This is a genomic window from Pseudoclavibacter sp. JSM 162008, from assembly GCF_041366455.1.
Taxonomy (GTDB): Bacteria; Actinomycetota; Actinomycetes; order Actinomycetales; family Microbacteriaceae; genus Pseudoclavibacter.
Window position 1 is genome coordinate 171315 of record NZ_JBEWYX010000002.1, and the last position, 55294, is coordinate 226608.

Annotated in this window: 50 protein-coding genes, 4 tRNA genes, 1 pseudogene and 1 riboswitch (2 of these 56 only partly in view); of the genes and pseudogenes, 21 read left to right on the top strand and 34 right to left on the bottom strand. The window is 69.0% G+C overall.

Annotation, left to right across the window (positions count from 1 at the left end):
- Positions 1-1865: the 3' portion of a DEAD/DEAH box helicase gene (locus ABVF28_RS02260; RefSeq protein ID WP_371029336.1), read on the top strand. Its footprint begins 1210 nt before the window's first position; 1865 of the gene's 3075 nt are visible here — the last part of the coding sequence; the start codon falls outside the window, past its left edge; its stop codon occupies positions 1863-1865.
- A gap of 69 nt (positions 1866-1934) precedes the next feature.
- Here ABVF28_RS02260 and ABVF28_RS02265 read toward each other — a convergent pair.
- A tRNA-Gly gene (locus ABVF28_RS02265) sits at positions 1935-2008 on the bottom strand.
- 142 nt (positions 2009-2150) lie between these two features.
- On the opposite strand from ABVF28_RS02265, the gene ABVF28_RS02270 reads away from it, so the two are divergent.
- Positions 2151-2227: transfer RNA gene (locus ABVF28_RS02270), tRNA-Pro, on the top strand.
- 217 nt (positions 2228-2444) lie between these two features.
- Complete coding sequence (locus ABVF28_RS02275; protein ID WP_371029337.1) at positions 2445-4076, top strand: Mur ligase family protein; 1632 nt, start codon at positions 2445-2447, stop codon at positions 4074-4076.
- A gap of 112 nt (positions 4077-4188) precedes the next feature.
- Here the strand turns inward: ABVF28_RS02275 and ABVF28_RS02280 are convergent, their stop codons facing one another.
- The 3 genes and pseudogenes from ABVF28_RS02280 to ABVF28_RS02290 all read right to left on the bottom strand — a co-directional run bounded on the left by ABVF28_RS02280 (position 4189) and on the right by ABVF28_RS02290 (position 6166).
- Positions 4189-5613: a DUF2252 domain-containing protein gene (locus ABVF28_RS02280; RefSeq protein WP_371029338.1), complete on the bottom strand. Its 1425-nt coding sequence runs from the start codon at positions 5611-5613 to the stop codon at positions 4189-4191.
- A 103-nt stretch (positions 5614-5716) separates the two neighbouring features.
- Positions 5717-5866, bottom strand: a pseudogene (locus ABVF28_RS02285) (GNAT family N-acetyltransferase); the annotation flags it as partial.
- 15 nt (positions 5867-5881) lie between these two features.
- The gene (locus ABVF28_RS02290; protein ID WP_371029339.1) at positions 5882-6166 is read right to left on the bottom strand and encodes a hypothetical protein; all 285 of its coding nucleotides are present in this window, start codon (positions 6164-6166) and stop codon (positions 5882-5884) included.
- A gap of 110 nt (positions 6167-6276) precedes the next feature.
- On the opposite strand from ABVF28_RS02290, the gene ABVF28_RS02295 reads away from it, so the two are divergent.
- Positions 6277-6939 (top strand): hypothetical protein, encoded by a 663-nt coding sequence (locus tag ABVF28_RS02295; RefSeq protein WP_179557480.1) that lies wholly within the window; start codon positions 6277-6279, stop codon positions 6937-6939.
- A 138-nt stretch (positions 6940-7077) separates the two neighbouring features.
- A complete protein-coding gene (locus ABVF28_RS02300) occupies positions 7078-12510 on the top strand; it encodes a DUF2157 domain-containing protein (protein WP_371029340.1) in 5433 nt (1810 codons plus the stop codon).
- A gap of 35 nt (positions 12511-12545) precedes the next feature.
- Here ABVF28_RS02300 and ABVF28_RS02305 read toward each other — a convergent pair whose 3' ends face one another.
- The 3 genes from ABVF28_RS02305 to ABVF28_RS02315 are packed head-to-tail and all read right to left on the bottom strand — an operon-like array spanning position 12546 to position 14654.
- Positions 12546-13508: an Fpg/Nei family DNA glycosylase gene (locus tag ABVF28_RS02305; protein ID WP_371029341.1), complete on the bottom strand. Its 963-nt coding sequence runs from the start codon at positions 13506-13508 to the stop codon at positions 12546-12548.
- Positions 13501-14046 (bottom strand): ribose-5-phosphate isomerase, encoded by a 546-nt coding sequence (locus tag ABVF28_RS02310; RefSeq protein WP_104311417.1) that lies wholly within the window; start codon positions 14044-14046, stop codon positions 13501-13503. The genes ABVF28_RS02305 and ABVF28_RS02310 overlap by 8 nt, the downstream gene beginning before the upstream one ends.
- Positions 14046-14654 carry a DsbA family protein gene (locus ABVF28_RS02315; RefSeq protein WP_167516612.1) on the bottom strand — a complete coding sequence of 203 codons (609 nt, stop codon included), beginning with the start codon at positions 14652-14654 and terminating at the stop codon, positions 14046-14048. Before ABVF28_RS02315 ends, ABVF28_RS02310 begins: the two co-directional genes overlap by 1 nt.
- Positions 14655-14735: 81 nt before the next feature.
- Between ABVF28_RS02315 and pepN the strand changes: the two genes are divergently transcribed.
- A complete protein-coding gene (gene pepN / locus ABVF28_RS02320) occupies positions 14736-17291 on the top strand; it encodes an aminopeptidase N (protein WP_371029342.1) in 2556 nt (851 codons plus the stop codon).
- A gap of 68 nt (positions 17292-17359) precedes the next feature.
- Here the strand turns inward: pepN and ABVF28_RS02325 are convergent, their stop codons facing one another.
- Positions 17360-17845, bottom strand: a complete 486-nt coding sequence (locus ABVF28_RS02325) for a glutathione peroxidase (RefSeq protein ID WP_104311414.1) — start codon at positions 17843-17845, stop codon at positions 17360-17362.
- A gap of 89 nt (positions 17846-17934) precedes the next feature.
- On the opposite strand from ABVF28_RS02325, the gene ABVF28_RS02330 reads away from it, so the two are divergent.
- On the top strand, positions 17935-18861 hold the full coding sequence (locus ABVF28_RS02330) for a mechanosensitive ion channel family protein (RefSeq protein ID WP_104311413.1): 927 nt from the start codon (positions 17935-17937) through the stop codon (positions 18859-18861).
- Entirely contained in the window at positions 18861-19313 is a 453-nt protein-coding gene (locus ABVF28_RS02335; RefSeq protein ID WP_218855258.1) for a globin, read from the top strand. Before ABVF28_RS02330 ends, ABVF28_RS02335 begins: the two co-directional genes overlap by 1 nt.
- Positions 19314-19344: 31 nt before the next feature.
- On the opposite strand, the gene gdhA is transcribed toward ABVF28_RS02335, so the two are convergent.
- Positions 19345-20691, bottom strand: coding sequence for an NADP-specific glutamate dehydrogenase (gene gdhA / locus ABVF28_RS02340; protein WP_371029343.1), 1347 nt, complete (start codon positions 20689-20691; stop codon positions 19345-19347).
- Positions 20692-20767: 76 nt separating this feature from the next.
- Positions 20768-21475: a hypothetical protein gene (locus ABVF28_RS02345; protein WP_249312491.1), complete on the bottom strand. Its 708-nt coding sequence runs from the start codon at positions 21473-21475 to the stop codon at positions 20768-20770.
- Positions 21476-21539: 64 nt separating this feature from the next.
- Here ABVF28_RS02345 and ABVF28_RS02350 point away from each other — a divergent pair, with 64 nt between their 5' ends.
- A complete protein-coding gene (locus tag ABVF28_RS02350) occupies positions 21540-22514 on the top strand; it encodes an acyl-CoA thioesterase (RefSeq protein WP_371029344.1) in 975 nt (324 codons plus the stop codon).
- Positions 22515-22591: 77 nt separating this feature from the next.
- Here ABVF28_RS02350 and ABVF28_RS02355 read toward each other — a convergent pair whose 3' ends face one another.
- From ABVF28_RS02355 to msrA, 5 genes are all read right to left on the bottom strand, one after another.
- Positions 22592-23089: a thioesterase family protein gene (locus ABVF28_RS02355; protein ID WP_104311408.1), complete on the bottom strand. Its 498-nt coding sequence runs from the start codon at positions 23087-23089 to the stop codon at positions 22592-22594.
- Between the two features lie 105 nt (positions 23090-23194).
- Positions 23195-24877 carry an energy-dependent translational throttle protein EttA gene (gene ettA, locus ABVF28_RS02360; RefSeq protein WP_104253131.1) on the bottom strand — a complete coding sequence of 561 codons (1683 nt, stop codon included), beginning with the start codon at positions 24875-24877 and terminating at the stop codon, positions 23195-23197.
- A gap of 46 nt (positions 24878-24923) precedes the next feature.
- Positions 24924-25379, bottom strand: a complete 456-nt coding sequence (locus tag ABVF28_RS02365; protein ID WP_104311407.1) for a hypothetical protein — start codon at positions 25377-25379, stop codon at positions 24924-24926.
- Positions 25380-25429: 50 nt separating this feature from the next.
- Entirely contained in the window at positions 25430-25963 is a 534-nt protein-coding gene (locus ABVF28_RS02370; RefSeq protein WP_179557473.1) for a single-stranded DNA-binding protein, read from the bottom strand.
- A 191-nt stretch (positions 25964-26154) separates the two neighbouring features.
- Complete coding sequence (msrA, locus tag ABVF28_RS02375) at positions 26155-26676, bottom strand: peptide-methionine (S)-S-oxide reductase MsrA (protein WP_371029345.1); 522 nt, start codon at positions 26674-26676, stop codon at positions 26155-26157.
- Between the two features lie 95 nt (positions 26677-26771).
- Between msrA and ABVF28_RS02380 the strand changes: the two genes are divergently transcribed.
- Positions 26772-27056, top strand: a complete 285-nt coding sequence (locus ABVF28_RS02380) for a hypothetical protein (RefSeq protein ID WP_104311404.1) — start codon at positions 26772-26774, stop codon at positions 27054-27056.
- Positions 27057-27104: 48 nt separating this feature from the next.
- Here ABVF28_RS02380 and nadE read toward each other — a convergent pair whose 3' ends face one another.
- From nadE to ABVF28_RS02415, 7 genes are all read right to left on the bottom strand, one after another.
- Positions 27105-27926 (bottom strand): ammonia-dependent NAD(+) synthetase, encoded by an 822-nt coding sequence (nadE, locus tag ABVF28_RS02385; RefSeq protein WP_371029346.1) that lies wholly within the window; start codon positions 27924-27926, stop codon positions 27105-27107.
- Between the two features lie 67 nt (positions 27927-27993).
- A complete protein-coding gene (locus ABVF28_RS02390) occupies positions 27994-28308 on the bottom strand; it encodes a metal-sensitive transcriptional regulator (RefSeq protein WP_371029347.1) in 315 nt (104 codons plus the stop codon).
- Positions 28305-30587 (bottom strand): heavy metal translocating P-type ATPase, encoded by a 2283-nt coding sequence (locus ABVF28_RS02395; RefSeq protein ID WP_371029348.1) that lies wholly within the window; start codon positions 30585-30587, stop codon positions 28305-28307. The genes ABVF28_RS02390 and ABVF28_RS02395 overlap by 4 nt, the downstream gene beginning before the upstream one ends.
- Positions 30584-30796: a hypothetical protein gene (locus tag ABVF28_RS02400; protein ID WP_104311401.1), complete on the bottom strand. Its 213-nt coding sequence runs from the start codon at positions 30794-30796 to the stop codon at positions 30584-30586. The genes ABVF28_RS02395 and ABVF28_RS02400 overlap by 4 nt, the downstream gene beginning before the upstream one ends.
- 1 nt (position 30797) lies before the next feature.
- Positions 30798-31007, bottom strand: coding sequence for a heavy-metal-associated domain-containing protein (locus ABVF28_RS02405; RefSeq protein WP_104311400.1), 210 nt, complete (start codon positions 31005-31007; stop codon positions 30798-30800).
- Positions 31008-31103: 96 nt separating this feature from the next.
- Complete coding sequence (locus ABVF28_RS02410) at positions 31104-33764, bottom strand: aminotransferase class I/II-fold pyridoxal phosphate-dependent enzyme (RefSeq protein ID WP_371029410.1); 2661 nt, start codon at positions 33762-33764, stop codon at positions 31104-31106.
- A 164-nt stretch (positions 33765-33928) separates the two neighbouring features.
- Positions 33929-34513, bottom strand: coding sequence for a TetR/AcrR family transcriptional regulator (locus ABVF28_RS02415; RefSeq protein ID WP_371029349.1), 585 nt, complete (start codon positions 34511-34513; stop codon positions 33929-33931).
- Positions 34514-34581: 68 nt separating this feature from the next.
- Here ABVF28_RS02415 and ABVF28_RS02420 point away from each other — a divergent pair, with 68 nt between their 5' ends.
- Positions 34582-35304: a CPBP family intramembrane glutamic endopeptidase gene (locus ABVF28_RS02420; RefSeq protein ID WP_371029350.1), complete on the top strand. Its 723-nt coding sequence runs from the start codon at positions 34582-34584 to the stop codon at positions 35302-35304.
- Positions 35305-35331: 27 nt separating this feature from the next.
- Here the strand turns inward: ABVF28_RS02420 and ABVF28_RS02425 are convergent, their stop codons facing one another.
- The 3 genes from ABVF28_RS02425 to ABVF28_RS02435 all read right to left on the bottom strand — a co-directional run bounded on the left by ABVF28_RS02425 (position 35332) and on the right by ABVF28_RS02435 (position 37826).
- Entirely contained in the window at positions 35332-36498 is a 1167-nt protein-coding gene (locus ABVF28_RS02425) for a hypothetical protein (RefSeq protein WP_371029351.1), read from the bottom strand.
- Between the two features lie 43 nt (positions 36499-36541).
- Positions 36542-37699, bottom strand: a complete 1158-nt coding sequence (locus ABVF28_RS02430) for a GDSL-type esterase/lipase family protein (RefSeq protein WP_371029352.1) — start codon at positions 37697-37699, stop codon at positions 36542-36544.
- 54 nt (positions 37700-37753) lie between these two features.
- A tRNA-Arg gene (locus ABVF28_RS02435) sits at positions 37754-37826 on the bottom strand.
- Between the two features lie 78 nt (positions 37827-37904).
- Between ABVF28_RS02435 and orn the strand changes: the two genes are divergently transcribed.
- Positions 37905-38525, top strand: a complete 621-nt coding sequence (gene orn / locus ABVF28_RS02440; protein WP_181026934.1) for an oligoribonuclease — start codon at positions 37905-37907, stop codon at positions 38523-38525.
- Positions 38526-38574: 49 nt separating this feature from the next.
- Positions 38575-38650, top strand: a tRNA-His gene (locus tag ABVF28_RS02445).
- A 133-nt stretch (positions 38651-38783) separates the two neighbouring features.
- Here ABVF28_RS02445 and ABVF28_RS02450 read toward each other — a convergent pair.
- A complete protein-coding gene (locus ABVF28_RS02450) occupies positions 38784-39797 on the bottom strand; it encodes an EamA family transporter (protein ID WP_371029353.1) in 1014 nt (337 codons plus the stop codon).
- Between the two features lie 24 nt (positions 39798-39821).
- On the opposite strand from ABVF28_RS02450, the gene ABVF28_RS02455 reads away from it, so the two are divergent.
- Positions 39822-40748, top strand: coding sequence for a LysR family transcriptional regulator (locus ABVF28_RS02455; protein ID WP_371029354.1), 927 nt, complete (start codon positions 39822-39824; stop codon positions 40746-40748).
- Between the two features lie 138 nt (positions 40749-40886).
- On the opposite strand, the gene ABVF28_RS02460 is transcribed toward ABVF28_RS02455, so the two are convergent.
- Entirely contained in the window at positions 40887-41492 is a 606-nt protein-coding gene (locus ABVF28_RS02460; protein ID WP_371029355.1) for a phosphoribosylanthranilate isomerase, read from the bottom strand.
- A gap of 50 nt (positions 41493-41542) precedes the next feature.
- Positions 41543-42313, bottom strand: coding sequence for a class I SAM-dependent methyltransferase (locus ABVF28_RS02465; protein ID WP_371029356.1), 771 nt, complete (start codon positions 42311-42313; stop codon positions 41543-41545).
- A 59-nt stretch (positions 42314-42372) separates the two neighbouring features.
- Between ABVF28_RS02465 and ABVF28_RS02470 the strand changes: the two genes are divergently transcribed.
- Positions 42373-42813: a cytidine deaminase gene (locus ABVF28_RS02470; protein ID WP_371029357.1), complete on the top strand. Its 441-nt coding sequence runs from the start codon at positions 42373-42375 to the stop codon at positions 42811-42813.
- A gap of 45 nt (positions 42814-42858) precedes the next feature.
- Complete coding sequence (locus ABVF28_RS02475) at positions 42859-43206, top strand: metallopeptidase family protein (protein ID WP_371029358.1); 348 nt, start codon at positions 42859-42861, stop codon at positions 43204-43206.
- Positions 43207-43230: 24 nt separating this feature from the next.
- Here the strand turns inward: ABVF28_RS02475 and ABVF28_RS02480 are convergent, their stop codons facing one another.
- Positions 43231-43650, bottom strand: coding sequence for a hypothetical protein (locus ABVF28_RS02480; protein ID WP_371029359.1), 420 nt, complete (start codon positions 43648-43650; stop codon positions 43231-43233).
- Between the two features lie 85 nt (positions 43651-43735).
- On the opposite strand from ABVF28_RS02480, the gene ABVF28_RS02485 reads away from it, so the two are divergent.
- Positions 43736-44347 carry a hypothetical protein gene (locus tag ABVF28_RS02485; protein ID WP_371029360.1) on the top strand — a complete coding sequence of 204 codons (612 nt, stop codon included), beginning with the start codon at positions 43736-43738 and terminating at the stop codon, positions 44345-44347.
- A gap of 24 nt (positions 44348-44371) precedes the next feature.
- Here ABVF28_RS02485 and ABVF28_RS02490 read toward each other — a convergent pair whose 3' ends face one another.
- The 5 genes from ABVF28_RS02490 to ABVF28_RS02510 form a co-directional block, all read right to left on the bottom strand.
- Positions 44372-44923 (bottom strand): ATP-binding protein, encoded by a 552-nt coding sequence (locus tag ABVF28_RS02490; RefSeq protein ID WP_371029361.1) that lies wholly within the window; start codon positions 44921-44923, stop codon positions 44372-44374.
- Positions 44920-45774, bottom strand: coding sequence for an energy-coupling factor transporter transmembrane protein EcfT (locus tag ABVF28_RS02495; RefSeq protein WP_371029362.1), 855 nt, complete (start codon positions 45772-45774; stop codon positions 44920-44922). Before ABVF28_RS02495 ends, ABVF28_RS02490 begins: the two co-directional genes overlap by 4 nt.
- Positions 45771-47297: an ABC transporter ATP-binding protein gene (locus tag ABVF28_RS02500; RefSeq protein ID WP_371029363.1), complete on the bottom strand. Its 1527-nt coding sequence runs from the start codon at positions 47295-47297 to the stop codon at positions 45771-45773. Before ABVF28_RS02500 ends, ABVF28_RS02495 begins: the two co-directional genes overlap by 4 nt.
- A gap of 5 nt (positions 47298-47302) precedes the next feature.
- Positions 47303-47956 (bottom strand): ECF transporter S component, encoded by a 654-nt coding sequence (locus tag ABVF28_RS02505; protein ID WP_371029364.1) that lies wholly within the window; start codon positions 47954-47956, stop codon positions 47303-47305.
- A 51-nt stretch (positions 47957-48007) separates the two neighbouring features.
- Positions 48008-48117, bottom strand: a riboswitch (TPP riboswitch).
- 24 nt (positions 48118-48141) lie between these two features.
- Complete coding sequence (locus ABVF28_RS02510; protein WP_104253225.1) at positions 48142-48474, bottom strand: spore germination protein GerW family protein; 333 nt, start codon at positions 48472-48474, stop codon at positions 48142-48144.
- A gap of 149 nt (positions 48475-48623) precedes the next feature.
- Between ABVF28_RS02510 and glgX the strand changes: the two genes are divergently transcribed.
- The 4 genes from glgX to ABVF28_RS02530 form a co-directional block, all read left to right on the top strand.
- Complete coding sequence (glgX, locus tag ABVF28_RS02515; protein WP_104311376.1) at positions 48624-50819, top strand: glycogen debranching protein GlgX; 2196 nt, start codon at positions 48624-48626, stop codon at positions 50817-50819.
- A 31-nt stretch (positions 50820-50850) separates the two neighbouring features.
- Positions 50851-53187 (top strand): malto-oligosyltrehalose synthase, encoded by a 2337-nt coding sequence (treY, locus tag ABVF28_RS02520; RefSeq protein ID WP_371029365.1) that lies wholly within the window; start codon positions 50851-50853, stop codon positions 53185-53187.
- A 43-nt stretch (positions 53188-53230) separates the two neighbouring features.
- Positions 53231-55027, top strand: coding sequence for a malto-oligosyltrehalose trehalohydrolase (gene treZ / locus ABVF28_RS02525; protein ID WP_371029366.1), 1797 nt, complete (start codon positions 53231-53233; stop codon positions 55025-55027).
- A gap of 150 nt (positions 55028-55177) precedes the next feature.
- Positions 55178-55294, top strand: partial view of a dihydrofolate reductase family protein gene (locus ABVF28_RS02530; RefSeq protein ID WP_179557450.1) — the beginning only. 474 nt of this gene lie beyond the right edge of the window; the window shows 117 of its 591 coding nt (coding positions 1-117); its start codon is at positions 55178-55180; its stop codon lies beyond the right edge, outside the window.

The window sequence follows — 55294 nt, forward strand, 5'->3', positions numbered from 1 at the left end:
TGACCGTCACGACCGTGCCCACCGAACGGCACGATTGGTTCGACCTCGGCGTGACCGTCACGGTCGACGGCAAGGTGATCCCGTTCACGAAGCTCTTCAAGGCGCTCGCCCTCGGCAGGCCCAGGCTGCTGCTCATCGACGGCAGCTACCTCTCCCTCAAGCATCCGGCGTTCGAACCCTTGCGCGAGCTCATCAGCGAGGCGCAGGGGCTCAACGAGTGGGAGCCGAACCGACTGCAGATCAGCCGGCGGCACGCGAGCCTCTGGTCGGACTTCGAGGACCTTGCCGACGAGGCCAAGCCGGCGGTGGAGTGGCGGCAGCTGCTCCGCGAGCTGCAGGAGGACGCCCCGTCACGCATCGTCCCTCCCCGCGGACTCCAGGCAGAGCTGCGCCCCTACCAGCAGGAGGGCCTCGACTGGCTCGCGTTCCTCTGGCGGAACAGGCTCGGCGGCATCCTCGCCGACGACATGGGGCTCGGCAAGACGCTGCAGACGCTCGCACTTGCACAGCACGCACGCGAAGAGGCGCCAGAGGGCCACGAGCCCGCGCCACTCCTGGTCGTCGCACCCACGTCCGTCGTCGCGAACTGGGCCTCGGAGGCGGCGAGGTTCACCCCAGAGCTGGTGACGCGCATCGTCGATGCGACGCAGGCCTCCTCGGGCCGACGGATCGCCGATGTCGCAGCCGGGGCGAGCATCGTCGTCACGAGCTACGCGCTCTTCCGCCTCGACTTCGAGGCCTACCGCGCCGTCGCCGAGGAGACGGGATGGTCAGGCCTGGTGCTCGACGAAGCACAGTTCGTGAAGAACGCGAACTCCCTCGTCAGCGAGTGCGCGCGCGAGCTGGAGGTGCCGTTCAAGCTCGCGATCACGGGCACCCCGCTCGAGAACTCCCTCACCGAGCTCCACGCGCTGCTCGCCATCACCGCCCCCGGCCTGTTCCCCTCAGCGCGACGATTCGGCGAGGAGTACGTGCGCACGATCGAGGGCAAGCGGCAGGGGGTGAGCGAGGGCGTCGGCGCGGGGCTCAGCGAGCCGGCGAGCGCCGAGGTGCGGGCCAAGCGGCTCGCGAGACTCCGCGCGCGCATCCGCCCCTTCCTGCTCCGCCGCACCAAGGAGCGCGTCGCGCCCGAGCTGCCGGAGAAGCAGGAGCAGACGCTGTTCATCGAGCTGAGCGAGGAGCACCGCGAGCTCTACGACCTCTACCTGCAGCGGGAGCGTCAGAAGCTCTTCGGCCTGCTCGAGGACCTCGACAAGAACCGCTTCACGGTGTTCCGCTCGCTCACGCTCCTCAGACTGCTCGCCCTCGACCCCGCGCTCATACACGCCGGGCTCGACGGCATGGCACCGGGAGACGTCCCGTCGAGCAAGCTCGATGCTCTCCTCGAGCACCTCGCCGATGTCGCCGCCGAGGGGCACCGTGCGCTGGTGTTCAGCCAGTTCACCTCCTACCTGAAGCTCGTCGCCGCTCGCCTCGAGGCCCAGGGCATCCCGTACGTCTACCTCGACGGCACGACCACGAAGCGGGCCGACGTGATCGCCTCGTTCAAGGAGGGCACGGCCCCCGTGTTCCTCATCAGCCTGAAGGCGGGCGGCTTCGGGCTGAACCTGACGGAGGCCGACTACGTCTTCCTGCTCGACCCCTGGTGGAACCCCGCGAGCGAGGAGCAGGCCATCGACCGCACGCACCGCATCGGGCAGGAGCGACGCGTCATGGTCTACCGGATGATCGCCGAGGGCACGATCGAGGAGAAGGTCATGGCGCTCAAGGAGCGCAAGGCGAGGCTCTTCGATGCGGTGATCGACGACGACGAGCTCTTCAGCACCGAGCTCTCCGCCGATGACATCCGAGACCTGCTGGTGTAGGCCACCGGAAAGAAGCGAGCACCGACGAGAAAATCCCGGCAGCCCTGCGTGGGCTGACCGGGATTTCGCTGGAGGGGCTGACGAGAATCGAACTCGCATCATCTGTTTGGAAGACAGAGGCTTTACCACTAAGCTACAGCCCCGAATCGGGACGAAGAGAATGCTACCGCATGTTGGAGTTGTCCGTGAACTCGCACCCCGCCCCGCGCGTCGCAGCGGGCCGTGTGGTCTGCGACACCCCGCGCGTCCGGTAACATTACCTGCGGTTCGCCGAGCGATCGGCACCGGGGTGTAGCTCAGCTTGGTAGAGCGCCCGCTTTGGGAGCGGGAAGTCGCAGGTTCGAATCCTGTCACCCCGACCAGACCCGCCAAGGCCCCCTCTCGAGGGGGCCTTTCGCGTTCCCCTCATGTGCCGTTCATAGACGCCTCACATGCACGCCGGGTGGTCCACATATGGATCGTCGTTATCTTCCTGTTATCTGCACGTCGGCGTGATGAGGCTTCGTCGCACCGTCGGCGGCCGAGGCGTTGCAGTGAAGGCCATCCGCGGCGCCCCAGCGCACTCCGAGAGGAACACCATTGCAGTCAGACCTGGCCCGCCCCAACAGCCCGCACTCCGTTCCGCTCACGGCGGTCGCTGACGCGACCGGTGGGTCGGTCTCCGCGGCGAGCGCGCACGTCGAGGTCACCGGTGTGTCCAGCGACTCCCGTCGCATCCGACCCGGCGATCTCTACGTCGCCATTCCCGGCGCACAGCGGCACGGCGCCGAGTTCCTGCCCGCCGTCGTGCGCGCCGGAGCCGTCGCCGTCCTGTCCGACTCGGCAGGGGCCGCCCTGGCGGCCGAGCACGGGCTTCCTGCCATCGTCGTCGAGAACCCGCGCGCGGTGATGAGCATCGCCGCCGCGACGGTCTTCGGAACCGATACCACAGCTCCCCCGCTCTTCGCCGTGACCGGCACCAACGGCAAGACGACGACCAGCTACCTGCTGCACGCGCTCTTCCTCTCGCTCGGCCTCAAGGCGGGCCTCTCCGGAACCGTCGAGCGCATCGTCGGCGACGCGCGACTCGAGACCCGCCTCTCCGGCCGCCTCACGACCCCAGAGTCGGACTACCTGCACGGGCTCGTCGCCCGCATGACCGAGGACGACGTGCAGGCGGCGGCAATCGAGGTCTCCTCGCACGGGCTCGACGGCGCCCGCGTCGACGGTCTGCCCTTCGAGAGCGCGATCTTCACGAACCTCTCGCAGGACCACCTCGACGTCTATGGCACGCTCGAGAACTACTTCGCCTCGAAGCTCACGCTCTTCACCCCCAGGCACGCCAAGCGCGGCGTCATCGCGGTCGAGGACGAGTGGGGTCGCCGAGCGGCACGCGAGGCGCAGATCCCCGTCGTCACGGTCGCTCGGGACACGGCAGAGGGCGCGGACATCGCTGACTGGCTGCTCCACATCGACGCCGAGGGCCTCGAGCGCACCGACTTCACCCTTCGCGGGCCGAACGGTGAGGAGCTCAGCTCCAGCATCGGCCTGCCGGGTGCCTTCACGGCGCTCGACCTGTCGCTGGCGATCGTGGCCGTCATCGGCGCCGGACTCGCCTCCCTCGACGAGATCCGCGAAGCGCTTGCCGCCACCGACGGCCTCCACCCGGTTGTCCCCGGCCGCCTCGACCTCGTGTCGGGCGACTCCGAGCTGCGCGTCTACGTCGACTACGGCCACACGGCGGCCTCGTTCCGCGCCGTGCTGCACGCGCTCCGCCCCTTCACGCCAGGCCGGCTCTTCATGATCTTCGGCGCAGACGGGGACCGCGACAAGGGCAAGCGGCCCGAGATGGCCCGCGCCGCAAGCGAGGAGTCGGACGTCGTCATCGTCACCGACTACAACCCGCGCACGGAAGACCCGGACGACATCCGCCGCACGCTCATCGAGACGATCCGCGCGGAGTTCCCCGAGCGGGAACTGTACGAGATCGCCGACTCGGCAACCGGCATCAACCACGCCATCGCGATGGCGGAGGTCGGCGACCTGATCTTCATCGGCGGCCACGGCCATCGGGCTGATGTCGAGGTTGACGGCCGCATCGTCCCCTACTCCGCCAGGGAGGCGGCGGCGAGCGCACTGCGCGAGCACGGCTGGCTGCAGCAGCAGGGCGCACCCGCCGCCTTCACGGCTGTGGATGCGGACAGCGCCTCACGCACGCAGCGCGCTTCCTAGCCTCGTTCCGTCGCAGACCTGGGCCTCCTGCATCCGAATCGCAGCTCGTGGATGCGGGAAACCCAGGTCTGCACCCCCGCGAGGCCAGCCCGCCCGGGGCACCCGGGGCACCCTAGCGGTCGGAGACAGCGTCGAACTCGCCCCGGTCTCGGGCCGCGAGGAGCTCCGCGTAGTCGAGGGCGGACTGCTCGGCGTAGCCGACGGCCCACTCCGCCATCGCCCCGTCGAACGACCCGCTCTTGCCGAGGTAGCCGGCGATCATGGGGGCAATCGGGCTCTGCGCGTGCGCACGGGCCAAGATCGTCCCGCAGGCCTCGCCGTACTTCGAGAACTCCGAAGGAGTCAGCTGCTCGAGCTCGACCGAGCCCTTCATATCCCTGAACTGCCGCACGTAGAAGTCGCGCTCGATCCCATCTTCGCCCGCGAAGCGCAGGTAGCCGAGGAACGGGTCGGAGACGGCCTGCAGGATGCGCTGGCAGCTCACGACCCGGTACCCCTCGCCGAGCTCGTCGTACTCGGCGCGCGTCCGCGCCTGCAAAAGCCGCCGCGGGTCGACGTCGCCGTAGGTCTCGAGCACCGACGCCGGCGCCTCCTTCACCTGCAGTACCAGCGCCTCACCCGCGGGCCCCGTCAGGATCAGGATGAAGCACCGAGTGCCGACGCTGCCGACGCCGACGGCCCTACGCGCGACGTCCGTGAGCGTGAAGTTGCCGAGCAGGAACGCCACGTCGGTGCCCACCGTGGCGCGGTACTGCTCGAAGAGCTCCTCGACGCGCGCCTCCGACTCCGGGGGGACGTGCGTCATCACGGGCGGGTTCTCCACGATGAGCCGCGTCCCGTCGGTCGCTCGCTCGGTGAGCTTGTCCACGAACTTCTGGGACGTGCGCTTCCTCGCGCTCTTCGTCGCCTTCGCGAGAACATCCTGCGCCTCCGTGCGGAACGACGGGTGCGCCACGTCCGTGTCGAGCCGAAGGTAGTACCGGTCGAGCGCCGAGTGGCCGACCATCTCGCGCATCCCCTCCCGGTAGGCGGCCGCCGTCTTCCTCGCCGCCTTCCTCGTCTTCTCCTCGGTCAGCCCGAGGTCGCGGGCGCCGACGACGACGCTCGCGATGAGCCGCTTGAGATCCCACTCCCACGGTGCTGACGCTGCTTCGTCGAAGTCGTTGAGGTCGAACACGAGCGTGCGCTGGGGCGAGGCGAAGAGTCCGAAGTTGCTGAGGTGGGCATCGCCGCACGCCACGACCTGGACGCCCGTGCTCACGCCCTGCGCGAGGTCGTGCGCCATGATCGCGGCAGCACCCCGGTAGAACGTGAAGGGGCGCTCGAGCATCCGCCCCATGCGCAGCGGCACGAGATCAGGCAGTCTCGCCGCGTTCTGCTCGGCGAGGATTGCCTTCGGATCGCGCTCTCCTGCGACGAAGATGGCGTGCTCGACGTGCGGTTGCGTCTTGCGGAGCGCCTTGCCCGCCGCGTAGAGCTCGTCACGGCTCGGGCGCGGCGCGCGGTCACGCTGCAGGCGGCTGAGGTGTGTCGGCATCGGGGTGGCCTTCCTCGTCGAAGCGTCGAGCTGAAGCCCGGTCTGGCACAGTGTCTCGCGATTCAGTGAACGCCGAAAGACGCAGGCTCCACCCCGCGAGCCATCACGACACGATGTCGTAGGTGACCCACGACGTCTCTGCAGCAACCGCGTCGTACAGGCGGCGCGCCGTCGTGTTGTCCTCCGCGGTGATCCAGCGCACGACGCTCAAGCCGGATTCCCGCGCATAGTCGCCGAGGTGCAGCAGCAGCGCCCTCCCGGCGCCGCCTCAGCGAACCGCCGTCGAGGTGAAGAGGTCATCGAGGTACAGCCCCGTCGTCGCAGACAACGGGCGAGCGAAGCGGCGCACGTGTGCAAGCCCGCCCAGGCGTCCCTGCTCGTCGACCGCGACGAAACCGTGCGTCTCGTGCGCCTCGTCACCGAGCCAGGACCAGACCGCATCCAACTTCGACTCGTCGGCCGGCACCCCGTAGAACGCACGGTAGCCCCGATAGAGCTCGCGCCACTGGGGCTCGTCAGCGGACGTCACAGGGCGCACATTCCAGTCAGTCATGCCGCAAGTCTCCGCCTCCACGGCCGCATGCGGAAGTCGAAAAGGCATGAAGGGGACCCTGAACAGCTCACGGTTGGACGTACCCGCCCCGGAGACGTAGAGTCTCCGCCGTGGATCTGTTCAAGTACCTCCGCCCAGCCTCGACCACACCCCAGGCCGAGCACCAGCCGCACGGCGTTCACAACCCGCGGGAAACCCTCCGCGCCAAGACCGTCGAGCTCATCCGTCCTGGCTTCGTGTCTCTCGACGAGGCCCTCGAGACGGCAGGCTCATTCGCTGAGGATGAAGCGCTGCCCGTCCGCGCCGACGAGATCGAGCGAATCGTCACCGCGACCTGGGATGACCTCGCCGACTGCCAGCGCGACTGGTCCAGCGAGGGCGACTACGAGAAGCTCCGTGCCGCATTCGCCGACCTGGAGCGAGCCGGTGTCGTCGCCCGCATGAACTTCGCCTGCTGCCAGAACTGCGGACACGCCGAGATCGAGGGTGAGAAGCTCACGGAAGCCCAGAGCGGGTACGTCTTCTTCCACCAGCAGGACGCTGAACGCCTCGCCGGCGACGACGCGCAGCTCTTCCTCGCATTCGGGCTCTTCGCGTCGCACGACGCAGGGACGGCCGACGAGCGTGCTGACGCTGAGCGCCAGCTCGGGCGCCTGATCGTCGCGACGATGCGCAGCAACAGCCTTGCGGTGGACTGGGATGAAGAGCCCTCGAGCCGCATCTCGGTCTCGATCAGCAACTGGCGAAAGCGCCTCCCGCTCGTCAGCGCCTGACCGGCGCACCACCTCAGGCCCCGGCAACCACGGGCTGTATCCCTGCGGGAACCTCCTCCCCAACCCCTGTCTGAAAACCGGCATTCCAGCGGCGCGCTCGCTAGGCTGACGGCCAGACGACCCAGGGGGATACGCAGAGTGACTGAAGCAGGAGCGGGCAGACCAGCCCAGAGGCCACGGTTCCCGAAGACGCTCGGCGATCTGACCGACCCGAGCAAGTGCCCGTCGTGTTTCGAGACCTACGGGGCTCCAGGCGCCTCCTGCCCGAGCTGCGGATTCACCCGCGATCCTGCCGTCATCGGCCACCTGCTCGACCTCGGCGCGCAGGCGCGCGAACCACTGCTCGCCCGTGGCGAGTTCATCGTCGCGGCCGGCGAGCAAGCCCGGGCCAAGGCGGCCGCGGCGCTCCGCGCTGAGCAGGCACGAGCGGAGCAGAGCCGTCTCGAGAGCGAGCGGCAGGGGCGAGCTCAGGCCAGCGAAGCGGTACTCGCGGCCGACCACGCGCGGCTCCTCGGAGGCGCCGCAGGGCACCTCGGGGCGGAGGCGACCGCCGTACCGCAGCAGGCTCCGGCCGATCGCTGGGCCGAAGCCCACGTTCCTGCAGCCGGCCAGGCACCGCCCGCGCAGCGCATGCCCCCAACGCATCCAGACCAACCGCAGCGGCCCCGACGTTCCAGCGTGCAGCTCCTGCTGCTGGTGCTCGGCATCGGACTCCTCAGCATCGCCGCAGTCGTCTTCCTCACCTTCGCCTGGGTCGTCTTCGGCGTCGAGGTCAAGGCCGCCATCACGGCAGGAGTGACCTTGGCGGTCGTCGCCACGACGAGCATCCTCAAGCGGCGCAAGCTCTCGGCGACCGCCGAGGGCATCGCCGCGCTCGGCATCGTCCTCGTGGTCCTCGACGTCTGGGCTGTGCAGGCGACGGGGCTCTTCGGCGCCGACCGTGTGCCCGGGACGCTGTACTGGGGCGTCGGGCTCCTCGTCGCGACAGCCGCGTTCGAGGCGTGGCATCGCCTCGCACACCTGCGAGCCCCCGGGATCGCGGCGAGCCTCACCGTGCTGCCGGCGATCGCGCTCACCGTGGCCGGCGCCACCTCCGCGGCGCTCTCCCCCGTCCAGCGACTCGTGCTCGCGCTCGTCCTCGCGGGCGCCGCCTCCGCCCTCCACGTGCTCCTGCGGGTCAAGCAGCCGCCCCCGACCACCGCAGGGCCGCACCCGCCCACCGCCGACGCGTTCAGCGCAGCCCCACCACGCTCGCTCGAACGCTGGATCCTGTCCGTCACGGGCGTCGTCGCACTGGCCGCGGGCGTGCTCTCCGGTGCCGCCGCGGCAACGGGCAACGACCCATGGCTCGGCTACGCAGTCCTGTTCGTCATCGCGGCCGCATCCGCCGCCCTCCTCGCCTGGCTCGTCAGCCGCGAGCGCGGCGCGCTCGGCGGCCGCACCCTCCTCGTCGCGTTCGGCGTCCTCTCCGCGCTCGCCCTCGGCGCGGTGCCGCTGAGCTTCACCGGCCCCGTGAGGCTGGCGCTCTCGCTGGCACTCATCCCGGTGGCGCTCGCCGCCGGGCAGGTCCTCAGAGCTCGGCTCGCCAACTCCGCCGAGTCGACGGCTTCGTCCGTGCAGATCGCGGTCACCGCCTGGAGCTGGACCACCGTCGGCGCAGCCGTCGTCCCGGTCCTCTCACTCGCACTCGACGTGCTCCCCCTCCGCGCCCTCCTGGCATTCGTCAGCGCCGACCAGGCAGGCCTGGCAGAGGCATTCGCGGGCGCGCAAGGCGGAACCTGGTGGGCCATAGCGAGCGGCGCGGTCGGGCTCGCTCTCGCGGCGGGCCTGCTGCTGCTCGTCCCCGGGCGACTCCAGCGCCTCACGCCCGCGCTCACTGCAGCCGGGTCCTTCCTCGCACTGTGCGCCGCCGCCAGCACCCCTGGACCCTTCGGCGTCACCATCGCGAACCTGGCGATCGCCGCCGGGGCAGTCGTCGGTGCCGCGCTGCTTGCGCGGAACCTGTCAGCCGCTCCGCAGGACGACCCGCACCGGGTCGGGTTGCTGGTCACCCTGCGGTACGACGCCGGAGCTGGCATCCTCGCCTCGATTCTGCCGGCCCTCGCGGCAGCCCCGTTCGAGACCTCCGCCCTCGTCGCTGCCGCCGCGCTCACGTTCTGCCTGCGCTTCTCCGTGCCGACGAACCTCTCCGCACTCCGGCCGGTGCTCACCGCGCTCACGGCGCTGCAACTGCTCGCCGTTCCGCTGCTCGTGGCCTTCGCACACGATGCCTGGAGCTCGTCCGACGTGCTCGGCACGAACCTCGCCGTCACGTGCGCGTATCTCGGCATCGCGCTTCTGCTCACCGCCGCGATCCTCCTCCCCAGGCCGTGGCTCGTCGCGGCCGAGCGCACGTTGCTCGCCTACTCGGCGGCGATCCCGACCCTCGCGGCATCGTTTGTCCTGCTCGCGATCGTCCGGGCGGCGGCGAATCGCGCTGACGGCGACGCCCTGCTGACCGCTTCCGCCTCGCCTCTCGGCTCGCTCTGGTACGTGGGAGCCGCACTCGGCGCCCTGCTCGTCGCCACGATCAGCGTCGTGGCGCTGCGCCGAAGGCAGGACGACGACGTGCCAGCGGTGGCGCCGCTCCTCCCAGCCATGGTGCCAGCCCTCTGGGCGACTTTGGGAGCGCTCGCCTCCGCATTCGTGGTGGCCTCGCCCCTTCCGGCCGTCGCCGCGTCGCTCGGCGTCGTCGCCAGCCTCCTGGTCGCCGGAGGCACCCTCGTCGCGAGGCTCCGCGGCGCACTCGCGTCCCGTGTCCTTCCCGCCGAGCTGGCCGTCGCTGCGGTCGCCGTCGTAGCGCTCGCGAGTACGCCAGCCTTCACGGGCGCGCTCGGACAGCCAGCAGGCGCTCAGTACGTTGCCGGGACGATCGCGATCGCGGCGACCGTTCCCGTCCTGCTGGCGATCGCCCCGTCGGGGCTGTTCCAAGCCAGGGGACGCGCGTTCCTGGCCTGGATCGGCGTCGGACTCCTCACCGCTGCGTGGTACGTGTTCGCCATCGGCACCCCAAGCTTCGATACCGCCGACCGCTTCCACCTGCCAGCCGGAATCCCGCTCGCCGCCGCCGCCCTGCTGCTCTGGTGGTTCGGCCGCGCCCGCAGTGCACGCGAACCCGCGCGTGCCGCCGCGTACATCCTGGCCGGCGGTCTCGCGGTTTCGACCGTCGCCCCTGCCGTGGCCTCGGGTGACACGACCGCGAACGCACTCGCCTACTTCCTCGCCGGAGCCGCCGTCGCCCTGGCGGTCGCCGCGTCCGCCAGCACGCTCGGCATCCCGGCCCACGCGCGCCCGCTGCTCATCTCGCTGAGCGCCGTCTCCGTCGGCGTCGCCGTGCTGTCGGCTCTGTCGCACCTCGGGGCCAAGCTTCGAGGTGAGGCGAACCGGGACGGCCTGCTCACGGGCCTGCTCCCCGGTGCCGAGGCGCTGATCTGGCTCACGGCCTGCGTCCTGCTCGTCAGCGGCGTGACCTGGCTGCTGCTTCGCCCCGTCTGGTCTGCCGACACGACACGGTCCAGGCGCAAGCTGCTCCTCGCCATGGTCGCATCGCTCAGCGGGGCCCTCACCCTCGCGCTCCTGCTCACCACGCGGTTCGACGGCCGGCTCCTCCTGCTCGGGCTCGGGCTGCTCGCGGGGCTCCTCGCCGCAGGCCTCCCGACCCGGATCCTCACCGGCGTCGGCCGCGCGAGCATCGCGCTCGTCAGCTTCCTCGCGCTTGCCTCGCAGGGGTTCGCCATCGCGATCTGGGAGCCAACCGAGGCGGCCAGTCTCTGGGTCCAGCAGCAAGCCGGAATCACGTCGCTGCTCGTCGGCGTCATCGCAACAGCAGCGGTCGTCGTCGTCCGGACGTTCTCGGAGACGCGCCTCCTCACGAGACTCGCCAGCTACGCGACGGGCGTGCTCGGGTCCTGGATGCTCATCCACCACGTCCAGCTGGTCGGCTTCGAGAGCGCCACACCGGTGCAGCTCGCTGCCACCGCTGGCGTCCTCGGGGCGCTCACCGCGCTGCTTGGCGTGCTCCTTTCGCCACAGGGAACGCGTCGAGGGGACGGCATCGCGCTGCGCGCGTTCGGCCTCGTGACCGCGCTGCTCGGCACCGTGCTCGCCCCCAGCGCGGCCGCCGCGAGCCGCACCGATGGCTTCGACGGCTGGACACCGCTGCCACTCGCGGCAGCGCTCGTCGCGGTGACGGCGGTCGTCGCGAGCACGCAGCTCGGTGCCAGGTCGCCGTATGCGCTGCTCCGCTACCTCGGCGTGCCGGTGCTCGCGCTCGCGTGGGTCTGGGAGGTGCTGGCGAACTGGGACGGCGCATCCATCTTCGTGGCCTTCGGTGGCGCCTTCCTCGTGCTCCTCGCCGCAGGCATCGCAACAGCGAAGGTCGGCAGGCGCGCCGACGAGGCACGAGCTTCGAGCGTCGAGAGCCTCCTCTGGCTCGCCGCGGCTCCCGGAGTCTGGCTCAGCGCGGGCGCGCTCGCCGCCGTTTCGCAGCCGCGCGACGGCGACACCTCACGCATCCTCTCCCTGACTGTCCCCGAGCTGGCCCTCTCGGTGCTGACGCTGACACTCGTCGTCGTGTGCGCGATCGTTCCGGTCGCCGGTTGGATGCGCGCCTCGGCGAACGCCCTCGGCGTGGGCTCGGCCATCTCGGCCGCCGTGCTCGGCCCCGCCCTCGTGCTCGCCGCCGAGGGCCCGCTGACCCCGATCACGCTGCCGATCTGGGGAGTCGTTCCCGCTGGGCTGGTGTTGATCTTCGCGAGCGCACTCTGGCGGCGGCAGCAGCAGCTCGAGAATCCGCGCCTCGCCGCGCTCGCCGCGACGGTGCTCGTGCCCGTCGCCATCGCGTCGCTCGTGCTCTCCGCGTTCCCGAGCATCCTGCGCGGTGTCGTCGAGAACAACCAGCAGCTCGCGCTGACGTGGGTCGTCGCGCTGTGCGGCCTCACGCTGGTCGCGCTGCTCCGCCCGGAGCTCCTGCCCTCGCTTGCGCCCGCGCACGCCGTTCCTGGCGCCCAGCCGTCGCTGCGCGTGCCTGTCCTCGCATTCTCAGCCGCCACCCTCGTCGCGACCGCAGGCGCGCTCGGCACGCAGTTCCCGATCCCCTGGCTGGAGCTCGCAACCGCCCCGCTCGGTGCCACGTTGCTGGCGGGCGGTCTGTTCTTCCTCGTGAAGCGCCCCACCCTGCGCAGCTGGCCAGCCCTCACGCCCGGCCTGGTGCTGCTGCTTGCGCCGAGTTACTTGGCCCAGTTCGCAGACCCCGCGCCGTGGCGCCTCATCGCGCTCGGGCTCCTCGCGGTCGGCATCACCGTCTGGGGCGCCACCAGGCGCCTGCAGGCGCCACTCGTCTTCGGCGCCATCATCACCGTGCTGCACGCAGTCACCGCGTTCCGACAGCAGCTCGCCGCCGTCGCCGACGTCATCCCCTGGTGGGTGTGGCTCGCGCTGGCAGGAACGGTGCTCGTCGTCATCGCCACGACGTACGAGGCACGACTGCGCGACGCCAAGCGCGCGGCGGCGTCGATCAGCGCCCTCAGGTGACGGCAGCCGCCGTCGCCTGAGGGCTCAGCGGGGCCTCAGAGCTGGCAGCCGGGGCACCAGTAGAGCTTGCGGGCCTGCATCTCGCCGAGCGCGATGGGTGTTCCGCACACCCGGCACGGCTCCCCCGCGCGTCCGTACACCCAGTGCCGATCCTCACGGTTCTCGAGAGCCGCGGCTTTCGCCCTGCCTCGGAGCCCGTCGATGGTCATCATCTGACCGACTTCCACGCCTATCTTGAGGAGCTTCGTCCAGTCGCGCCACAGCTCCCTGAGCTGCTCGTCGGTCAGCTGCGACGTCGGCGTGTGCGGGTTGATGCCCGCCCGGTAGAGCATCTCGGCCCGGTAGACGTTGCCGATGCCGCTCACGATCTGCTGATCCATGAGCACGATGCCGATCGGCGTCCGCTTGCCCCTCGCTCGTTCGAGAAACCGTGCCTCCGCTTTCGCCCCACGGTCGACGAGCGGATCGGGGCCGAGCTTCTCGATGCGGGCCGCCACCTCATCGCCCGTCATGAGCTCGCAGGCGGTCGGACCGCGCAAGTCCGCGCAGGTCTCGGACGTGAGGAGACGAAGCCGCACCGCGCCAACCGGCTCTGGCGGCCACTGGGAGAGCTCCTGCTCACGCTCGGCTTCCGCCATCTTGAGGCGTGTCCGCCGAGGGGCTCCGATGCTCGACAGCGATGTCTCGCCACGCGAGTCCTCGATCGTCACGCCTGGGCGCTTGCGCGAGTACTCGCCCGTCTGGCCCAGTGTCGTCGACACCTGGCCGGAGAAGTCCCAGGCGCCGTAGATGCCGAGGTGCACTCGGAGCCAGATCCCGCCGTCGAAGCGCGAGAACATGTGCTTGCCGACGGCGAACGTCTCGACCATCTCGCGGCCATCGATCTCCGCAGCACCCTCGGCGAAGCGGCCCTGCGGGGACGACGCCGCCACCACGCGACCGGCGTAGTTCGCGGTGAACTGCCGGGCGATGCGATGGACGGAGTGGCCCTCAGGCATTCCCCGCCGGCGTCTCCGACTCCACCATCGGCGGCACGACCGTGCCAACGGAACCGAGCACGGACTTGCCGGCGATCTTGCCGGTCTGCTCGTACTCGGCGAGCTGCGAGATGCGACGCAGGTGACGCTCTTCCCCTGGGAAGGGCTCCGCGATGAAGATGTCGATGAACCTGAGCACGTCGGCGATCTCGTGCTGCCGCGCGCCGATCGAGATGACGTTGGCGTTGTTGTGCTCTCGGGCGAGCTGCGCCGTGGCGTCGCTCCATGCCAGCGCGGCGCGCACGCCGGTCACCTTGTTGGCGGCGATCTGCTCACCGTTGCCCGAGCCCCCGAAGACCACGCCGAGCGACTTCGAGCCGTTCGCCCAGTCGTTGGCGACGGCCTGTGCCGCGTTGATGCAGAACGACGGGTAGTCGTCGAGCGCGTCGTACTCGGCAGGTCCGTGGTCGACGACCTCGTGCCCCTGCTCGCGCAGGTGCTCCTGCAGCTGCTGCGAGAACTCGAGTCCCGCGTGGTCCGTGGCGACGTGGATCCGCATCAGTCGAACACCGGTCCGCGGGTGCGGCTGCGCTTCAGCTCGAAGAAGCCGTCGACCGACGCGGCCATGACGACGCCGTCGAAGAGGCGCAGCGCCTCCTCGCCCTTCGGCGCGGGCGAGATGACCGGGCCGAAGAAGGCGACGCCGTCGATGGCGATGATCGGCGTGCCGACCTCGTCGCCGACGCGCTCCATGCCGGAGAGGTGGCTCGCGCGGTAGCGCTCGTCGAACTCACCGGCGTCTGCGCGCTCGACGATCGACTCGGGGATCTCGAGCTCGGCGATGGCCTCGGCCAGCACCGCGTCGCGGTCCTTGCGACCGCCTGGGTGGATGCGCGTGCCGAGGGCGTCGTAGAGCGCCTTGACCTTCTCGTTGCCGAGGTCCTGCTCGACGCCGGCGACGACCCGGCCGAGGCGCGACGTGCCCTGCAGCATGTCGCGGTACGACTGCGGGATGTCCTTCTCCTCGTTGAGGAGCTCGAGGCTCATGATGTGCCAGGTGATGGTCAGGTCACGGTGGCGGGCGACCTCGTCGATCCATCGCGAGGTCATCCAGGCGAATGGGCAGATCGGGTCGAACCAGAAATCTACTTTGATCGGTGCGGGCATACGCATAAGCCTACTCGGCAGGACTAGGCTGGCCGCCGCAAGCCCGGAATACCCGGGCCCCCTGACCCCGAAGGAGCTGGAATGCCCGGAGAGAACCTGACTCGCGCTGAGTCGGTCGAGCGTCGAGGAGTTGTGCTCGGTGTCGAGCACTACGACGTCGCACTCGACCTCACGACGGGTCCTGAGACGTTCCGTTCGATCACGACGGTGACGTTCTCCGCGGTTCCCGGCGCGTCCACGTTCATCGATGCCATCACCCGCCAGGTGCACAGCGTCGTGCTCAACGGCGAGGCGCTCGACGTGGCGGCCGTGAACGACGGGGTGCGCATCCAGCTGCCGAATCTGGCCGAGCGCAACACGCTGACCATCGACGCCGACGCGATCTACATGCACACGGGCGAGGGGCTGCACCGCTTCGTCGACCCTGCCGACGGCGAGGTGTACCTGTACTCGCAGTTCGAGGTACCAGACTCCCGCCGCATGTTCGCGGTGTTCGAGCAGCCCGACCTCAAGGCGAACTTCACCTTCCACGTGACCGCGCCCGCCGCGTGGCAGGTCATCTCCAACGAGCCATCGCAGGCGCCCCAGCCCATCGATGATGGCCGCGCCGTCTGGCACTTCGGCACCACGCCCCGCATCTCCAGCTACATCACCGCGCTCGTCGCGGGCCCCTACACGGTGGTGCGCGACGAGCTCACGTCCATCGACGGCCGCACGATCCCCCTCGCCGTCTACTGCCGCACGTCGCTTGCGCCGAACCTCGACGCCGACAACATCTTCCGCACCACGAAGCAGGGCTTCGAGTACTACGAGAAGGCCTTCGGGGTCCCGTACCCGTTCACGAAGTACGACCAGCTCTTCGTGCCCGAGTTCAACGCTGGCGCCATGGAGAACGCGGGCTGCGTCACGTTCACCGAGACCTACGTGTTCCGCTCGAAGGTGGCGGATGCGGTGCGCGAGCGCCGCGTCGTCACGATCCTCCACGAGCTCGCCCACATGTGGTTCGGCGACCTCGTCACCATGAAGTGGTGGAACGACCTGTGGCTCAACGAGTCGTTCGCGGAGTTCATCTCGACCCTCGCGACCGCTGAGGCGACGGAGTGGACCGAGAACTGGGTCACCTTCAACGCCAGTGAGAAGTCGTGGGCGTACCGCCAGGACCAGCTGCCCTCCACGCACCCGATCGTCGCCGAGATCCGCGACCTCGACGACGTGCAGGTCAACTTCGACGGCATCACGTACGCCAAGGGCGGCTCGGTCCTCAAGCAGCTCTTCGCCTGGGTCGGCCGGGATGCCTTCTTCGCCGGCATCAACGCGTACTTCTCGAAGCACGCGTGGGGCAACACCGAGCTGCGCGACCTCCTCGCCGAGCTCGAGGTCACGAGCGGCCGCGACCTCACCGAATGGAGCGCCAAGTGGCTCGAGACGGCGGGCGTCAACACGCTGCGCCCCGTCTACGAGCTGAATGCGCACGGCAACTTCACGTCGTTCGCGATCGAGCAGACCGCGACCGCCGAGCACCCCACGATCCGCCCGCACCGCCTCGCCATCGGGCTCTACAACGTGCAGGGCGACGAGCTCGTCCGCATCCACCGCTTCGAGCTGGACGTGGACGGCGAGCGCACCGAGGTCCCGAGCTTCGTCGGCGGAGCCCTCCCCGACCTGATCATCGTGAACGACGACGACCTCGCGTACGCCAAGATCCGCCTCGACGCGCACTCGGTCACGACCGTGCAGCAGCACCTGCCCAAGCTGCGCGCGCCGCTCTCACGTTCGCTGGTCGTCAGCTCGCTGTGGGACGCGACGAGGGATGCGGAGCTGCGGGCACGCGACTTCATCCGCGCCGTCCTCGGCGTCATCGGCACCGAGACCGAGTCGACGACGCGTCGCACGGTGCTCGGCCAGCTCATCTCGGCCGCGAAGTTCTACACGGCTCCGGAAGACCGCGCCGAGATCGTGGAGGTCGTCACCGACGAGCTCTTCGAGCTCGCGAAGCAGGCGGAGGCGGGCTCGGATGCGCAGTTCAGCTTCGTGAAGGCGTTCGCCTCGCTCGCCGCGACCGGCCCGCAGCTCGACGCCGTCGCCGCACTCTTCGACGGCACGTTCGCGCTCGAGGGACTCGAGATCGACACCGATCTCGGCTGGGAGCTCCTCTACGCGCTCGTCGCCGGCGGTCGCGCCGGCGAGGCCGAGATCGCGGCTCGTCTCGAGACCGACCGCACAGCCGACGGGGAGCGCAGCGCTGCACACGCACGCGCGGCACTCCCGACCCCCGAGGGCAAGGAAGCAGCCTGGGCATCCGTCATGGACCGCTCGGACGCGACCAACGCCATCGTGCGGGCCACCGTCGCGGGCTTCGACCGGGTCAACGACGAGGCGCTCCTCGAGCCCTTCGTCGACCGGTACTTCGGTCACATCTCGACGATCTGGGCCGACCGCAGCTTCCAGATCGCCGAGACGCTCATCGAGGGCTTCTTCCCCGCGGGTCTCGCGACGGCGCGCATCCGTGACGCCGCCGACGAGTGGCTGGCCAACAACGAGGCCGCGGCCCCCGCGTTCCGCCGCATGATCATCGAAGGGCGAGCCGGCGTCGTCCGGGCCCTCGCCGCCCAGGAGCGCGACGCGCAGCCCGAGTAGTCCCGTGCACGCAGAAGAGGTCGCTTCCCAGCTGGGGAGCGACCTCTTCTGCGTTCGGTGTCGGCTGCCTACTCGGCGAGCGCAGCCTCGATCGCAGCCACGACCTCAGGCGCATCGGGCTCCGTCGTCGGACGGAACCGCGTCACCGTGCCATCGCGGGCGATAAGGAACTTCTCGAAGTTCCAGCTGACGCGGCCGGCCTTGCCGTTCGCATCCGGTGTCTTCGTCAACTCCGCATAGAGCGGGTGCTGGGACCGGCCGTTGACCTTGACCTTCTCGAACATGGGGAAGCTGACGCCCCACGTGAGCGAGCAGTACTCCTTGATCTTCGAGGTGTCCGAGTACTCCTGCAGGAACTGATTGCTCGGGAAGCCGAGCACCGTGAACCCCTGCGGGCCGTACTGACGCTGCAGCTCCTCCAGCTTCTCGTACTGCCCGGAGAGGCCGCACTTCGAGGCGACGTTCACCACGAGCTTCACGGGTTCATACGCCGCGAGCTTCCTGGCCTCGCCGTCGATGGTGGTGACTTCGATGTCGTTCACGTTGAGGCTCATACGGAAGGCAACAGGATGCGCGACTCGCCTATTCCTCGCACGCCGCTCACACGAGACGGAGAGGCTCATCCGTCTACACTCGATGCGCTATGGCAGAATTCTGGACTTCCCTCACGACCGCGCTCGCCCCCTTCGACGTTCCCATCACGATCGTCTTCTACATCCTCGGGGCCTTCGTCTTCCGATGGATCCTGCTGAAGCTCATCGACCGCTCCGTGAAGCAGATCGTGAGCGGCGTCAAGAAGAAGCGCGGCGTAACTGACACGCAGGCGCTCTCGGTCCGATCCCCGCTGGCTGCCGTCCGCACCGTGCAGCGCACTCGCACCATCGGCTCCGTGCTGACGAACATCGTCAACGTCGTCGTGGTCGTCATCCTCATCGTCATGATCATCGCGAAGATCGACCCGGGCATCCTCGCCTCGCTGTCGATCCTGAGCGCGGCGGTCGGCGCAGGTCTCGGTTTCGGTGCGCAGCGCATCGTTGGCGACGTCCTCAACGGCCTGTTCATGGTCATGGAGGACCAGCTCGGGGTCGGCGACGTCATCGACATGGGGGAAGCCACTGGCGTCGTCGAGAAGGTGGGCGTGCGCATCACCCAGATCCGCGACGTCGAGGGCACGCTCTGGTTCGTGCGCAATGGCGAGATCCAACGCGTCGGCAGCTTCTCGCAGGGCTGGAACCGCATCGTCTTCGACCTCGCTGTGCCCTACGAGACGTCGCGCGCGCACGTCGAACGTGTCATGCTGCACGCCGCGAAGGAGCTCACGGAAGACCCGGACTGGATGGACTACTTCATCGGCACCCCCGAGATGTGGGGCATGGAGTCCATCTCCTCCGACGCCGTCGTCCTTCGCCTCACCATCCGCGTCCGCCCCGGCACCAGGTGGGAAGTGGAGCGCGAGCTCCGCGCCCGCACGCAGGACGCGCTCAAGTCGGCCGACATCAACCTGCCCTCGCTGAAGGCCATCGTCCTCGACGGGGCCGACGGACAGCCGACCCCGGGAGGCACCGCCTGATGTCGAACATCCCCATCCACCTCCGCGGATCCGATGGCGGCGCGTCGGCCGTGCCGACCCTCTACGACGAGATCGGCGGCATGCCCGCGTTCGACAGGCTCGCCGCAGCCTTCTACGAGGGCGTCCGCGAGGACCCGCTGATGTGGCGCATGTACCCGCAGGACGACCTCGAGGGTGCCACGTGGCGCCTCGGCCACTTCCTCGCCCAGTACTTCGGCGGGCCGAGCGAGTACAGCGCTCAGCGCGGGCACCCGCGGCTCCGGATGCGCCACAACGGCTTCCACATCAACCCGGAGGCTCGGGAGCACTGGCTGCGGCACATGCACGCCGCCATGGACCAGCTCGAGCTCTCCCCCATCCACCGCGCGCAGATGACCGACTACTTCGACCGGGCCGCGACCGCCATGGTCAACACGTTCGAGCCGAGCCCAGGAGCCGAGACCGACTCCTGAGCTCGGCTGCGACGTCCGCCCTGGGCGTCGGTCAGACGACGCCTTGCGCGAGCATCGCATCCACGACACGCGAGAAGCCGGCGATGTTCGCTCCGAGGACGTAGTCGCCCGGCTTGCCGTACTCCTCTGCGGTCTCGCTGCAGCGGGTGTGGATGTCGCGCATGATCTCCGCGAGACGCGCCTCCGTGTGCTCGAACGACCAGGAGTCGCGCTGCGCGTTCTGCTGCATCTCGAGCGCGCTCGTCGCGACGCCGCCAGCGTTGGCCGCCTTGCCCGGGCCGAACAGCACCCCTGGCTCGGAGCGGAACCGGTCGGCGGCCTCCTTCGTGCACGGCATGTTGGCGCCCTCGGCGACGACGCGGACACCGTTCGCGATCAGGGCCGCCGCAGCGTCCCCGTCCAGCTCGTTCTGCGTCGCGCACGGCAGGGCGATGTCGACTGGCACGTGCCACATCGCGCCCGGGCTCGCGAGAGCCTGCGCCTTTCCGCCGACACGGTCGACGTACTCGCCCACGCGCTTCCGCTCGACGAGCTTCAGCTGCTTGAGGGCCTCGACGTCGATGCCATTCGGGTCGTACACCGCTCCGGAGGAGTCGCTCGCGGAGACGACCGTCGCGCCAAGCGCGATCGCCTTCTCCATCGCGAAGATGGCGACGTTCCCGGAGCCGGAGACAGCAACCCGCTTGCCGTCGAGGTCATCGCCGGTCGCTTTGAGCATCTCCTGCGCGAACAGCACCGTCCCATAGCCCGTGGCCTCCGGGCGCACCAGCGATCCACCCCAGGTCATGCCCTTCCCCGTCAGCACACCTGCCTCGAAGCGGTTGGTGAGCCGCTTGTACTGGCCGAAGAGGTAGCCGATCTCACGGCCGCCGACGCCGATGTCTCCGGCTGGCACGTCGGTGTGCTCACCGATGTGCCGGTACAGCTCGGACATGAAGGACTGGCAGAACGCCATGATCTCGCGGTCGCTCCGGCCCCGCGGGTCGAAGTCCGCGCCTCCCTTGCCACCGCCGATCGGCATGCCCGTGAGCGCGTTCTTGAAAATCTGCTCGAAGCCGAGGAACTTGATGATGCCGAGGTTCACCGAAGGGTGGAACCGGAGGCCGCCCTTGTACGGGCCGAGCGCAGAGTTGAACTCGACGCGGTAGCCGCGGTTGATCTGCACGTGACCGTTGTCGTCGACCCACGGCACTCGGAAGATGATCTGCCGCTCCGGCTCGCTCAGTCGATGGATGACGGCGAGCTCGAAGTACTCCGGGTGGCGGTCGAGCACCGGGCCGAGCGTGTCGAGCACTTCGGTGACCGCCTGATGGAACTCCGGTTCGCCCGCGTTCCTCGCGAAGATCGCGGTCTTGAGGCTGTCGATGCTGCGGTCCATGGGGTCCTCCGGGGGTGAGGCGCACGTGGGTGCGCGGATGCGGAGCGAGAGAGTCGCTCCGGGGCGGTGGCAGCGCTCAGCGTGCCTGGTTCGATCGCAGCAGCACGTTGCCCTGCGTTGTCTCGAGGCGCAGCCACGCTCCGGCGGTGAGGATGCGCGCGTCATCACCGGAGCGCAGGAACCCGAGGCTGAGGGCGGCGAAGGCCGCGCCGCTCGTGAGGCCGCTCGGCTCGTCGATGACGCGGGTCCACACGTCCGTGCGGACACGTTCGACGAGCGCCGTCCCGAGGTTGCCGGGCACTGCTTCGGCGACCTCCGCGATGCCCTGGTCTGCGGCTGCGATGAGTGTCGCCGCTGGCAGGACACCCGTCAGGCTCCAGCCACCGGTGGGGGCTGCGATACCTGCCCACGACTCGCGGAGTCGCTCTGGCGGGACCGAGAGGTCGAAGCCGACCGTCTCGTCTGCGGACGCGTCGTCCCCCGGTGCGCGCAGCCTGGCGAGGCGGTCGAGGAGCGCTCGCAACGGCACGGTCACGTCGAACGCTCCCGCGTGCGCGTCGTCGCCCGCTTCACCGAGAAGCTCGGCGCGGAGTGCGCGCACGCCGAGCACCAGCGGTGAGGTGTCCAGGATGCCCTGCGGCCGCAGCACCGGAACCCAGAACGCCGCAACCGAACCAGTGGCGACGATCCTCACCGCGCCGTCTTCGATGCGTCCGGCTCGGCCCAGGAACGATTCGAGGTCGCGGGCGGCACGGAGATCGGGGATGCGGAGGACGGGAGACATTGCCATCTAACCTACCCAGTTCTTCCCGAGCGCTCCTGCGGCGGCGGGTCTCTAGACTGCTGGGATGGCAGATCAGCTCCACGAGTCGTCCTCGCTTTCGCCCGCTCAGCACCAGTCTGCGCCGTTGTCGTTCGATGCGCTCGAGGCGCTGTCTCCCATCGAGGCGTTCCTGCACACGTTGGACCTCACCGACACCGGTGCCCGTACTCGGGACGACATCTTCACGGGTCCGAGCCAATGGATGCCCCACGGGCGTGTGTTCGGCGGGCAGGTGGCCGCGCAGTCGCTGGTCGCCGCCGCGCGGACGGTGGCGGCTGACCGTCCGGTGCATTCCATGCACGGCTACTTCCTTCGCCCGGGCGACGTGAAGCTGCCCATCACCTTTGCTGTCGACCGCATCCACGACGGCAACTCGTTCACGACCCGGGCTGTGAGCGCCTTCCAGAGCGGTCAGCCGATCTGGTCGATGATCGCGTCGTTCCAGGATGTCGACGAGGGCTTCGAGCACGAGGTGACCATGCCGGACGGCATCCCGGCTCCGGAGGACCTCCCGAGCGAGGCGGACCTGCTGGAGACGGTGAAGGCGACACTCGGCGACGACGCCCCGGAGTCACTGGCCGCGTACTGGCTGCTGAAGCGGCCGTTCACGATGCGGCACGTCGACGGGCCCGTCTATCTCGAGCCCGCCAGCGACCCGACGCCGGCGCAGGCGGTGTGGATCAAGGCGGTGGAGCGCATGCCGGACGATCCGATGCTGCATCGGGCCGCCATCGCCTACGCGAGCGACTACTCGATCCTCGAGCCCATCATGCGCGGCCACGGCCTGACCTGGTCGACGCCGGGGCTTCGCGCGGCGAGCCTCGATCATGGCGTCTGGTGGCATCGGGACGCGCGAGCTGACGAGTGGCTGCTGTACGTCCAGGACTCCCCCGTCGCGCGCGGGGGCCGCGGGCTCTCGCGAGGGCAGCTGTTCTCTCGGGACGGCGCGCTTGTGGCGACGGTCGCCCAGGAGGGCATGGTGCGCCGAAAGCGCAGCTAGCGTGCGCGGCGCGGCGCGGCGCGGCGCGGCGCGGCGCGGCGCGGCGCGGATGAGCCTCCATGCGAGCGCCCGGGGGTTCAGTCGCTGCTGCGGCCGCCGCGGAACGTGAGCGGCTCGTCGAGGTAGGGGGTCCAGGCCTCGCGCTCGCGCTCGTTGATGCGACGCGGTCGCTGCGTGGCGGCGTCGATGAACACGAGGGTCGAGGATGCGATGACGTACCGCACCCGTTCTGCGCCCTCTGGCTGGCTTTCCTCCGGGCTCCAGATCTCGTAGTCGACCTCGGCGCTGGCCGCTCCCATCTTGGAGATCCACAGCTGCACGTCCAGTGGCTTCGTGGAGTACGGGATGGGCGCGAGGTACTCGATCTCGTTGCGCGCGATGAGCGTGAGCGTGTCGCCTCCCTCGGCGGCTGCGTCGATGATGGCGAGGGGCCGCTCGTCGTCGTTGGAGGCGCCGATGTTCCAGAACGCACGCACTCGGGCTTCCTCGAGCAGTGTCAGCACGCGCGAGTTGTTGACGTGGTTGTAGGCGTCGAGGTCGCTCCAGCGGAGGAGCGTGGGGACGTGGAAGCGCATCGGCGGGGTGGTCCTTGTCGTGTGCGGGTGGGTGGTTGCGCTCGACGGCGCACGGACGAGGAAACCCCGGGGCCGCATGGTGCGGCCCCGGGGTTCCTGTTGGGACTAGTCCCTCGTGAGCTTGCGGTAGGTCATGCGCGATGGCTTGGCGGCGTCCGGGCCGAGGCGCTCGATCTTGTTCTCCTCGTAGCCTTCGAAGTTGCCCTCGAACCAGTGCCAGCGGCTCGGGTCTTCCTCGGTGCCCTCGTAGGCGAGGATGTGCGTGGCGATGCGGTCGAGGAACCACCGGTCGTGCGTGATGACCACGGCGCAGCCGGGGTACTCGAGCAGCGCGTTCTCGAGGCTCGACAAGGTTTCGACGTCGAGGTCGTTCGTGGGCTCGTCGAGGAGCAGCAGGTTGCCGCCCTGCTTGAGGGTGAGCGCCAGGTTGAGGCGGTTGCGCTCACCACCGGAGAGCACCCCCGCCTTCTTCTGCTGGTCTGGGCCCTTGAACCCGAAAGTGGAGACGTAGGCGCGGGACGGGATCTCGACGTTGCCGACCTGCATGTAGTCGAAGCCGTCGGAGACGACCTCCCACACGTTCTTCTCGGGGTCGATGCCGCCGCGCGACTGGTCGACGTAGGAGAGCTTGACCGTCTCGCCGATCTTCAGGTCGCCACCGTCGAGCTCCTCGAAGCCGACGATCGACTTGAAGAGCGTCGTCTTTCCGACACCGTTCGGGCCGATGATGCCGACGATGCCGTTCCGCGGCAGCGAGAAGCTGAGGTCGTCGATGAGCACGCGCTCGCCGAAGCCCTTCTTGAGCTTGTTCGCCTCGAGGACGATGCTGCCGAGGCGTGGGCCTGCGGGGATCTGGATCTCTTCGAAGTCGAGCTTCCTGGTGCGCTCGGCCTCGGATGCCATCTCCTCGTATCGGGCGAGGCGGGCCTTCGACTTGGCCTGACGACCCTTCGCGTTGGTGCGCACCCACGCGAGTTCCTCTTCGAGGCGCTTCGCGAGCTTCTGGTCCTTCTTGCCCTGGACCTGGAGGCGCTCCTGCTTCTTCTCGAGGTAGCTCGAGTAGTTGCCCTCGTAGCCGTGGAGGCGGCCGCGGTCGATCTCTGCGATCCACTGGGCGACGTGGTCGAGGAAGTACCGGTCGTGCGTGATGGCGATGACTGCGCCAGGGTACTTCTGGAGGTGCTGCTCGAGCCAGAGCACGCTCTCGGCGTCGAGGTGGTTCGTGGGCTCGTCGAGGAGCAGGAGGTCGGGCTTCTCGAGGAGGAGCTTGCAGAGCGCGACGCGGCGCTTCTCGCCTCCGGAGAGGACGCTGACGTCGGCGTCTCCCGGCGGGAGGCGGAGGGCGTCCATCGCCTGCTCGAGCTGCGAGTCGAGGTCCCAGGCGTCGACGTGGTCGATGTACTCCTGGAGTGTCCCCATCTCTTCCATGAGCGCGTCGAAGTCGGCGTCTGGTTCGGCCATAAGGGCGGAGATCTCGTTGAAGCGGTCGAGCTTCGCCTTCGTCTCGGCGACACCGAGCTCGACGTTCTCGCGAACCGTCTTCGTCTCGTCGAGCTCCGGCTCCTGCATGAGGATGCCGACCGTGAAGCCAGGCGTGAGGGTCGCGTCACCGTTCGATGGGGTGTCGAGGCCAGCCATGATCTTGAGGATCGTCGACTTACCAGCCCCATTGGGGCCGACCATGCCGATCTTGGCGCCTGGGAGGAACGACATCGTCACGTCGTCGAGAATGAGCTTGTCTCCGACCGCCTTGCGGGCGCGGATCATCTGGTAAATGTACTCGGCCATGGGTTCCAGTCTAGGAGTTGGTTGGCTGGCAGCGCGCGGAGCTTCGCTACCAGGTGATGGGCTGGGTGAGCCCGATGAGGCATTTTCCGGTGCTGACGGGCGCGACGATGTCCGAGGTGTAGCCCCGCGGGCCGCGCTGGCCCACAAGGCACTCCTCGCCGATCTTCACCGAGACGATGATGTAGTCGGCCTCGAGGTCGACGTTCGTGCGGTCGAAGGTGACCTCCATGGCCGCCTTGTCGAAGCCGATTCCAGACAGCGCGTCGACGAACTCCACGGAACTCGCTGAGCCGTTCGTCGCGATCGTCTGCAGGTTGGTCTCATCGAAGATCGGCTTGTTGTCGCTCGCCGTCCCGCCTGGCACGAACGCCGCCGGCGCCGCCTGCGTGGGCTCGGCCGCGGCGGTCGTCTCCGCAGGGGGTTGCGCCTCTTCCGATGAGCAGCCCGCGAGCGCCAGCGCCGCCACCAGAGCCACTGGGGCGAAGAGACGGGAGCTGCGCATTCGGGACCTTTCTCGGATGGGGCGGTCACCAGTGTAGGTGGCCGCGGCTCCTAGAAGGGCGTCGGGTATGCCCCCTCATCGGCGACGGAAGGCTTGTGCCATTCCGCCTCACTCGGTGGGCCCTGGGCGTCTTCGTCGTCCGGCGGAGCCTCGCTCTGCGGACTGCCGAAGCTCCGTGCCCCTCCGAACCCCTGCTGCTGGTCGCTCACTCCCTTCTCCTGCGGAGTTCGCTCGCGCTTGGCGAAGATCGACGAACCTGCCGTGAGGTCGTGGCCCAGCGCATCCGCAACCACCTCATGCTTCGTGCGAGACCCGTTCTGGGTCTCGAACTTCCGCATGCGGAGCTTGCCGACGACGATGACGCGCTGCCCCTTGTCGAGGGACTTCGCGGCGTGCGTCGCGAGGTCGCCCCACGCCGCGACGTCGTACCAGTTCGGATCCACGTCTTCCCAGACGTTGGTCGTGCGGTTCAGGCGCCGCGAATTCGTCGCAATGCTGAAGTTCACGACGTGCTGCCCACTCGGGGTTGTCCTCACCTCCGGCTTGCTGCCGAGATTCCCGATGAGCGTGATGTGGTCTTGCATGTTCTCCCCCTGGTCTGGATGCGGTGCGGTCCGACGCGGCGCCCGTGCCGAGAGCTCCGCACCGGACCGCGGCACCAGTGTGCGACTGCGGGCGGCGTTTCTTCCCGACGACAACGGCGCCTGTGGACGGGGTTCCGTCCACAGGCGCCGTGTCATCACAGTGCCGAGCCCGTCCGGGCTGGCGCTGCAGGTCAGAGCATGTAGGGAGTGAACTTGGCGCGCACCTTGTTCACCTTGGGCACGGCCACGAAGTTGCAGTACCCCTGGCCCGGGTTCTTCGCGAAGAAGTCCTGGTGGTAGTCCTCCGCGTCGAAGTACTGGCCGAGTGGGGAGATCTCGGTGACGATTCCGCCGCCCCAGAGCTCGTCTGCGCGGTCGCGGGCGGCTTCGAAGAGCTCACGCTGCGCCTCGTCGGTGTAGTACATCGCGGAACGGTACTGCGTTCCGACGTCGTTGCCCTGCCGGTTGAGCTGTCGCGGGTCGTGCAGCGTGAAGAAGATGTCGAGGATCACGTCGGCGGGCACCACGCTCTCGTCGAAGACGACGCGTACGGCCTCCGCATGCCCGGTCGTGCCGGTGCACACGAGTTCGTAGTCCGGCTTCGGGTGCTCGCCACCCGTGTAGCCAGAGATCACGTCGCTGACGCCCTTGACGTTCCTGTACACGGCGTCGAGACACCAGAAGCAGCCACCTGCAAGCACGAATTCGGTCATGCGCCAAGGCTACGCCGGTGGCTGGCTCCGCGGCTCAGCCCTGCGCGAACTCAGCCAGCGCCGAGAATGTCGGTGGTCGCTCCTAGCCTTCCCTCATGACCACGACGCACCTCACCAAGTCCGGTTCCGCCCCGACGCTCACACCCCGAACTGGCCCGTTCACCCAGCGATTCGCTGGGCTCACCGCGACTCAGGTGCACGCAGCGCGGTGGCGGGTCACGGGTTCCAACGGTGCCGTGCGCGGGTACGTCGAAGAGCACCAGCGCGGCTCGGGGGTCGCCTACGCGGCCACCCGCATGAGCCGCACCTCCACGGCCTTCCTGACGCTCGACGAGTTCTCGGACTTCGCCGAGGCGGTCACCGCGTTCCGCTACCTGTGAAGGCGCGCGTACGCTCGCCGGCGCTCACTCACGGCATCGTGCCGTGAGTCAGCCGCGCCACCAGGTGTCGGTGGGGAGCACGGGCAGCTGCCGCTTGTGCTCGGTCTTGCGGTACAGCGACTCGATGCGATCGGCGGTCTCCGCATCCACGTCGCCGCCGGTCAGGTAGGTGTCGATCTGCGTGTAGCTCAGTCCGAGGTTCGCCTCGTCGGTCTGCCCAGGTGTCTCGTCCAGGAGGTCAGCGGTTGGCGCTTTCGCGTACAGGCGTTCAGGTGCCCCGAGTTCCTCCAGCAGCTGACGCCCCTGGCTCTTCGTCAGGCCCGCGAGCGGGTTCAGGTCAGTTCCGCCGTCTCCGTACTTCGTGAAGAAGCCGGTGACAGCTTCGGCAGCGTGGTCAGTGCCGAGCACGAGGAGACCACGCTCCCCAGCGATCGCGTACTGCGCGATCATCCGTTGGCGCGCCTTCGCGTTGCCCTTGTTGAAGTCCGTGATGGCACGCCCGGTCGCGTCCAGGAACGCGTGCTGCACGCCGTCGGTCGCCGGCTTGATGTCGAACGTGATCCGTTCGTCCGGCTGGATGAACTCCAGGGCCAGCTGCGCATCGTCCTCGTCCGCCTGCACGCCATGCGGAAGGCGCACGGCGACGAACGTCGCGTCGCCACCCGCTGCGCGCACGTCCTCGACCGCGAGCTGCGCGAGCTTGCCGAGCAGCGAGGAATCCTGGCCACCGCTGATGCCGAGCACAAGCCCACGCGAGCCCGTCGCAAGCAGGTACTCGCGCATGAAGGAGATGCGCTCTCGCACCTCCGTGGCAGGGTCGATGACCGGCTTCACGCCGAGGGCCGCGATGATTTCCTGTTGAGCGCTCATGGTGGTGCCAACTCTACCGAGCACCTGTTTCGGGAAGAAGTCGCCAACCCGATATCGGAGTGAGCACTCAGCTGCGCACGAGACGCGCGATGGCGTCAGAGGCTTCCTTGAGCTTCAGCTCCCCCTCGGCCCCGCCCAGCTTGACGGCGTCCGCGACGCAGTGCTTGAGGTGGTCGTCCATCAGCCCGAGCGCCACGTTCTCGAGGGCGGAGGTGATCGCCGAGATCTGCGTGAGGATGTCGATGCAGTACTGCTCCTCGTCGACCATGCGATGGATGCCTCGCGCCTGCCCTTCGATGCGCTTGAGGCGCGTGAGGTACTTGCTCTTGTCCTCGATGTAGCCGTGGTGGGCGTGGCCGCCCGACTCGGTGGTCTCGCTCATGATGTTGCCTTTCCTGGGTGTGAATCGGAAGACGTCCCGGTGCTTTGCAGGCCTCGGAAGGCACGCAGTCGCAGACTGTTGCCGACGACGAACACGCTGGAGAACGCCATAGCGGCTCCCGCCAGCATGGGGTTGAGCATCCCGAGGGCCGCGAGCGGGATCGCCGCGACGTTGTACGCGAAGGCCCAGAAGAGGTTGCCCTTGATGGTGCCGAGCGTACGTCGGGAGAGACGGATGGCATCCGCGGCCGCCAGGAGGTCGTCGCGGACCAGCGTGATATCCGCTGCCTCGATGGCGATGTCCGAGCCCGTTCCCATGGCCAGGCCGAGGTCGGCCTGCGCGAGCGCGGCGGCATCGTTGACGCCGTCGCCGACCATCGCGACGACGCGCCCTTCCTCCTGGAGGCGGCGGATCACGCCGACCTTCTCCTGGGGCAGGACTCCCGCGATGACGTCGGTGATGCAGACGGCGGCCGCAACCTGACCGGCGACGATCGAGTTGTCGCCGGTGAGCAGCGTCGGCTCGAGACCGAGTCGGCGCAGCTCGGCGATCGCCTGCGCGCTCGTCGGCTTGATCGTGTCTGCGACGGCGAGCACTCCGCGAGCCTCGCCGTCCCAGGCCACGATGACGGTGGTCTGTCCGAGGGACTCCGCATCGCTCTTGCGCTCCGCGAGCTCTTGGCTGAGCGAGATCCCCCAGTCGGCGAGCAGCTGCTCGCGCCCGACGACCACCAGGTGACCGTCGACGATGCCCTGCACGCCCGTGCCCTCGTGGTTCCGGAAGTCCTCCACCGCTGGCAGCGCACCGACCTCGGCCGCGGCGCCGGCCGCGAGCGCCCGAGCGATGGGATGCTCCGAGGCCGCTTCGAGCGCACCCGCGAGATGCAGGAGCTGCTGCCGCTCGACCCCATCCGCCACCCAGACGCCGGCGAGCGCCATCTTTCCGCTCGTCACCGTGCCGGTCTTGTCGACGACGATCGTGTCGACTCGGCGGGTCGATTCGAGGACCTCTGGGCCCTTGAGGAGGATACCCAGCTGCGCCCCACGGCCAGTCCCCACGAGGAGCGCGGTTGGAGTCGCGAGACCGAGCGCGCAGGGGCAGGCGATGATGAGCACGGCGACCGCCGCGGTGAAGGCGGCCGAGGCCGGGAACCCGGCGCCGAGCCACGCGCCGAGTGTGGCCACCGAGATCGCGATGACGATGGGCACGAAGACGCCGGAGATTCGGTCGGCGAGACGCTGCACCTCGGCCTTGCCGGTCTGGGCGTCCTCGACGAGCTTGGCCATGTGCGCGAGCTGCGTGTCGCCGCCGACTCTCGTGGCGCGCACCACGAGTCGTCCGCTCGCGTTCAGCGTGGCCCCGACGACCTTGTCTCCTTCGACGACCTCGACGGGGACGGACTCACCCGTGAGCATCGAGACGTCCACCGCCGAGCGTCCACTCGTGACGACGCCGTCGGTCGCGACCTTCTCCCCCGGCCGGACGACGAATTCGTCGCCGACGATGAGCTCCCCGACGGGGATGCGTGTCTCGATGCCCCGGCGAAGGACGGCGACGTCTTTCGCGCCGAGTTCGAGGAGCGCCCGCAAGGCGGCGCTGGCCTGCCGTTTGGAGCGCTTCTCGAAGTAGCGACCGGCCAGCACGAACATCGTGACGCCGGCAGCCACCTCAAGGTAGATGTTGGATGCTCCGTCGGAGGGGGCGATCGTGAACTCGAAGGGATGCTTCATTCCCGCTTCGCCAGCCGTGCCGAGGAACAGGGCGTAGAGCGACCATGCGAACGCGGCGATCGTGCCGACGGAGATGAGCGTGTCCATCGTGGCGCTCCCGTGGCGCAGGTTCAGCCACGCGGCCCGGTGGAATGGCCACGCGCCCCAGACGATCACCGGTGCGGCCAGAGCCAGCGACGCCCACTGCCAGTTCGTGAACTGCAGCGCAGGCACCATGGCCAAGGCGATGACGGGAACGGCGAGCACGATGCTGCCGATGAGACGCTGACGCAGGCTCACGAGTTCGGGGTCTGCGGCCTCGGTGGCCGAATCCTCGACGTCAGGATGCTCTGGCTCTGGGAGTGCGGCCGTGTAACCGGTCTTCTCGACCTCGTCGATGAGCGATTGCGGGTCGAGTCCCGCCGGCGCGTGCACGCGGGCTTTCTCAGTGGCGTAGTTGACGCTCGCGCTCACGCCTTCGAGCTTATTGAGCTTCTTCTCGATGCGCATCGCGCACGACGCGCAGGTCATGCCCCCGATCTGGAGCTCGATGTCGGTAGCTGTGCTCATTGCTCACTCTCCGTGTGCTGCGGGGCCTCTGAATGCTCGGCAGGGAGGACCGGGGCCTCGGTCGAGCCGGGTTGGGAGGTCTGGTGAATCTGTGGGCGCCAGCCGTCGGCCCGGTCGGCTTCCGTGACGACCTGGGCGGTGAAGAACGCCGCGCCGAAGACCGCTGCAAGCAGCGCGCCGTAGAGGCTGAGCTTGACTGGCACGTTCATGTCAGGCCTTGGCTGCGGTGTAGCCGGCCTCGTCGACCGCGGCGATGACCAACGCGTCGTCGAGGGGTGCGGTGCTCTCGACGACGAGCGTGCCGGTGTCAGCAGAGACGGCGACGCCTTCGACGCCTGCCAACTCGCTGACCTCCTGAGCGACGGCGCTCTCGCAGTGGCCGCAGGTCATGCCGGTGACGAGATAGGTGGTGCTGGTCATGGTGATCTCCTTGCCGAGGGCGGTGCCCCCTGGGGGTATGTACGGCAGATGCAACCGTATACCCCCAGCAGGTATTCCCGCGTCAGCGGCCGGAGATCAGTCTTCGCGCAGAATGCGGTAGCCGCGCAGCGGGTCGTAGCCGTGGATCTCGCGAGTGTCGAGCACGGCCATGAAGTCGAGCACCTCGTCGGTGACGAGCTGCCCGGGGACGAGCACGGGGAACCCGGGCGGGTACGGGGTCACGAATCCGGCGGAGACGGGCCTGGCGCCGCCCGCCACGCGTTCGCTGAGCTGCGCGTGACTGAGGTGCTCGATGTTCGCGCGCCGCTGACCGCGGAAGAACGCGGTGCGAAGGTCGCCGTCCGGCAGCCCATCCACGGACGCATAGTCGGGCGCGAACGCGCTGAAGTCGGGCAGCGGCGGCATGGGGGCGGGCACCGGGCGCTCGCCGTCGATCTCTCGCGCCTGCGCCTCCTCCTCGAAGCGCTCGGCGAGCTTCACGAGCACCTCGATGAGGTAGCCGACGGAGCTGCGGGAGGTGCCGATGTTGGTCATGAAGAGCACCGTGTTGCGGCTCGTCTTGTTGACCTGGATGCCGTAGCGGTCCATGAGGTGCTCGTGCTTGAACGTGTCCCCGTCGACTCCCGTGCGTGAGATCTCGACCGTGATGCGGCTCGGGTCGACGACGAACTCGTCTTCCTCCCACGCCTGCCACATCGTCGAGAATCCGTCGCGGTGCGGCATGGGACGCGAGCTCGCGCGGTTCTCGGCCGGGATGAGGTCGTGGCCGGAGAGCACCCGGAAGGTGCGGCGCAGCAGCGGGTGCCGGGCGATGGCCTGCGCGATGCTCGTCGCCAGGTCGAGCTGGCGCTGGACGAGCTCGAAGCCCTCGAGTTCGACCTGACGCCTGCCGAGGTCGAGCGAGGCGAGGATCTGGTAGTTCGGCGACGTCGAGGTGTGCGTCATGTACGCCTCGTGGAACGGCTCCTCCGCCTCCCGGTACCAGTCCTTGTCGTAGACGTGGATCATCGACCCCTGCCGCAGCGCGGTGAGGGTCTTGTGGGTCGACTGGGTCGCGTAGACGCGGATGCGCGCGTCCGGGGAAGGCAGGAGCCGCTCGGCGAGCCACACGTCGTCCGATGCGGGCTCCCCCGTCTCAGGGTCGAAGAGTCGGGCCCGCTGCTCCTGGTACGCCGTCGCGTGGGCGCTCGACGCGAGCCGCTCCTCGAGGTGCTTGGCCGCGGCCATGGCGGTGCGTCGGCGGGTGATGGGGTGGAACGCGGCGAACGCGAACCACGCCTCGTCCCACAGGAACACCAGGTCAGGTTTGATCGCGAGACATTCGGCCATGACCCGCTCCGGGTCGTAGACGATGCCGTCGAAGGTGCAGTTCGTGAGGGTCACGAGGCGCACCTCGTCGAGGCGGCCGGCGGCGCGGTAGTCGAGGAGCAGCTGCTTGATGCGGTCGAGCGGCACCGCCCCGTAGAACGCGAACTCGTTGAGCGGGTACGCCTCGAGGTACGCCGGGCGGGCACCCGTGAGCATGAGGGCGTGGTGGTGCGACTTGTGGCAGTTGCGGTCGACGAGCACGATGTCGCCTGGGGAGACGAGCGCCTGGTGCACGATCTTGTTCGCCGTGGAGGTGCCGTTCGTGACGAAGAACGTGTGCTTCGCGCCGAACGCGCGGGCCGCGAGCTCCTGCGACTTCTTGATCGCTCCCACGGGAGCGAGCAGCGAGTCGAGGCCGCCGGACGTTGCGCTCGTCTCGGCGAGCAGCAGGTTCAGCCCGTAGAAGTCGACGAGGTCGGTGATCCACTTCGACGTCACGACCGAACCACCGCGCGAGATGGGCAGGGCGTGGAAGACGCCGGCCGGACGCCGGGCGTGCTCCTGAATGGCGGTGAAGAAGGGCGTGTCGTAGAGGTGCGAGACGCGGCGCAGCAGCGAGAGGTGCAGCTCGAGCTGATCCTCGCGCAGGAACACGCGACGGAAGCGGCGCGTGAGCACGCCGGCGAGGTCCTCGATGTGCGCACCGGCGACGAGGTACAGGTCGAGCTCGGGGCGCAGCGTGTTGAGGGTGTCGGCGAGGCCCAGGACTCGCTGCACGGATGCGAGGCTCGACCGCGACGTCGCGGTCGTGCCTGCCGAGTCGACGTGCGCGAGGTCGATCGTCTCGCGCATGTCCCGGCTCAGGCGCTGCTGGCTGCGGTCGCTGAAGCCGGGCCGGATGACGACGGCGAGGATGTTCGGGTTCGTGAGCACGGCCGCGACGGCGTCGTCGGCGGACGGCACGATCACGTAGTCGTAGACGAACGCATCCGCCGCGCTGCGGAGCTTGAGGATGTCGGCCCGAAGCGCGTCACGGTCGGCCGGGGTGGTCTCATCCACGAGCAGCACCTCGAAGCGGGGGCGCGGGTCCGAGTCATCCTGCAGCTCGGCTCGCTCGGCCTCGTCGAGCCGGTCGTCGCGATGGTCGGCGGGGATGCTCGTGCCGCGCAGGCGGCTCACGACTCGACCGATGCGCTCCAGCGCACTCGAGTACTCCCCCTTGTCGAGGGCCTCGCGGATCTCGGCGACGTAGCGCTGCCCGAACCCCGCCCAGTACAGCTCGAGCGTCTCAAGAGCCCTCAGGTTGCGGGAGATCTCGCCATCCGCATCCAGGATGCTCTCGGTCTCGTGCCCGGATTCGAGGCGCTTGATCGCGAAGCGCAGGTACTCCCACGCGTCGCTGCGCAGGCGCCAGGTGCTCGTCGGCATGCCCGGATCGCGCTCCAAGCTGTGGCCCGAGGCGCGCCGATCGGCGTCGTTCGCGGTGGGGGCGGATTCGTGGAGACCTGCGGCGTCGAAGCTCGTCACGACGGCCATTCTTCCAGAGCTGCGGGACTCTCTCCGCCACGCGTCGAATTGCGTCGGGGTCGCGTTCAGGGCGCGAGGTACCTCGCGAGCAGGTCGCCGAGTTCGCTCGCGGCCGCTGCGGCGTCGAAGCTCGGGTCCTCGACGCTGCGCGACAGAACCCCATCGGCGACCACGCCGATCCACAGCGCGAGGCGTTCGGCGGTGAGATCGGAGCGCCAGCCTCCCTGTTCCTGCCCCGCGGAGATGATCGCCGTGAGAGCCCGGTGCTGGAGCGAGGCGGCGTCGGCCAGCAGCCCTTCCACGCGGGCATCAGTCGGCGAGGCACCGAGCGCCGCCACGAAGCCGGCGAGGTGGGGGTCGGCAGACTCTTCCAGGAGCGCGTCAAGCCAGTCGCGCAATGCGGTAGGTGCGCTGTAGGCCGCCGCGTCCGCGAGGGCGTCCGCGCGGAGGGCCGCGTCGGCCGCATCTGCCTGCAGGATGCCGACGAGCAGGTCGATCTTCGTCGGGAAGTAGTGGAAGAAGGTGCCGGAGGAGACGCCGGCGCGGGCACAGATGCGTGCCGTCGTGGCACCCGCGTAGCCGAGCTCGGAGATGAGCTGGTAGCCGGCTCCGACGATCGCCGCTCGCCCCTCGCCTGTTCGTGCCGCCACGTCGGACCTCGCTGCCTGCATCTCGAATCGGCTCTAGAGCAATCACTCTAGAGTGCTTACTCTAGAGGATGGCCGAAACAGCATCCCAGCAAGTTGTGGAGCCCGTGAGACGCGTCAGCATCGGCACACCCGCGTTCCCGCCACGAGCACGAGACGGCTGGCTCTTCGTCGTCGGCCTCCTGATCTTCTGGTTCTTCTTCAACGGCCCTCCCGCCGGTGAGATCCGCGGCTTCGACCTGCGCTTCGGTCTCGAAGGCCCCGCCTCGGGCAACCCCTGGAAGTGGGCGGGCGCCCTGCTCGTGATCGCCCTCGTCACCTGGGGAGAGCGGCGCGGCCTCGCCTCACTGCTCATCACGAAGCCGACGGGCAAGGACATCGAGTGGGCGTTCTACGTCTTCGGCGGCGTCATGGCCTGGTCGTGGATCGCCAGCCTCATCGCCCCTCCGGAGGACAACGACGGTGTGGGCACCATCTCGAGCATGAGCGTCGCCGGCGTTGTCCTGCTCATCATCACGGCGGCCATCACCGAGGAGGTCGTCTACCGCGGCTACCTGCAGGAACGACTGGGCTCGCTCATGCGGTCGAGGTGGATCGGGGCAGCCGTCAGCCTGGCGATCTTCATCGCGCCCCACGTCGACTTCTTCGGGCCGAGCTGGCTCTTCCACCAGCTCGTCGGGTCGCTGGCACTCGTGGCGTTCACGCTCATCCGTCGCAACCTCGTCGCGACGATGCTGCTGCACCTGCTCATCAACGCGCCCATCCTCATCCCGACGGTGCTGGCGAAGCTGTGATCGCTGCGGCGGGGGCCCTCCGGCTCGTCAGGAACCTAGGCGCTGCTGGGCCAGCCACGTGTGGTTCACGATCGCCTTGCTCACGGCCTCTCGGTATGCAGCGCCCTCCGGTCCCCGCTTGAGGTCGCGGGAGAAGAACGGCGACTCTTCGCGATGGGGAGACCCGTCGTGGATGCGCTCCGCCAGGTCCGCGAGAAACGCGCGGCCGACCGTCCGATACTGTTCGGCCTCCGCCGCGTCGAGCTGCAGCAGCGCGGAGTCGTCGACCATGTTCGTGACCACATACCTGGCGTCGAGGAAGAGCTGGCCGGCCTGTTCGACGAGGAACCAGCGCCCCGGCTCGTGGTCGACGTGGTGCATGGCGTCGCGCTCTTCGGCGACGCGGGCGTCGTCGCCCCATTCCTCGACCGGCGGAATCGGGCCGAGCCGGTGCTGCCTGGCCTCGTTGAGCGCGAGGTGGGAGACGGTCGGTCCGACGCCGTACTCGAGTGCGATGCAGAGGATGCGCCGGCACGTCTGGCACGTGAGCTGGCTCTCGACGCGCTCCATGAGACCTGACGCGTGCAGGGGCAGGAGGTCACGGATGCTTACCCAGCTGACGTCTCCCTTGAGGACTCCCGACGCCGCCGCATCCGTGATCGCGTGCACCGTCGCCTCGACGTCGAGCTCCTCGGTTTCGTCGCGCACCAGGAGCTGACTGCAGGCCGGGCAGTTGTCGTCCTCGGGGCGGCAGGTGAGCCCCGGCTGCTCGACCGTGAACACCAGGCTCTTGAGGTTGCCCGGATCATTCCAGCCGCGATGGTCCTTGAATTCGGCCCGCGCGTATCCGCCGTCGAGTTCGAAGTACGGCGTGCCGAAGCCGGCGAAGCGGCGGCGCCCGTTCATCACCTTCTTGAGGTCGTCGAGGGTTGCCGCGTTGGTGGCGCCAGGGATCCACTCGGAGAGATTGACAGCGCTGGTCTCCGACGACGTCGGCACCGTGTGCAGGACGACGGCGACCAACGCGTCGTCGTGCAGGATGAGCTCGGCACCCGACGCGAAGCGCACGCGGCGGGACAGCACGGCCGGCTCGCCGAAGGATCGCTCGGTGGCCGTGAACTTCTCGCCACCGAGGGCGTCGATGAGTCGCCGGACGGGCGCATCACGCTCAGCACGGGCAAGCGCGTCGAGGATCATCGGGAGTCGAGAGGCCATGCTCTATCGTCGCAGGCCCGACTCGACGCCTGGCCGGGATGCTTCAGGAACGAGCGCTGAACGGACCGTTGGGGGCGAACGCGTAGTCGGCGAAGCGGTCGCCCATCAGCTGGTGCGCTTCGGGGCCCGGGTGCAGGTCGTCCGGCAGCGGCAGTCGCTGCGCATCCGCCTCGCCGTAGAGCGCGGTGCCATCGAGGAAGAAGAGATTCGGGTCGGATGCGCGACGCCCCGCCAGGGCCGCGAGCTCGCGCCGAATGACGCTGAGCGTGAGCCGCCCCTGCGACTCGTCTCCCGGCGTCCCCGTCGCGATGAACTTGACCTTGCCGGTCGCGAAGGATGCGGGATCGAACGCGCCGGGCCCGGCCGTGTGCTCGTGGATGCCGCAGAAGATGGGCGAGATGAGCACGATCGGCGTCTCGGGGTGCCCGTCCCGGATCGTGTCGAGGAAGCCGTTGACGGCCGGCACGAACGCCCGCACGCGCATCGCGTCGGCGTTCACGACGTTGATGCCGAGCTTCACGCTGATCAGGTCCGCTCGAGTATCGCGCATGACGCGGGCGAGAAAGGGGTCGACCATCGCGCTGCCGCCGAGCCCGAGGTTCACGAGTTCAACCCCGCCACGACGCGCGGCGACTGCAGGCCAGATATCGCTGGGCGAAGTTGCGTTCGAGCCGTGACTGATCGAGCTGCCATGGTGCAGCCACACACGATCGGACAGGGTCACGGGCTCGAGAGGCGCGTCCGACCGGAGCTCGATCAGCTCGACCGACTCGTTGTGAGGCAGCCAGAACTCCACGCGCTTGGTCTCGCCAGGTGCAAGACCCTCGAGGGTCGTCGTATGCGATGGCCCCTCGCGGAGCGACATCGCGCCCGTCTGCAGATCGACCTCGACGGCATCACCGCCGGTCAGCTCGTCGCTCGCGAACTTCTCGCCGTCGACGAAGACGTCGACGCGCCCCCGCGGCCGGTTGATGCCCGTGTAGACGGACCTGGCCGGCAGCAGCTCCAGCTCAACCCGCTCGGCGGTTGTATCGAATGCCACGCGGACGCCGGACGGCTGGCTCTCGACGAGCAGCAGCTGCGGGTCCGGGAACTGCGCACGAACGTGTGCGGGGAGCCGGTGAGGCCGCACTCCTCTGTTGGTCTGCTCGAGCTCGGCTGATCCGCGGAAGAACTCGGACGAGACTTGGGTGACGATCACGTGGAAGCCTCCGGAATCGGGGGGCGGCGGTGGCCGAGGCGCTGCGAAGAAGAGTGCCCCAGGCAGGATTCGAACCTGCGACCGACGGATTAGAAGGCCGTTGCTCTATCCACTGAGCTACTGGGGCGCGATCCCAGCCAGCATAGCGGGCCTCGAAACGCTCCACTGGCCGCCACGGGCCCCGGGAATCACTACGATGTCCCTCATGGCTATTGCTCAGGAGCGTCTCGTCTGGATCGACTGCGAGATGACTGGCCTCGACCCGTCGATCGACGAGCTGGTCGAGGTCGCCGCTTTCGTGACCGACAGCGACCTGAACATCCTCGACGAGGGCTTCGAGATCGTCATCTCGGCGAGCGAGGCCGCGATGGCCAACATGGGCGAGTTCGTGACGCAGATGCACACGACGTCCGGCCTCATCGAGGAGATCCCGAACGGCGCCACACTCGAGGCGGCCACCGCTGAGCTCCTCACGTACCTGAAGAAGCACGTGCCCGTGCCCCGCACGGCACCGCTCGCTGGCAACACGATCGGCACCGACCGCATGTTCCTCGCGAAGTACATGCCAGAGGTCGACCAGCACCTGCACTACCGCAACGTCGACGTGTCCACGCTCAAGGAACTGTCACGTCGCTGGTTCCCTCGCGTGTACTTCCACTCCCCCGACAAGGACGGCGGCCACCGCGCGAAGGCCGACATCCTCGAGTCGATTCGGGAGCTCAAGTACTACCGCAAAGCGGTGCTGGTGCCCGAGCCCGGACCCACCAGCGAGGAGCTCCGAGAGGTCGCAGCCGAAGTGGTGAACGACTTCGCCCAAAATCTGTAATAGACTCTCGTAGTCGCAGGCGAGCGAGAGCACGCAGGCGGCAGACATGGTGGGTATAGCTCAGCTGGTAGAGCGCCTGGTTGTGGTCTAGGAGGCCGCGGGTTCAAGCCCCGTTACTCACCCCATGTTGAAGGCCCCGAGTCCTGAGGACTCGGGGCCTTCGTCGTCGGGCCGCACGTCCCCTCCAGAGAGCGTACGGCCGCCTCACACGGGAGATGCCGGTTCCCAGTGCCTGGAACCTGCATCCCCCGTGTGCTTCTAGCGAGGCGCGGGGGCCTCGAGTCTGGGTGAGTCCGGGATGGGCGGCTCAGCGAGCGGCACGTCAGGCGCGCTCGGTACCGGGGCAGGCACGAGCGCCGCGGCGGGCATCCTGCTCGCCCACAGCACCCCGAACAGCACAACAGTGCCGCCGACGAGCTCCAGCGGGCCGGGGCGCTCCCCCAGCACCAGCCACGCCGTGGAGATGCCGACGACCGGCACGAGCATCGAGAACGGCGCGACGACGCCGGCCGGGTGGCGTTTCATGAGCCACACCCAGATGCCGGATCCGAGCACCGTGCCGAGCACGATCGTGTAGACGAGGCCGACCCAGGCGGGGACGGCGGCGACGGTCCAGGCCGTCGCGAGCGACGCCCAGACCTGCTCGGGCCCCTCGACGAGCAGTGAGACGGCAAGCATCGGGATGGGCGGCACCACGGCCATCCACATCGTCAAGTGCAGCGGCTTCGGTGGCTCGGCCAGGCGGCTCGAGATGTTGCCGATCGCCCAGCCGATCGCCCCGATGACGACGAGCAGGAACGGCCACCAACTGCCGGAGCCGCCGCGTGCCACGCCCACCAGGAGGAGGCCCGCCACCGCGAGCGCGATGCCGACCACGCGACGGGTTGTGAGCTTCTCCCGAAGGAAGATCGCGCCGAGCAGCACCGTGAATGGCGCCGACATCTGCAGCACGAGCGACGCGAGCCCGGTGGGGAAGCCGGCGGCCATGCCCAGGTACAGGCCGACGAACTGCAGGGTGCCGAAGCCGAGCCCGTAGCCGATGAGCCAGCGCAGCTTCACGTTCGGGCGCGGGATGAACAGGATCGTCGGAATGGCGAGCAGCCCGAAGCGCAGCGCGATGAGGAAGAACGGCGGGAACTGCTCGAGCGATGCGTGGATGGCGAGGAAGTTCACGCCCCAGAGAACCGCGACGAGGCAGGCGAGGGCGATATGACGGGGAGGCACGAGATCAGTGTCGGGCGCATCCACCATGAAGCACCAGTGCTGATGCATGACGTGTCCCTGTAGGCTCCCTTCATGGAGTTCAGGCACCTCGAACTGCTCAGGCAGCTGTCGATGCGCGGCACCCTCGCCGCAGTCGCGGAGGCCACGCACCGCACCCCCTCGGCCCTCTCGCAGCAGCTGAAGACCGCCGAGCGGGAGTTTGGCGCGCGCCTCGTCGAACCGTTCTCCCGCGGCCTGCGGCTCACCACTGCCGGGCAGATCCTGGCCGACGGCGCGGACGAGGTCGGCCGAGCGCTCGCCGAAGTGCAGGCACGGCTCGAGGCGAGTCTCGGCGAGCCGAGCGGCACCGTGTCGATCGGCGCACTGCCCAGCGCCAGCGAGGCCCTCTTCCCCGGCCTCCTGCGCCGAACGGCAGGGTCGGCCATCGACCTCGAACTCGACGACTTCGACCTCGCCGAATCCGAGTACGCCGCCAGGACCCTCGACGCCGACATCGTCATCGGACACAGCCTCACCGGCGACGTACCGAGAGGAGCAGAGCACCTGCACACGCGCGTTCTGGCCCGCGAGCCGATCGACGTGGCACTGCCCTCGACGCATCCGCTCGCCTCCCAGCAGCGACTCGCGCCCGACGACCTCGTCGGCACGACGTGGGTGGGCGTGCCCGTCGGCTACCCGTTCGACAGCATCCTGATCGCCGTCGAGAATGGGACGAGCACGAACCTCGAACGTGTGCAGCGGCTGCGCGACAACCGCCTCGTCGAGGCGCTCGTCGCCGCGGGCTCGGGTCTCGCGCTCCTCCCCCGGTTCACGACTCGGCCACGCCCCGGGGTCGTGCTGCGACCACTCGATGGTGTCCGCTCGGTGCGCAGCATCGTCGCGTTGGCACGCCCGGACCGCCACGCTCGCTTCGCGGTACGAACCGTGCTCGACCACCTGACCTCGGCCGGGGAAGACCTCGAGGCCACGTTCGCGGAGGCCGAGCCACCGCGGTCCTGACCAACTTCAGTGCTCAGACGGTGGCTGCGGGCCGGATGCGCCACCCAGCGGCGCCTTCATCACGCAAGTTGGTCAGGCGAGCTGGACCGGGACGCGTCCTCGGCCGAGCACCTGGGACGTGGAGCCGGTTGCGACTCCTCAGTCAGCGCGCTTCGCGGCGGCGACGAAGGCTCGGATGCGCTCGTGATCCTTGACGCCCGGCGATGATTCGACGCCGCTCGAGACGTCGACGCCCCATGGGCTCGCTTCGCGGATGGCCCCGGCGACGTTGCCCGGGTGCAGGCCTCCCGCGAGCAGCCAGCGCCCGTCTGGGCGACGGCGGACGAGTTCCGAGAGGTCCCATCGCTCGCCGGATCCCGGTTTCGGCGCGTCCAGCAGCAGGAGCTCCTCGCCGAATGCACCGACGCGCAGCTCGGGGTCGTCGGCGAGGGAGGTGGCCCGCCAGATGCGCGGGAAGATCGCGCCGGCCGCGCGTACTTCCTCGCCCGTGTAGGAACCGTGGAGCTGGAGCACGTTCGCGCCGGCAGTGGCCGCGATCTCGGCGGCGTCCGTGGACGGCATGTCGTGGACCACGAGCACACGGTCGACACTCGCGGGCACAGACGCGAAGATGTCGGACGCCTCCTCGGGGGTACGCCGCCTGGGGCTCGTGCGGCTCATCACGATGCCGATCGCGTCGGCACCGCGTTCGACGGCGACCGCCGCCGACTCGACAGAATCCAGGCCACACACTTTGACGTACACGCGAGAATCCTAGGCGTTCGGGTCAGCGGGCCGGGCCACGCACCCGGCTGTCAGTCGCGAACTGCGGTGAGCCGGAAGCGACGCTGCGTCACAGTGATCGGCCGCGCCGCGTCGAGCCGTCGGAGCTGCTCGACGTTGCTGTCGACGCTGAACCCCGGGACATCCCAGGGGACCAGAGCGAGGTACTCGACGAGCGACAGCGCATCCGCGAACGTCATCTGCCCAGCCCACTCCTCGGCGACACCGATGCGAAACCCCTCCGCCCGCAGGGCAGAGACCGCGTTGGCGAGCGTCACGTGCTCGTACTGGGGTTCGCCACCGAACCAGGCTCGGAGCTCGTGCGCGTCCCGGCCATCGACCTGCTGCGTCAGGAACCGCCCGCCGGAAACCAGCACCCTGGCGACCTCGCTCGCATCGAACTCCTCATGACGGGCCACGATCAGGTCGAGAGAGGAGTCGGCGAACGGCAGCGGCTCCCCAGACTCGATGTCGTGTGCATACACGTCGACACCGAACGGCGCGAGGTTCTCTCGCGCCACGGCGACGTTCGGCTCCCACCCCTCCGTCGCTGCGATCTGCAGCGGGGATGCGTGGATGGGCATGGAGCGGATGAGTTCGATGAGCCGCTCGCCGCCGCCCGTGCCGAGATCAGCCATGCTCGTCGCCGTCGTCATAGCGGCCCGGCACTCGGCGTCGAAGTCCCAGGGCGGATCGTCGGCCGTCAGGCGCCCATCCAACGCGGCGAAATCCCAGCCGACCATCTGCGCATTGGCGTGCGCATCGCGCCAGGCCTGCACCTGTGCATCCGTAGAGCCGTTCACGTGGCCAGGCTACCGAGTGCGCGTGCCCCGTCCCGCGGCTACCCTCGTAGGCTTCGGTCATGAGCACCTTCGTTCCGGCGTCAAGCCTGCCCGTTTCCGAGGTCGAGCTGGCCGTCGTCGAAGCGGCACGTTCGACGATCGATGCGGCCACCGATGCTGGTCCGGACGAGGACGGCATCCATACCGTGGGGGCGGCGGTCCGCTCGGCGGACGGAACGATCCACGTCGGCGTCAACCTGCACCACTTCACGGGCGGTCCGTGCGCTGAGCTCGTTGCTCTCGGCGCGGCCCGAGCCGCCGGCGCCCGCCACCTCACACATATCACTGCAGTCGCGAACCATGGGCGAGGCGTCATGAGCCCCTGCGGACGCGATCGGCAGGTGCTCGCCGACCACTACCCCGACATCCGAGTCATCCTGCCCTCACCGGGCGGGTTGATCAGCGTCACCGCGCGCGAGCTCCTGCCACTCGCCTACGACCGCGCCGCGCAGCAGGTCTAGCCGTCAGTCGGTGCCCATCCAGCACCCCTGAGCCACAATGGGCGGATGGAGATGTCGCGCGAGGACTTCGAGGCCCTGGTCGTCGACGAGCTCGATGAGCTGCCCGATGAGATGGTGGACGGCCTCGACAACGTGATCTTCGTCGTCGAGGACCGGCCAGAGGACGGCTGCCTCGACCTCCTCGGCGTCTATGAGGGATTCGCTCTCACGGACCGCGGCCAGTACGGCTTCGGCGAGCTGCCGGACCGAATCGTGCTGTTCCGCGAACCGCTGCTGTCGATCTGCGATGACGAGGCGACGCTGCGCGATGAGGTGCACACGACGCTCGTGCACGAGATCGCGCACTTCTACGGCATCGACGACGCGCAGCTCCACGAGCTCGGCTGGGCGTAGGACCAGGCACCGAGGGACCGCTACCTACTCGTAGAGGCTGAGAATGGCGACGTCCTCCGCTGGGCAGCTGGCGGGGAAGTTCTCGTAGTCCTCCGGAGAGTCTCCCGAGCTGTAGCTGCCGCCGCCGTCGATGAACTCGCCCAGCAGCACGACCGCCCCGTTCGGCAGCCTCACGCCAGCTTCGTCCTCAAGCACTTCGGTGCCCTTCGGGAACTGGGTCGTGATGAACTCCGGCGCCTCGGGCTGTCCGAAGGAGATCGACAACCCGAAGCATCCGTCCGCGTTGCGCGTCAGGTCACCGGCAACGATGGCGAGTCCGCTGAAGCCGCTCGATTCAGCTGCCACCCACAGATCGGGATGCGTCGGCGTCGGGGCCGCGCTCGAACAGCCGGTCAGCGCCAGGAGCAGCGCCGCCCCCGCCAGACTCGCTGAGGTGGCTCTCATGCGTTCTTTCTAGCAGTCACCAGCGGAGCAAGCCAGGCGCATCCGCTGCCCGACTTCCATTCGCTTCCCCGGGTACGCTTCCGGGATGCACCCAACGGCACCAGCACGCGAGCCCCTGAGGGTCGGCCGCCTCCTCTGGGGCATGGCCCTGTTGCTGGCTGCCCCGGTCTTCGCGATCTGGATGGCCGTGACCGGTCTGCTCTCGGCGCTCGCCGCCGCCAGCATCACCGCAGAGGCGAGTGCTGCCGTCCCGCCCCTCATCTCGGCCGGTCAGACCCTGCTTTCCGCGTTCGCCTTCTGGGCGATGTTCGTCTCCGCTGGGGCCGGCCTCGTCGTGCTGATCCTGCTCGGGGTGCAGAGCGTCCAGGCGGCCCGTCGACCTCCCGTCGCCTCCGGCCCGACCTTCAGCTCCGTGCTGTGGGGCTGGGGGCTCGCGATCCCGTTCTCAACGGGCATCGGGGCGCTGGTCGGGATGGTGTTCCGGGCGACCGCCGACAGCATCGGGACCGACCTCTCGCTCGATGCCGGTCCGGGCACCGGCATCAACTACGACGACGCCGTCCACGGCCTCATCACCGGCGGTGCGTGGCTCCTCGTGGCGGTCGTCGGGCTCGCCCTGGCCGTGATCCTCACGGTGCGCTACGTGCGCGCGCGGCGGCAGAGCAAGAACAACGCAAGTGGCCGCAGTACGCGCTGAAGCGGCTCCCGTGCGGACGAGGCTTCAGGCGTCGGGCGTGTCCTCGATGACGACGTCGGCGAGCAGGAACGGCGCGTTGCGCCGCCAGTGCTCCCGCTCCTGCGCAGCCCACATCTCCCAGAACTCCTCGAAGACGCCGATGTCGCCGGGCCGCGACAGCGCGCGAGGCTTCCGGTGCGCCTCATCGAGCTCGATCCAGACCGCCGTGGTCGCGAGCGGCGCGCTCTCGCGCGACAGCGCTCCGCATCCCTCGATGATGAGCGGGGCCGACGCGTCGATGTCCCGCCACGGGCCGGGTGCATCCGCCGCCCAGTCCCAGCTCTCGTAGCCGGGATGCGCACGGCTCAGCATGTCGCGGTGCACGGCCCGCGATGCGACCGCGAGCCCTCCCCAGCCCGGGTAGGCGTCGTCGAGCGACACCAGCTGCGCGCCGCCGGATCCGCGCGCTCGGAACTCGTCGAGCAGGTCACCCGCGAGCGTCGTCTTCCCCGACCCTGAACCGCCGTCGATGAGGACCACCGGCCGCCTGCCACCCGCGTCGGCGAGCACCCGGTCGAGCAGCGCTGCCGCCCTCATGCGCTCCCCACCAGCCGGTACGAGCCGAGCGCGACGGACACCGCGACGGACACCGCGGCGATCACGACGGCGGCGAGCACCAGCACGAGATCACGCCAGCCGAGCCTCGATGGCCGCGCCCAGGTGCGTGCCACGTCCTCTGCCCCGAAACCACGCGCCTCCATGACGGTGGCGAGCGTCCCCGCCCGACGGATCGCGAGTGCGAGGAGGGCGAACGCCATCGTCATCAGTCGGCGGACGGCCCCGGAGTCGCCCAGGCCGCGAGCGCGCCTGGCCTGGCTCATCGCCGTCCAGTCGTCGCGGAACACGGCGAAGAGGCGAATACCGGCGAGCGCCGACACGACGAACCTCGCTGGCAGATGCGCAACCTGGGCGAGCCCGTCCGCGAGTCTGGTCGGGTCGATGCGGCTCAGCGCGACGAGGGTCGGCACACCGATCGCGAGCACGCGCACGCCGACGGCGATGGCGAGCTGGATGGAGTTGTCGGTGATGTTGGCGTACAGGAACTGCCCGTAGCTCTCGCCTCCCGGCTTCGCGTACAGCAGCATGCTCGTGGCTGAGACGGGCGCCGCGATGAGCAGGATCCAGCTCGAGCGCAGGATCTCCACTGGGCGCACGCCGGCGACCCCGAAGGCGACCATCGCGAGCACGAGGGCGGCCAGCGCCGAGACGATGTCCAGCGTCGTGAGCAGCGGAATCGAGTACAGCACGGCGGCGAGGAAGGGCGTGACCGGGTTGACGCGGTCGAGGAACCTGCCGCCGACGGGCAGCACCTCGAGCGGCACGCCGTCGCTGTCGACCTCCACCGACCTCGCCGGCTGAGCACCCGCCGGGGCGATGCCGCGGCTCATGCCGGCACCTTCTCGTCCTTGCGGTCGTGCGCGCCGATGCGGATGCACTGGTCGCCGAGCACGCGCACGAGCTGTTCGTCGTGGGTCACGGAGACCAGCGCGTGTCCTTCGGCGACGAGGCGAGCCATGATGGCGACGAGTTCCGTCCAGGTCCTGCGGTCCTGCCCGAAGGTCGGCTCGTCGAAGATGAGGACCCGAGGCGCCGTCGCGAGCACCGTCGCGACCGAGAGGCGGCGCTGCTCGCCGCCGGAGAGCGTGAAGGGGTGCGCTTCCGCGAGGTGGGTGAGGCGCAGCGCGACGAGGAGCTCGTCGACGCGCTGGCTCGTCTCGCGCTTGCCGCGGCCCGCCGCATCCGGGCCGATTTCCAGCTCGCGGCGGACGGTCCCCGCGACGAACTGGTGCTCGGGCTGCTGGAAGACGGTGCCGATGCGCGTCAGGAGCTGCCGTGAACGCCAGGCGGACGGATGCGGACCCGCCGGAGGAGCCGTACGGAAGCGGCCGAGCCCCCAGCCGCCGCGGCGCGCACCCGCGTCATCGCCCGCATCCCGGAGCGCCTGCGTGGCCCGCACCTCGCCCTCCACGGGCGTGAGCAGTCCGGCGAGCGTGAGCGCCAGCGTCGTCTTCCCCGCCCCATTGGGGCCCAGCACAACCGTTGACTCCCCCGCGCGCAGGGTCGCCGACAACTGCGTGTGCAGGGCATGGTCGGCCCGACCGAAGCCGAGCCCGTCCGCGATCAGCAGCTCCTCCCCAGGCGAGAGAAGGGCACGCGGCACCTGCGGTTCGTGGCCGCCGATCCACACGCCGGCGGCGAGCAGCGACTCGCGGTGCTGCTCGAGGACCAGGTCAGGGGTGCCGTCGGCGAGGAGATGCTGCTCGCCCCCGAGCACGACGACCCGGTCGACGCTCGAGCGCCACACGTCCACCCGGTGCTCGATGACGATGAGCGTCGCGCCGGACGCCTCCGCTGCGCGGACCACCGCCTCGCGCACCTCGTCCACTCCGGCCGGGTCGAGGTTCGCGGTCGGCTCGTCCAGCAGGATGAGGTCGGGGCGCATGGCGAGGACACCCGCGATCGCAAGCCGCTGACGCTCGCCGCCGGACAGCTGGGCCGTCGACCGATCGAGGGGCATCCGCAGCCCGACGGCGTCGAGCGCCTCGCGCACCCGCGCCCACGTCTCCGCCCGTGGGACACCGAGGTTCTCGCAGCCGAACGCGACGTCGTCGCCGATACGGGCGAGCACCGTGTTCGCCTGCGGGTCCTGCAGGACGAGACCGACCGTGCCGCGTGCATCGCTCGGGTGCTTGCCATCGACAAGCAGTGAGCCGAGCTCCTGCCCGTCATCCTCATGATCGCCGAGCACCCCCGCCAGGGCGGCCAGGAGCGTGGACTTGCCAGCCCCCGACGGACCAAGCAGCAGCACGGCCTCGCCAGGCTCGATCGTCAGGTCGAGCTCGGCGACGGCCAGCTTCGCCCGGTCGGCGTGGCGCCAGCCCCACCCCCTCGCCTCGACTCTCGCGCCCACGAGCGCTAGCCGATTCGCTTCGAGCTTCTACCCGCAGCGAAGCGGTTCAGTGCACCGGTCGCCGCGAGCGCGCGCGTCAGGAGCCAACCGACGACGCCAGCGAGCACGGCACCCGAGAGGACGATCGAGACGAGGTAGATGGTGAGGAACTCCGGACCCTTCTCGATGTTCGCGCTGAGAAAGAGCTCGAGCGTCCACGCCGCGACCGCAGCCCCAGCCCCAGCCAGCATCGCGACGCCGAGGCCGAAGCGCTTATAGAAGAACAGCAGGAAGATGAGCTCAGCGCCGAGCCCCTGCGCGATGCCCGAGTACACGGTCTCGATCGACCACTGGCTGCCGAGGAGCATCGAGACGCTCGCCGCGAGCACCTCGACGAAGAGCGCCGCGCCGGGCTTGCGGATGATCAGCCCGCCCAGCACCCCGCCCAGCAGCCAGATACCGACGGCGATACCGCCGACACCCGGCGTGAACGCATCCATGACCGTGAACCACGCGTAGCCCACGCTGTTCCAGACGATGAAGATGAGCCCCGTCGCGACGCCGAGAACGGCGGCCGTGACGATGTCGATGACCCGCCAGCGGAAGCGGCTCCTCGGCGACCTCGCCTGAGCCGGCCCCTGCGCTGGGGAGGTGTGAGATGGAGTTGAGGAAGTTGTCATGCGATGTGCCCTTTCGAGTGAAAGTGCACGGGCGCAGAGCCTGGGGTGGCTCTGCTCGGAGATGTGCCTCCCTGCGCTGGCATTACCCAGATCAGGTTTGACGGTCGAAGGCTTGTGCCTTCCTCTCAGCCCGGACTACCGGACTCCCGTGAACACCTCCAGTATAGGCCGAAGCGAGCCCCGAGCTACTTCTTGAGGGCCTTGATGAGACGCGGAAGCGCGTGCCCGACCGTCCACACCAGCGGAATCGAGACGACAAGCAGCGTGATGATGTTCGGGCGGAAGCTCGTGCCGAACTCGTCATCGACGTACGCGCCGACGGGGACCGCCATGCCGCCGCCGCCACCGCCGGAAGAGTTCTCCTGCCCCTCCTCGTTGCTCTCGCCGCCGCCGTAGCCGTACGAGACGAGGGCGACAGGAAGGATGGTGGCCTTGCCAAGCTCCACCTTCTCGCCGTAGGCGAGCGTGACGCCGAGCTTCTTGACGGAATCGGTGAGGTTCTGCGTGAGGTTCGTCATGCGGCCAGCGTAGGTCGTCGACATGCCTGCCAACCAGGAGAACTCCTGTGTGCTGGCGGGCGAGAGCGCTCCCACCCTTTGGTAGCTTTAGTGCCTGCATCCACACGCGATGTTCTTCGGTGAAGCAAGATGAAGCAATAGGAGCGTGCATGAAAACGTGGCCCGGAAATGCCTACCCCCTCGGAGCGACGTTCGACGGAAGTGGCACGAACTTCGCGATCTTCAGCGAAGCCGCCCACAAGGTCGAGCTCTGCCTCTTCGACGACGACGGCAACGAGGAGCGGGTGAGGCTCCACGAGCGGGATGCGCACGTCTGGCACGCCTACCTGCCGCACGTGCAGCCGGGCCAGCAGTACGGCTACCGCATGCACGGCGACTATGACCCGGCGACCGGCAGCCGCTGCAACCCCGCGAAGCTCCTCCTCGACCCCTACGCGAAGGCCACGACCGGAGACATCGACTGGGACCAGTCCCTCTTCAGCTACAACTTCGGCGACCCAGACTCGTTCAACGACCTCGACTCCGCGCCCCACATGATGAAGGGCGTTGTCATCAACCCCTACTTCGACTGGGCCGGCGACCGGAAGCCGGGCATCCCCTACAACGAGTCCCTCATCTACGAAGCCCACGTGAAGGGCCTCACCCAGCTGCACCCGGATGTGCCCGAGGAGATCCGGGGCACGTACGCCGGCATCGCGCACCCCGCGATCGTCGAGCACCTCAAGCGGCTCGGCGTCACCGCCATCGAGCTCATGCCCGTGCACCAGTTCGTGCAGGACAGCACCCTCATCGAGAAGGGCCTCCGCAACTACTGGGGCTACAACACCATCTCGTTCCTCGCCCCGCACGCCGACTACGCCTCCCAGGGGACGGCCGGGCAGCAGGTGCAGGAATTCAAGTCCATGGTGCGCACCCTGCACGCCAACGGCATCGAGGTCATCCTCGACGTGGTCTACAACCACACGGCAGAGGGCAACCACCTCGGCCCCACGCTCAGCTTCCGCGGCATCGACAACGCCGCCTACTACCGCCTCGAAGAAGACGACAAGCGGTACTACACGGACTACACGGGCACCGGCAACTCGCTCAACATGCGCCACCCGCACTCGCTGCAGCTCATCATGGACTCGCTGCGCTACTGGGTCACCGAGATGCACGTCGATGGCTTCCGCTTCGACCTCGCCTCCACCCTCGCCCGCGAACTCCACGACGTGGACAAGCTCTCCACCTTCTTCGACCTCGTGCAGCAGGACCCGGTGGTCTCGCAGGTGAAGCTCATCGCCGAGCCGTGGGACGTCGGCCCCGGTGGCTACCAGGTCGGCAACTTCCCGCCGCAGTGGACGGAGTGGAACGGCAAGTACCGCGACACCGTCCGCGACTTCTGGCGCGGCGAGCCCTCCACGCTCGGTGAGTTCGCGAGCCGCATCACCGGGTCCGCCGACCTCTACGAGCACTCCGGACGGCGCCCGTTCGCATCCATCAACTTCGTCACGGCCCACGACGGCTTCACGCTGCGCGACCTCGTCTCGTACAACGAGAAGCACAACGACGCCAACGGGGAGGACGGCAACGACGGCGAAAGCCACAACCGTTCCTACAACCTGGGTGTCGAAGGCCCGACGGATGACCCCGAGATCAACGCCATGCGCGCCCGCCAGCAGCGCAACATCATCGCGACGATGCTGCTCAGCCAGGGTGTCCCCATGCTGCTCCACGGCGACGAGCTGGGCCGCACCCAGCTCGGCAACAACAACACCTACGCGCAGGACAGCGAGCTCAGCTGGGTGCACTGGGAGAACGCCGACGAGCCCCTCGTCGAGTTCACGAGGGCCGTCGCGCAGCTGCGCGCCGACCACCCCACGTTCCGACGCCGCCGGTTCTTCAACGGCCGCGTCGAGAAGCGCGCAGAGGGCTCGGCACTTCCCGACATCGTGTGGCTCTCCACCGACGGCACGCAGATGGCGTCCGAGGACTGGAACGCCGAGTTCGTGAAGTCGATGGGCATGTTCCTGAACGGCAACGCCATCGCCGGCCGCGACGAGCGCGGCGAGGAGATCACCGATGTGAGCTTCATGGTCTACTTCAACGCCAGCGAGACCGTCGTCGAGGCGACGATCCCGAGCGTCGAGATCACCTCGCACTGGGACATCGTCATCGACACGTCCGGCATGCACACCGACCTCGAGGGCATCGAGCCGGGCGCGACCATCCCCCTCGAACCGCGCTCGCTGGTCGTGCTGCGAGAGGCTGAGCTCAAGGAGAAGCCGGACCATTCCGTCGCCGCCTCCGTCGCCGCGATGACGACGCCCATCCCGATCATCACGCGGCCACCGCTCGGCAGCTGACGCCGCCCGCCCCATCTCAGTAGCACCCGCCGTGACGGAGACCATGATGCGCATCCCATCCAGCACCTACCGCTTCCAGCTGACGTCGGAGTTCGACCTCGACGCGGCCGCCGAGCAGCTCCCCTACCTGGAGCGGCTCGGCGTCGGGTGGGTGTACCTCTCCCCTATCCTGCAGGCCGCGCCAGGAAGCACCCACGGCTACGACGTCGTCGACCCCTCGAAGGTGGACGACGAGCGGGGCGGGCGGGAGGCGCTCGAGCGCTTCTCCGCGAAGGCCCGCGAGCTGGGCCTCGGTGTGCTCGTCGACATCGTCCCGAACCACATGGGGGTCGACACGCCGCGAGACAACCCGTGGTGGTGGGACGTCCTCGCCCACGGCCGGGATGCGGCCCACGCCGAGTCGTTCGACATCGACTGGGAGGCCGGCGACGGCAAGCTGCTCATCCCAACCGTCGGCGATGACGACATGCCTCGCGAGCGCGGCGACGCGATCGCCAACGTGACCGTCGACCGCGAGGCAGGCGTGCTGCGATACCACTCGACCGAGTACCCGCTCGCCGAGGGCTCTGCGCCCGAAGGCGCGTCGGTTCGCGAGGTGCTCGACAACCAGCACTACCAGCTCATCCACTGGCGCCAGGGTGACAGCCGCCTGAACTACCGCCGCTTCTTCACCATCACCTCGCTCGCGGGCATCCGCGTCGAGGACGACGAGGTCTTCGAGGAGGCGCACGCCGAGATCCTCGACTGGATGCGCCACCGCCTCGTCGACGGCCTCCGCATCGACCACCCGGACGGGCTGCGCGACCCCGGCGGCTACCTGCGGCACCTCGCCGATCGGACGCGCGGCGCGTACGTGCTCGTCGAGAAGATCCTGGAAGGCGACGAGTCGCTGCCCGCAGACTGGCGCACGGCGGGCACCACCGGCTACGACGCGCTCGGCCAGATCGACCGGGTGCTCGTGGATGCGGACTCCGAGGAGTTCCTCGACGAGCTCGCCGGCGCCGACGGCACCCCCGTCGACTGGGAACAGCTGATCCACGAGGCGAAGCGCGCCGTCGCGGACGTCTCGCTGAACGCCGAGATCCGCCGGATCGCGCGCGAACTGCGGTCGACGGGCATCGAGGACGACCTCATCGAGGACTCGGTCGCCGAGATCGCCGCGCACTTCAGCGTGTACCGGAGCTACCTGCCCACCGGCTCCAACCACCTCGCCGACGCGGCAGAGGCGGCGAAGGAGCAGCGGCCTGACCTGGCCGCATCGATCGCGCGCATCCTGCCGTTCCTCGAAGCCCCCGAAGCTGAAGCCGCGCTGCGGCTGCAGCAGACGACCGGCATGATCATGGCGAAGGCCGTCGAGGACCGCTCGTTCTACCGGTACGCCCGCCTCACCTCGCTCAACGAGGTCGGTGGCGACCCGAACGTCTTCTCGATCACGCCCGAGCGGTTCCACGAGCTGCAGACCACGCGCGCCCGCGACTGGCCGGACGCCATGACCACGCTGTCGACCCACGACACGAAGCGTGGCGAGGACACGAGAGCCCGTATCACGGCCCTCAGCGAGGTCCCGGAGTTCTGGGCCGAGAGCGTCGCCGAACTGCAGAACGTCGCCCCCATCGACGACAACGCCTTCGCCCAGCTGACCTGGCAGGCGATCATCGGAGCCTGGCCGGCCTCCCGCGAGCGCCTCAACGCCTACCTCGAGAAGGCCGCCCGCGAAGCCGACCTGCACACGAGCTGGACCAACCCCAACGAGGCATTCGAGGAGCAGCTGAGCTCGGCTGTCGACGCGGTCTTCGACAACCCCGTCGCGTCCAACATCGTGCAGAACGTCGTCGCCGAGACGCAGGCGGCCGGCTGGTCGAACTCGCTCACCGCCAAGATCGTGCAGCTCACGATGCCGGGCGTCCCCGACGTCTACCAGGGAACCGAGCTGTGGACCCGCACACTCGTCGACCCCGACAACCGGCAGAGCGTCGACTACTCGTCGCGCACCGCGGCGCTCGACGCGATCCTCCACGGGGCCGTCCCCGAGATCGACGACTCCGGCGCCGCCAAGCTGCTCGTCACGGCAGCCTGCCTTCGCCTGCGTCGCAGCCGCCCCGAGCTCTTCACCGAATACGAGGGCATCACGGCCAACGGCCCCGCCGCCGAGCACGCCCTCGCCTTCTCGCGAGGCGGCGCGATCACGATCGCCACGCGCCTGCCCATCGGGCTCGAGCAGGGCGGCGGCTGGATCGGCACCACCATCCCGCTCCCCGAGGGCGAGTGGATCGACCAGCTCACCGCCGCCGTCTACACGGGCGGCAAGGACGTGCCCCTCGCGGCGCTCCTGCAGCAGTACCCCGTCGCGCTCCTCGCCAAGTCCTGACCAGCACCCGAATCCACCGTCGCCTGCCACCAAGGAGTTCTCCGTGCGCGATTCCCGCTTCGACGTCTGGGCACCACACGCCGAGACGCTGACCCTGCACCTCGACGGGTCCGAGCTGCCCATGCGCCGCACAGACGGCGACTGGTGGGTGCCGGATGCTGCGCTCGAGCTCGACGAGGAGACGCACGACTACGGGTACCTCGTCGACGGCGCCACGACTCCGATTCCCGACCCCCGCTCGCGCTGGCAGCCGGACGGCGTGCACGGCCTCTCCCGCACGTTCGACCCGGCCAGGCAGCCGTGGACGGACGACGACTGGACCGGCCGCACCCTCGCTGGCTCGGTCATCATCGAGCTGCACATCGGCACCTTCACACCAGAGGGCACCCTGGACTCCGCCATCACCCGCCTCGACCACCTCCAGACGCTCGGCGTCGACTTCGTCGAGGTCATGCCCGTCAACGCGTTCAGCGGCACCCACGGCTGGGGCTACGACGGCGTCGACTGGTTCGCGGTGCACGAAGGCTACGGCGGGCCCACCGCCTACCAGCGCTTCGTCGAGGCCTGCCACGAGCGCGGCATCGGCGTCATCCAGGACGTCGTCTACAACCACCTCGGCCCGTCCGGCAACTACCTCGGCAAGTTCGGCCCGTACCTCTCCGACCACCACGCCACGGCGTGGGGCGACACCGTCAACCTCGACGGGGAGAACTCCGACGAGGTGCGCGCCTACATCCGCGACAACGTCGCCATGTGGCTGCGAGACTTCCACGTCGACGGCCTGCGACTGGACGCCGTGCACGCGCTCATCGACGACCGGGCCGTGCACATCCTCGAGGAGCTGGCGCGCGACGTCGACGAGCTCGAGGCGCACGTGGGCCGCCCCCTCACGCTGATCGCCGAGTCCGACCTCAACAACCCGCGCCTCATCACGTCAGATGAGGCGGGCGGCTACGGACTCGACGCGCAGTGGTCAGACGACTTCCACCACGCCGTGCACGTCAACCTCACGGGCGAGATGAGCGGCTACTACGCCGACTTCGAGGGCCTCGATTCCCTGGTGAAGGTCCTCACGAAGGGCTTCTTCCACAACGGCACGCTCTCGACCTTCCGCGGCCGCCACCATGGCCGTGCCCTCCCGGCGCAGACCCGCGCCTGGCGGCTCGTCGTCTCGTCGCAGAACCACGATCAGATCGGCAACCGGGCCATCGGCGACCGCCTCACCGCGACCCTCTCCCCCGGCCAGCTCGCCATCGCGGCGACGCTCGAGCTCACCTCGCCCTTCACGCCCATGCTCTTCATGGGCGAGGAGTGGGGCGCCACGACGCCGTTCCAGTTCTTCTCCTCCCACCCGGAGCCCGAGCTGGCCAAGGCGACGACCGAAGGCCGCATCGGCGAGTTCGCGCGCATGGGATGGGACGCGGCCGTCGTCCCGAACCCGCAGGACGTGCAGACATTCACCCGGTCGAAGCTCGACTGGAGCGAGCTCGACAAGCCCGAGCACGCGCGCCTTCTCGAGATCTACCGTGAGCTCATCGCCCTGCGCCGGCGCGAGGCCGACATCACCCTGCCGTGGCTCGACGCGAGCAGCGTCGATGTCTCCGAGGAGCACGGCACGCTGGCCATCACGCGCGGCAGCCTCACCATCGCGGTGAACCTCTCCTCGCACGAGCGCGAGCTGCGTGTCGAGCGCGCCGCTGAAGTGCTGTTCGCGACGGATGCGCGGGCGGCGCTCGGTGAGACCACCGGAACGGTCACCGGCGCGCCGGTCGGCGCATCCGCCGTGCCGTTGCGCCTGCCCGCGGAGAGCGCCGCGGTGCTCCGCGTCACCCGCGCCTGACCTCGCCTGTCCAACTTCAGTGCAGATCTCGGCGTTTCGGGCCCAGAACGGCTCGTATAGACGCATATCGCACTGAAGTTGGACACGCGGGCATGGGTTTCTCCCGCTTCACTGGCTAGCATGGTGCTCCCGACGCGAAGGAGCGGTCCCATGGGCAAGGTCGTCATGTACAGCTCGGTCTCGGTCGACGGCTTCATCGCCGACGACAACGACGACCCCGGTCACCTCTTCGACTGGCTGACCAGCGGAGACGTCGCGCTCGACGAC

Excerpts from the sequence above, each read along its gene's own strand:
- ABVF28_RS02310 (WP_104311417.1), bottom strand. The coding sequence starts at position 14,046 with ATGCGGATCCACGTCGCCACGGACCACGCGGGACTCGAGTTCTCGCAG.
- ABVF28_RS02390 (WP_371029347.1), bottom strand. The coding sequence starts at position 28,308 with ATGAGCGAGACCACCGAGTCGGGCGGCCACGCCCACCACGGCTACATC.
- ABVF28_RS02380 (WP_104311404.1), top strand. The coding sequence starts at position 26,772 with ATGACCACGACGCACCTCACCAAGTCCGGTTCCGCCCCGACGCTCACA.
- glgX (WP_104311376.1), top strand. The coding sequence starts at position 48,624 with ATGAAAACGTGGCCCGGAAATGCCTACCCCCTCGGAGCGACGTTCGAC.
- ABVF28_RS02490 (WP_371029361.1), bottom strand. The coding sequence starts at position 44,923 with ATGAGGGCGGCAGCGCTGCTCGACCGGGTGCTCGCCGACGCGGGTGGC.
- ABVF28_RS02290 (WP_371029339.1), bottom strand. The coding sequence starts at position 6,166 with ATGACTGACTGGAATGTGCGCCCTGTGACGTCCGCTGACGAGCCCCAG.
- ABVF28_RS02485 (WP_371029360.1), top strand. The coding sequence starts at position 43,736 with ATGCACCCAACGGCACCAGCACGCGAGCCCCTGAGGGTCGGCCGCCTC.
- ABVF28_RS02315 (WP_167516612.1), bottom strand. The coding sequence starts at position 14,654 with ATGCCCGCACCGATCAAAGTAGATTTCTGGTTCGACCCGATCTGCCCA.
- ABVF28_RS02455 (WP_371029354.1), top strand. The coding sequence starts at position 39,822 with ATGGAGTTCAGGCACCTCGAACTGCTCAGGCAGCTGTCGATGCGCGGC.
- ABVF28_RS02510 (WP_104253225.1), bottom strand. The coding sequence starts at position 48,474 with ATGACGAACCTCACGCAGAACCTCACCGATTCCGTCAAGAAGCTCGGC.
- ABVF28_RS02420 (WP_371029350.1), top strand. The coding sequence starts at position 34,582 with ATGGCCGAAACAGCATCCCAGCAAGTTGTGGAGCCCGTGAGACGCGTC.
- ABVF28_RS02410 (WP_371029410.1), bottom strand. The coding sequence starts at position 33,764 with ATGCCGACGAGCACCTGGCGCCTGCGCAGCGACGCGTGGGAGTACCTG.
- ABVF28_RS02335 (WP_218855258.1), top strand. The coding sequence starts at position 18,861 with ATGTCGAACATCCCCATCCACCTCCGCGGATCCGATGGCGGCGCGTCG.
- ABVF28_RS02355 (WP_104311408.1), bottom strand. The coding sequence starts at position 23,089 with ATGCGCTTCCACGTCCCCACGCTCCTCCGCTGGAGCGACCTCGACGCC.
- ABVF28_RS02345 (WP_249312491.1), bottom strand. The coding sequence starts at position 21,475 with ATGTCTCCCGTCCTCCGCATCCCCGATCTCCGTGCCGCCCGCGACCTC.
- ABVF28_RS02400 (WP_104311401.1), bottom strand. The coding sequence starts at position 30,796 with ATGAACGTGCCAGTCAAGCTCAGCCTCTACGGCGCGCTGCTTGCAGCG.
- ABVF28_RS02425 (WP_371029351.1), bottom strand. The coding sequence starts at position 36,498 with ATGGCCTCTCGACTCCCGATGATCCTCGACGCGCTTGCCCGTGCTGAG.
- ABVF28_RS02365 (WP_104311407.1), bottom strand. The coding sequence starts at position 25,379 with ATGCGCAGCTCCCGTCTCTTCGCCCCAGTGGCTCTGGTGGCGGCGCTG.
- ABVF28_RS02370 (WP_179557473.1), bottom strand. The coding sequence starts at position 25,963 with ATGCAAGACCACATCACGCTCATCGGGAATCTCGGCAGCAAGCCGGAG.
- gdhA (WP_371029343.1), bottom strand. The coding sequence starts at position 20,691 with ATGGACCGCAGCATCGACAGCCTCAAGACCGCGATCTTCGCGAGGAAC.
- ABVF28_RS02470 (WP_371029357.1), top strand. The coding sequence starts at position 42,373 with ATGAGCACCTTCGTTCCGGCGTCAAGCCTGCCCGTTTCCGAGGTCGAG.
- pepN (WP_371029342.1), top strand. The coding sequence starts at position 14,736 with ATGCCCGGAGAGAACCTGACTCGCGCTGAGTCGGTCGAGCGTCGAGGA.
- ABVF28_RS02330 (WP_104311413.1), top strand. The coding sequence starts at position 17,935 with ATGGCAGAATTCTGGACTTCCCTCACGACCGCGCTCGCCCCCTTCGAC.
- ABVF28_RS02325 (WP_104311414.1), bottom strand. The coding sequence starts at position 17,845 with ATGAGCCTCAACGTGAACGACATCGAAGTCACCACCATCGACGGCGAG.
- ettA (WP_104253131.1), bottom strand. The coding sequence starts at position 24,877 with ATGGCCGAGTACATTTACCAGATGATCCGCGCCCGCAAGGCGGTCGGA.
- ABVF28_RS02505 (WP_371029364.1), bottom strand. The coding sequence starts at position 47,956 with ATGACAACTTCCTCAACTCCATCTCACACCTCCCCAGCGCAGGGGCCG.
- ABVF28_RS02480 (WP_371029359.1), bottom strand. The coding sequence starts at position 43,650 with ATGAGAGCCACCTCAGCGAGTCTGGCGGGGGCGGCGCTGCTCCTGGCG.
- ABVF28_RS02405 (WP_104311400.1), bottom strand. The coding sequence starts at position 31,007 with ATGACCAGCACCACCTATCTCGTCACCGGCATGACCTGCGGCCACTGC.
- ABVF28_RS02475 (WP_371029358.1), top strand. The coding sequence starts at position 42,859 with ATGGAGATGTCGCGCGAGGACTTCGAGGCCCTGGTCGTCGACGAGCTC.
- ABVF28_RS02350 (WP_371029344.1), top strand. The coding sequence starts at position 21,540 with ATGGCAGATCAGCTCCACGAGTCGTCCTCGCTTTCGCCCGCTCAGCAC.
- nadE (WP_371029346.1), bottom strand. The coding sequence starts at position 27,926 with ATGAGCGCTCAACAGGAAATCATCGCGGCCCTCGGCGTGAAGCCGGTC.
- ABVF28_RS02305 (WP_371029341.1), bottom strand. The coding sequence starts at position 13,508 with ATGCCTGAGGGCCACTCCGTCCATCGCATCGCCCGGCAGTTCACCGCG.
- ABVF28_RS02395 (WP_371029348.1), bottom strand. The coding sequence starts at position 30,587 with ATGAGCACAGCTACCGACATCGAGCTCCAGATCGGGGGCATGACCTGC.
- ABVF28_RS02450 (WP_371029353.1), bottom strand. The coding sequence starts at position 39,797 with ATGCATCAGCACTGGTGCTTCATGGTGGATGCGCCCGACACTGATCTC.
- msrA (WP_371029345.1), bottom strand. The coding sequence starts at position 26,676 with ATGACCGAATTCGTGCTTGCAGGTGGCTGCTTCTGGTGTCTCGACGCC.
- ABVF28_RS02280 (WP_371029338.1), bottom strand. The coding sequence starts at position 5,613 with ATGCCGACACACCTCAGCCGCCTGCAGCGTGACCGCGCGCCGCGCCCG.
- orn (WP_181026934.1), top strand. The coding sequence starts at position 37,905 with ATGGCTATTGCTCAGGAGCGTCTCGTCTGGATCGACTGCGAGATGACT.
- ABVF28_RS02495 (WP_371029362.1), bottom strand. The coding sequence starts at position 45,774 with ATGAGCCGCGGCATCGCCCCGGCGGGTGCTCAGCCGGCGAGGTCGGTG.